This is a genomic window from Kineococcus terrestris (genome assembly GCF_041020755.1).
In the GTDB taxonomy this organism is placed as follows: domain Bacteria; phylum Actinomycetota; class Actinomycetes; order Actinomycetales; family Kineococcaceae; genus Kineococcus; species Kineococcus terrestris.
In genome coordinates this window covers 113526-170426 of sequence record NZ_JBEUEI010000005.1, presented here as the reverse complement: position 1 = coordinate 170426, position 56901 = coordinate 113526, and the positions used below count along the sequence as shown (strand labels likewise).

Annotated in this window: 56 protein-coding genes (2 of these 56 running past the window's edge); 26 read left to right on the top strand and 30 right to left on the bottom strand. The window is 76.4% G+C overall.

The window, feature by feature from the left end; all coding sequences use genetic code 11:
* From AB8M62_RS05400 to AB8M62_RS05385, 4 genes are all read left to right on the top strand, one after another.
* Window positions 1-58, top strand: partial view of an acyl-CoA thioesterase gene (locus tag AB8M62_RS05400; protein WP_369068882.1) — the 3' end only. 437 nt of this gene lie to the left of the window's left edge; 58 of the gene's 495 nt are visible here — the last part of the coding sequence; its start codon lies beyond the left edge, outside the window; it ends in the stop codon at window positions 56-58.
* Window positions 45-608 carry an SRPBCC domain-containing protein gene (locus AB8M62_RS05395; protein ID WP_369055968.1) on the top strand — a complete coding sequence of 188 codons (564 nt, stop codon included), beginning with the start codon at window positions 45-47 and terminating at the stop codon, window positions 606-608. The genes AB8M62_RS05400 and AB8M62_RS05395 overlap by 14 nt, the downstream gene beginning before the upstream one ends.
* A 157-nt stretch (window positions 609-765) precedes the next feature.
* The gene (locus AB8M62_RS05390) at window positions 766-2787 is read left to right on the top strand and encodes an alkaline phosphatase (RefSeq protein ID WP_369068881.1); all 2022 of its coding nucleotides are present in this window, start codon (window positions 766-768) and stop codon (window positions 2785-2787) included.
* A 107-nt stretch (window positions 2788-2894) separates the two neighbouring features.
* Entirely contained in the window at window positions 2895-3896 is a 1002-nt protein-coding gene (locus tag AB8M62_RS05385) for a zinc-binding alcohol dehydrogenase family protein (protein WP_369068880.1), read from the top strand.
* Window positions 3897-3908: 12 nt separating this feature from the next.
* Here the strand turns inward: AB8M62_RS05385 and AB8M62_RS05380 are convergent, their stop codons facing one another.
* Entirely contained in the window at window positions 3909-4490 is a 582-nt protein-coding gene (locus AB8M62_RS05380) for a P-loop nucleotide/nucleoside kinase family protein (protein WP_369068879.1), read from the bottom strand.
* Window positions 4491-4652: 162 nt separating this feature from the next.
* Here AB8M62_RS05380 and AB8M62_RS05375 point away from each other — a divergent pair, with 162 nt between their 5' ends.
* Entirely contained in the window at window positions 4653-5501 is an 849-nt protein-coding gene (locus tag AB8M62_RS05375; protein ID WP_369068878.1) for a DUF4394 domain-containing protein, read from the top strand.
* Between the two features lie 49 nt (window positions 5502-5550).
* On the opposite strand, the gene AB8M62_RS05370 is transcribed toward AB8M62_RS05375, so the two are convergent.
* Entirely contained in the window at window positions 5551-8166 is a 2616-nt protein-coding gene (locus AB8M62_RS05370) for a DEAD/DEAH box helicase (RefSeq protein WP_369068877.1), read from the bottom strand.
* 91 nt (window positions 8167-8257) lie between these two features.
* Between AB8M62_RS05370 and AB8M62_RS05365 the strand changes: the two genes are divergently transcribed.
* Window positions 8258-8992: a PAS domain-containing protein gene (locus tag AB8M62_RS05365; protein WP_369068876.1), complete on the top strand. Its 735-nt coding sequence runs from the start codon at window positions 8258-8260 to the stop codon at window positions 8990-8992.
* Window positions 8993-9023: 31 nt separating this feature from the next.
* Here AB8M62_RS05365 and AB8M62_RS05360 read toward each other — a convergent pair whose 3' ends face one another.
* The gene (locus AB8M62_RS05360) at window positions 9024-9419 is read right to left on the bottom strand and encodes a response regulator transcription factor (RefSeq protein ID WP_369055977.1); all 396 of its coding nucleotides are present in this window, start codon (window positions 9417-9419) and stop codon (window positions 9024-9026) included.
* A 272-nt stretch (window positions 9420-9691) separates the two neighbouring features.
* Between AB8M62_RS05360 and speB the strand changes: the two genes are divergently transcribed.
* The 3 genes from speB to AB8M62_RS05345 all read left to right on the top strand — a co-directional run bounded on the left by speB (window position 9692) and on the right by AB8M62_RS05345 (window position 13733).
* Window positions 9692-10612 (top strand): agmatinase, encoded by a 921-nt coding sequence (speB, locus tag AB8M62_RS05355; RefSeq protein ID WP_369068889.1) that lies wholly within the window; start codon window positions 9692-9694, stop codon window positions 10610-10612.
* Between the two features lie 65 nt (window positions 10613-10677).
* Window positions 10678-12318: a flavin monoamine oxidase family protein gene (locus AB8M62_RS05350; protein ID WP_369056008.1), complete on the top strand. Its 1641-nt coding sequence runs from the start codon at window positions 10678-10680 to the stop codon at window positions 12316-12318.
* A gap of 62 nt (window positions 12319-12380) precedes the next feature.
* On the top strand, window positions 12381-13733 hold the full coding sequence (locus AB8M62_RS05345; RefSeq protein WP_369068874.1) for an APC family permease: 1353 nt from the start codon (window positions 12381-12383) through the stop codon (window positions 13731-13733).
* Here AB8M62_RS05345 and mptB read toward each other — a convergent pair.
* The 4 genes from mptB to AB8M62_RS05325 form a co-directional block, all read right to left on the bottom strand.
* Complete coding sequence (mptB, locus tag AB8M62_RS05340; RefSeq protein WP_369068873.1) at window positions 13628-15109, bottom strand: polyprenol phosphomannose-dependent alpha 1,6 mannosyltransferase MptB; 1482 nt, start codon at window positions 15107-15109, stop codon at window positions 13628-13630. The genes AB8M62_RS05345 and mptB overlap by 106 nt on opposite strands.
* Window positions 15110-15131: 22 nt before the next feature.
* A complete protein-coding gene (locus tag AB8M62_RS05335; protein WP_369068872.1) occupies window positions 15132-15869 on the bottom strand; it encodes a glycosyltransferase in 738 nt (245 codons plus the stop codon).
* 37 nt (window positions 15870-15906) lie between these two features.
* Complete coding sequence (locus AB8M62_RS05330) at window positions 15907-17940, bottom strand: SpoIIE family protein phosphatase (RefSeq protein ID WP_369068871.1); 2034 nt, start codon at window positions 17938-17940, stop codon at window positions 15907-15909.
* A gap of 124 nt (window positions 17941-18064) precedes the next feature.
* Window positions 18065-18547 carry an ATP-binding protein gene (locus tag AB8M62_RS05325; protein WP_369055982.1) on the bottom strand — a complete coding sequence of 161 codons (483 nt, stop codon included), beginning with the start codon at window positions 18545-18547 and terminating at the stop codon, window positions 18065-18067.
* Between the two features lie 251 nt (window positions 18548-18798).
* On the opposite strand from AB8M62_RS05325, the gene AB8M62_RS05320 reads away from it, so the two are divergent.
* Window positions 18799-19746 carry a glucosyl-3-phosphoglycerate synthase gene (locus AB8M62_RS05320; RefSeq protein ID WP_369068870.1) on the top strand — a complete coding sequence of 316 codons (948 nt, stop codon included), beginning with the start codon at window positions 18799-18801 and terminating at the stop codon, window positions 19744-19746.
* Between the two features lie 22 nt (window positions 19747-19768).
* Here AB8M62_RS05320 and AB8M62_RS05315 read toward each other — a convergent pair whose 3' ends face one another.
* Complete coding sequence (locus AB8M62_RS05315) at window positions 19769-20092, bottom strand: rhodanese-like domain-containing protein (RefSeq protein WP_369055984.1); 324 nt, start codon at window positions 20090-20092, stop codon at window positions 19769-19771.
* A 170-nt stretch (window positions 20093-20262) separates the two neighbouring features.
* Between AB8M62_RS05315 and AB8M62_RS05310 the strand changes: the two genes are divergently transcribed.
* A complete protein-coding gene (locus tag AB8M62_RS05310) occupies window positions 20263-20829 on the top strand; it encodes an SSI family serine proteinase inhibitor (RefSeq protein WP_369068869.1) in 567 nt (188 codons plus the stop codon).
* 13 nt (window positions 20830-20842) lie between these two features.
* Here the strand turns inward: AB8M62_RS05310 and AB8M62_RS05305 are convergent, their stop codons facing one another.
* From AB8M62_RS05305 to AB8M62_RS05295, 3 genes are all read right to left on the bottom strand, one after another.
* Window positions 20843-21049, bottom strand: a complete 207-nt coding sequence (locus tag AB8M62_RS05305) for a hypothetical protein (protein ID WP_369055986.1) — start codon at window positions 21047-21049, stop codon at window positions 20843-20845.
* Window positions 21050-21141: 92 nt separating this feature from the next.
* Complete coding sequence (locus AB8M62_RS05300; protein ID WP_373694854.1) at window positions 21142-22299, bottom strand: glycerophosphodiester phosphodiesterase; 1158 nt, start codon at window positions 22297-22299, stop codon at window positions 21142-21144.
* Between the two features lie 78 nt (window positions 22300-22377).
* Window positions 22378-23265, bottom strand: coding sequence for an Fpg/Nei family DNA glycosylase (locus tag AB8M62_RS05295; protein ID WP_369068868.1), 888 nt, complete (start codon window positions 23263-23265; stop codon window positions 22378-22380).
* 45 nt (window positions 23266-23310) lie between these two features.
* Between AB8M62_RS05295 and AB8M62_RS05290 the strand changes: the two genes are divergently transcribed.
* The 3 genes from AB8M62_RS05290 (at window position 23311) to AB8M62_RS05280 (ending at window position 25267) form a co-directional block, all read left to right on the top strand.
* Window positions 23311-23982 carry a Pr6Pr family membrane protein gene (locus AB8M62_RS05290; RefSeq protein WP_369068867.1) on the top strand — a complete coding sequence of 224 codons (672 nt, stop codon included), beginning with the start codon at window positions 23311-23313 and terminating at the stop codon, window positions 23980-23982.
* 114 nt (window positions 23983-24096) lie between these two features.
* The gene (locus AB8M62_RS05285) at window positions 24097-24714 is read left to right on the top strand and encodes a TMEM165/GDT1 family protein (RefSeq protein ID WP_369055989.1); all 618 of its coding nucleotides are present in this window, start codon (window positions 24097-24099) and stop codon (window positions 24712-24714) included.
* Window positions 24715-24880: 166 nt separating this feature from the next.
* Window positions 24881-25267 carry an ATP-binding protein gene (locus tag AB8M62_RS05280; protein WP_369055990.1) on the top strand — a complete coding sequence of 129 codons (387 nt, stop codon included), beginning with the start codon at window positions 24881-24883 and terminating at the stop codon, window positions 25265-25267.
* 9 nt (window positions 25268-25276) lie between these two features.
* Here the strand turns inward: AB8M62_RS05280 and AB8M62_RS05275 are convergent, their stop codons facing one another.
* The 13 genes from AB8M62_RS05275 to AB8M62_RS05215 form a co-directional block, all read right to left on the bottom strand.
* Window positions 25277-26446: an MFS transporter gene (locus tag AB8M62_RS05275; RefSeq protein WP_369068865.1), complete on the bottom strand. Its 1170-nt coding sequence runs from the start codon at window positions 26444-26446 to the stop codon at window positions 25277-25279.
* Window positions 26443-26871, bottom strand: coding sequence for a hypothetical protein (locus AB8M62_RS05270; RefSeq protein WP_369068864.1), 429 nt, complete (start codon window positions 26869-26871; stop codon window positions 26443-26445). Before AB8M62_RS05270 ends, AB8M62_RS05275 begins: the two co-directional genes overlap by 4 nt.
* Complete coding sequence (locus AB8M62_RS05265; protein ID WP_369055993.1) at window positions 26868-27230, bottom strand: hypothetical protein; 363 nt, start codon at window positions 27228-27230, stop codon at window positions 26868-26870. The genes AB8M62_RS05270 and AB8M62_RS05265 overlap by 4 nt, the downstream gene beginning before the upstream one ends.
* 57 nt (window positions 27231-27287) lie before the next feature.
* Complete coding sequence (locus AB8M62_RS05260; RefSeq protein ID WP_369068863.1) at window positions 27288-28145, bottom strand: hypothetical protein; 858 nt, start codon at window positions 28143-28145, stop codon at window positions 27288-27290.
* Entirely contained in the window at window positions 28138-28821 is a 684-nt protein-coding gene (locus AB8M62_RS05255; RefSeq protein ID WP_369068862.1) for an RNA polymerase sigma factor, read from the bottom strand. The genes AB8M62_RS05260 and AB8M62_RS05255 overlap by 8 nt, the downstream gene beginning before the upstream one ends.
* Before the next feature lie 68 nt (window positions 28822-28889).
* The gene (locus AB8M62_RS05250) at window positions 28890-30377 is read right to left on the bottom strand and encodes an NCS2 family permease (RefSeq protein WP_369068860.1); all 1488 of its coding nucleotides are present in this window, start codon (window positions 30375-30377) and stop codon (window positions 28890-28892) included.
* Between the two features lie 162 nt (window positions 30378-30539).
* A complete protein-coding gene (locus tag AB8M62_RS05245) occupies window positions 30540-31370 on the bottom strand; it encodes a putative protein N(5)-glutamine methyltransferase (protein WP_369068859.1) in 831 nt (276 codons plus the stop codon).
* On the bottom strand, window positions 31364-32005 hold the full coding sequence (locus AB8M62_RS05240; RefSeq protein WP_369068857.1) for a GntR family transcriptional regulator: 642 nt from the start codon (window positions 32003-32005) through the stop codon (window positions 31364-31366). Before AB8M62_RS05240 ends, AB8M62_RS05245 begins: the two co-directional genes overlap by 7 nt.
* Before the next feature lie 10 nt (window positions 32006-32015).
* Window positions 32016-33662, bottom strand: coding sequence for a dipeptide ABC transporter ATP-binding protein (locus tag AB8M62_RS05235; protein WP_369068856.1), 1647 nt, complete (start codon window positions 33660-33662; stop codon window positions 32016-32018).
* Window positions 33659-35398: a gamma-glutamyltransferase family protein gene (locus AB8M62_RS05230; protein ID WP_369068887.1), complete on the bottom strand. Its 1740-nt coding sequence runs from the start codon at window positions 35396-35398 to the stop codon at window positions 33659-33661. The genes AB8M62_RS05235 and AB8M62_RS05230 overlap by 4 nt, the downstream gene beginning before the upstream one ends.
* Window positions 35399-35457: 59 nt before the next feature.
* Complete coding sequence (locus tag AB8M62_RS05225; protein WP_373694853.1) at window positions 35458-36360, bottom strand: ABC transporter permease; 903 nt, start codon at window positions 36358-36360, stop codon at window positions 35458-35460.
* Complete coding sequence (locus tag AB8M62_RS05220) at window positions 36357-37313, bottom strand: ABC transporter permease (RefSeq protein WP_369056000.1); 957 nt, start codon at window positions 37311-37313, stop codon at window positions 36357-36359. Before AB8M62_RS05220 ends, AB8M62_RS05225 begins: the two co-directional genes overlap by 4 nt.
* Window positions 37314-37316: 3 nt before the next feature.
* Complete coding sequence (locus AB8M62_RS05215) at window positions 37317-38987, bottom strand: ABC transporter substrate-binding protein (RefSeq protein ID WP_369068855.1); 1671 nt, start codon at window positions 38985-38987, stop codon at window positions 37317-37319.
* Window positions 38988-39095: 108 nt separating this feature from the next.
* On the opposite strand from AB8M62_RS05215, the gene AB8M62_RS05210 reads away from it, so the two are divergent.
* The 5 genes from AB8M62_RS05210 to AB8M62_RS05190 all read left to right on the top strand — a co-directional run bounded on the left by AB8M62_RS05210 (window position 39096) and on the right by AB8M62_RS05190 (window position 43111).
* On the top strand, window positions 39096-39848 hold the full coding sequence (locus AB8M62_RS05210; RefSeq protein WP_373694852.1) for a YoaK family protein: 753 nt from the start codon (window positions 39096-39098) through the stop codon (window positions 39846-39848).
* Window positions 39849-39993: 145 nt separating this feature from the next.
* Entirely contained in the window at window positions 39994-41625 is a 1632-nt protein-coding gene (pgm, locus tag AB8M62_RS05205; protein WP_369068854.1) for a phosphoglucomutase (alpha-D-glucose-1,6-bisphosphate-dependent), read from the top strand.
* 13 nt (window positions 41626-41638) lie between these two features.
* Window positions 41639-42001: an RNA-binding S4 domain-containing protein gene (locus AB8M62_RS05200; RefSeq protein WP_369068853.1), complete on the top strand. Its 363-nt coding sequence runs from the start codon at window positions 41639-41641 to the stop codon at window positions 41999-42001.
* Between the two features lie 121 nt (window positions 42002-42122).
* Window positions 42123-42707 (top strand): nucleotidyltransferase domain-containing protein, encoded by a 585-nt coding sequence (locus tag AB8M62_RS05195; RefSeq protein WP_369068851.1) that lies wholly within the window; start codon window positions 42123-42125, stop codon window positions 42705-42707.
* On the top strand, window positions 42704-43111 hold the full coding sequence (locus AB8M62_RS05190; protein WP_369068850.1) for a hypothetical protein: 408 nt from the start codon (window positions 42704-42706) through the stop codon (window positions 43109-43111). The genes AB8M62_RS05195 and AB8M62_RS05190 overlap by 4 nt, the downstream gene beginning before the upstream one ends.
* Before the next feature lie 97 nt (window positions 43112-43208).
* Here the strand turns inward: AB8M62_RS05190 and AB8M62_RS05185 are convergent, their stop codons facing one another.
* Window positions 43209-45008: a bifunctional metallophosphatase/5'-nucleotidase gene (locus AB8M62_RS05185; RefSeq protein ID WP_369068849.1), complete on the bottom strand. Its 1800-nt coding sequence runs from the start codon at window positions 45006-45008 to the stop codon at window positions 43209-43211.
* 207 nt (window positions 45009-45215) lie between these two features.
* Between AB8M62_RS05185 and AB8M62_RS05180 the strand changes: the two genes are divergently transcribed.
* Together AB8M62_RS05180 and AB8M62_RS05175 are read left to right on the top strand one after the other, a co-directional pair.
* Window positions 45216-47819 carry an ExeM/NucH family extracellular endonuclease gene (locus tag AB8M62_RS05180; protein ID WP_369068847.1) on the top strand — a complete coding sequence of 868 codons (2604 nt, stop codon included), beginning with the start codon at window positions 45216-45218 and terminating at the stop codon, window positions 47817-47819.
* 460 nt (window positions 47820-48279) lie between these two features.
* The gene (locus tag AB8M62_RS05175; RefSeq protein ID WP_369054333.1) at window positions 48280-49242 is read left to right on the top strand and encodes a cold-shock protein; all 963 of its coding nucleotides are present in this window, start codon (window positions 48280-48282) and stop codon (window positions 49240-49242) included.
* A gap of 187 nt (window positions 49243-49429) precedes the next feature.
* Here the strand turns inward: AB8M62_RS05175 and AB8M62_RS05170 are convergent, their stop codons facing one another.
* Window positions 49430-50278: a helix-turn-helix transcriptional regulator gene (locus tag AB8M62_RS05170; RefSeq protein ID WP_369068846.1), complete on the bottom strand. Its 849-nt coding sequence runs from the start codon at window positions 50276-50278 to the stop codon at window positions 49430-49432.
* 102 nt (window positions 50279-50380) lie between these two features.
* Between AB8M62_RS05170 and AB8M62_RS05165 the strand changes: the two genes are divergently transcribed.
* Window positions 50381-51157 carry an SDR family NAD(P)-dependent oxidoreductase gene (locus AB8M62_RS05165; RefSeq protein ID WP_369068845.1) on the top strand — a complete coding sequence of 259 codons (777 nt, stop codon included), beginning with the start codon at window positions 50381-50383 and terminating at the stop codon, window positions 51155-51157.
* Window positions 51158-51226: 69 nt separating this feature from the next.
* Here the strand turns inward: AB8M62_RS05165 and AB8M62_RS05160 are convergent, their stop codons facing one another.
* On the bottom strand, window positions 51227-51895 hold the full coding sequence (locus tag AB8M62_RS05160; protein WP_369068844.1) for a class I SAM-dependent DNA methyltransferase: 669 nt from the start codon (window positions 51893-51895) through the stop codon (window positions 51227-51229).
* A gap of 63 nt (window positions 51896-51958) precedes the next feature.
* Between AB8M62_RS05160 and AB8M62_RS05155 the strand changes: the two genes are divergently transcribed.
* Window positions 51959-52504, top strand: coding sequence for an alpha/beta hydrolase (locus AB8M62_RS05155; protein WP_369068843.1), 546 nt, complete (start codon window positions 51959-51961; stop codon window positions 52502-52504).
* A 35-nt stretch (window positions 52505-52539) separates the two neighbouring features.
* Here AB8M62_RS05155 and AB8M62_RS05150 read toward each other — a convergent pair whose 3' ends face one another.
* Window positions 52540-52971, bottom strand: a complete 432-nt coding sequence (locus AB8M62_RS05150; protein ID WP_369068842.1) for a winged helix-turn-helix transcriptional regulator — start codon at window positions 52969-52971, stop codon at window positions 52540-52542.
* Window positions 52972-53105: 134 nt separating this feature from the next.
* Between AB8M62_RS05150 and AB8M62_RS05145 the strand changes: the two genes are divergently transcribed.
* From AB8M62_RS05145 to AB8M62_RS05135, 3 genes are all read left to right on the top strand, one after another.
* Entirely contained in the window at window positions 53106-53975 is an 870-nt protein-coding gene (locus AB8M62_RS05145) for an oxidoreductase (RefSeq protein WP_369068841.1), read from the top strand.
* Between the two features lie 94 nt (window positions 53976-54069).
* Window positions 54070-54522 (top strand): nitroreductase/quinone reductase family protein, encoded by a 453-nt coding sequence (locus tag AB8M62_RS05140; protein WP_369068840.1) that lies wholly within the window; start codon window positions 54070-54072, stop codon window positions 54520-54522.
* Window positions 54519-55181, top strand: a complete 663-nt coding sequence (locus AB8M62_RS05135; RefSeq protein ID WP_369068838.1) for a class I SAM-dependent methyltransferase — start codon at window positions 54519-54521, stop codon at window positions 55179-55181. The genes AB8M62_RS05140 and AB8M62_RS05135 overlap by 4 nt, the downstream gene beginning before the upstream one ends.
* Window positions 55182-55233: 52 nt before the next feature.
* Here the strand turns inward: AB8M62_RS05135 and AB8M62_RS05130 are convergent, their stop codons facing one another.
* Both AB8M62_RS05130 and AB8M62_RS05125 read right to left on the bottom strand, forming a co-directional pair.
* Entirely contained in the window at window positions 55234-56184 is a 951-nt protein-coding gene (locus AB8M62_RS05130) for an SDR family oxidoreductase (RefSeq protein WP_369068837.1), read from the bottom strand.
* Window positions 56185-56207: 23 nt separating this feature from the next.
* Window positions 56208-56901, bottom strand: partial view of a DUF3159 domain-containing protein gene (locus tag AB8M62_RS05125; protein WP_369068836.1) — the 3' portion only. The gene runs 20 nt beyond the window's last position; 694 of the gene's 714 nt are visible here — the last part of the coding sequence; its start codon lies beyond the right edge, outside the window; the stop codon is at window positions 56208-56210.

Below are 56901 nucleotides of genomic sequence, written 5' to 3'. Positions count from 1 at the left end.
GGGCGCGCCGGGCGCACCCGGGGCCGTGGCGGGAGGTGGTGGCGGTGAGCGGTCCTGAGGGCGCGCCGGCGCTGCTGGGCGGTGCGCGGCTGCACGGCGGGGACCGGGCGACGCTGCGCCTGGAGCGCGAGTACCCGCACCCGGTCGCGGCGGTGTGGACGGCCCTGACGCTGCGGGAGGTGGCGCGCCGCTGGCTGGCGGACCTGCGCGCCGACGTCCGTCCCGGCGGGGAGTTCTCGCTGATGTGGCTGACGGGCCCGGCCGAGGAGCTGCAGTGGTGGCCCGGCGAGGTGACGGCGCTGGACCCGCCGCGGCTGCTGGAGCACACCAACGCCGAGCACGGCCTGCTGCGCTGGGAGCTGGAGCCGGTCGACGCCGGGGCGCTGCGCTCGGCCACCCGGCTGCGGCTGACGAACGAGCTGGAGGGCGAGGACGCCTGGGTGCCGATGTCCCTGGCCTCCTGGCACCTGCACCTGGAGCAGCTGGAGCGCGCGCTGGCCGGCGAGGGGGCGGACTGGGCGACGTGGCCGGCGGCGACGAGCGGCCGGCTGCACGCGCTGCGGGCCGCCTACGCGGCCGCCGTCGAGCCCGATCCCCGGAGCGACTGAGAACCGTTCTCGCACAGAGGGTCCGGCGGGCCCGACACCGGGTGTTGTCCGGGAGTTGCCGGGACGTTCGCCCGTCCGGGTGACGCGGCTGTGACGGTGTACCCGCCCGCACACACCCCCGCGACCGCCCCGGCCGCGGACGAGGCGAGGAGCCCCCGTGCCCGAGAACACCCCCCTGCCCGACGCGGACGGCGCGGACCGTCCCCGCGGTGTCTTCAACCGCCGCGGCCTGCTCGGCACCGGCGCCGCCGGCCTGGCCACCGCCGTCGTCTGGGGCCACGGCCTGCGCGCCCCCGCCGGCGCCGCCGCCGCCGCCGCGTACGTGCCCGCCCAGCTGAACGCGCGCGACCCGCACGCCGGCACCGTCTCCTTCCGCGCCGCCTCGCTGGCCTCGCCCGGCGGCACGACCGTCGTGCGGATCCTGCCCATCGACCGCGCCGTGTTCCAGGCCGGCGCGACGTTCGACCTGCGCGTGGAGGCCGAGGGCGTCGACCCGGAGACCACCCGCATCGTCCTGCGCGTGGCCGGCGCGGACGGCCCCGTCCCGCTGCTGTCCCCGCAGCCGCGCCGCACCAGCACCTTCGAGGACTCCGTCGAGGTCACCTACGAGGGCCTGGCCTACCCCGAGGCGGGCAGCTTCACGATCAGCGCCGAGGTCACCTCGAGCACCGGGTCGGCCACCAAGGAGGTGCGCCACGAGGTGCGCAGCTCCGCCCGCTCGGGCGCCGGGGCGAAGAACGTCGTCTTCTTCCTGGGCGACGGGATGGGCGCCGCCGCGATCACCGGCGCGCGGATCCTGTCCAAGGGCATCGTCGAGGGCAAGTACAACGGCCTGCTGGAGATGGACGAGCTCGACGTCCACGGCGTCGTCACCACGTCCGGCAGCGACTCGATCGCCACCGACTCGGCGAACTCCATGTCCGCGTACATGACGGGCCACAAGTCGGCCGTCAACGCCATGGGCGTGTACGCGGCGAACACCGAGGACCCCGACGGCAGCCCGAAGGTCGAGACGATGGCCGAGCTGCTCAAGCGCTCGCGCGGCATGTCCATCGGCATCGTCACCACCGCCGAGATCCAGGACGCCACCCCGGCGGCGGTCTTCGCGCACACGCGCCGCCGCTCGGAGTACGTCGACATCATGGACCAGTCGCTGAACCCCGCGCAGATGCCCGACGTGTTCATGGGCGGCGGGCGCGCCAGCCTGCTGCCGCAGTCGGCCGAGGGGTCCCGGCGCACCGACGACCGCGACCTGGTGCAGGAGTTCCAGGACCGCGGGTTCTCCTACGCCGGCACGCGCGCCGAGCTGGAGCAGGTCCTGGCCGGCGGCGCCCCGGACCGCCTGCTGGGCACCTTCACCCTGGGCAACATGAACGTCTACGTCGACCGCGAGGTCACCCGGAACCCGGAGGTCCTCGGTGACTTCCCCGACCAGCCGACGCTGGTGGAGATGACGCGGGCGGCGCTGGCGGTGCTGGAGAAGAACGACGACGGGTTCTTCCTGATGGTCGAGGGCGCCTCCATCGACAAGATGGAGCACCCGCTGGACGGCCCCCGCGCCGTCTACGACACCATCGAGCTGGACCAGGCCGTCGGGATCGCCAAGGAGTGGGCCGCCGGCCGCGACGACACGCTGATCGTCGTCACTGCCGACCACAACCACGCCATGAGCATCGCCGGCACCCACACCCTGTCCGCCGAGGGCGAGCCGGCCCGGCAGCGGAACGGCGTGTACCAGGACGCCGGGTTCCCGACCTACGTGGACAGCGACGGCGACGGGTTCCCCGACGACCCGAACCCCGACGTGCAGCTGTTCTTCGGCTGGTCCAACCACCCCGACCACCAGGACGACTTCGCCCACAACCCGGTGCTGGCGCAGCCCGCGCTGGAGGACCCGGCCACCGAGCTGGCGTTCCCCAACCCCGACCGGGACCCGGGCGCCGTCGTCCAGATCGGCAACCTGCCGCTGGACCAGACGAACTGCGTCCACACCGTCGAGGACGTGTCGATCATGGCGTCCGGCCCGGGCGCCGCGGCGTTCGGCAAGGTCATCGACAACACCGAGGTGTTCCACGGCATCTGCGGCGCGCTGGGCCTGGAGGTCCCGGCGTACCGGCTCAGCAGCGCCGGTGTCGCCGAGGCCGAGGTCGCCGCGCCGCAGGCCGCGCCCGTCGCCTGACGCGCCCCGTCCCGGCGCGCCGCGGGCCGCACCCCTCGCGGGGTGCGGCCCGCGGTCGTCCGGGCCAGGCTGGGTCCTCCCGCCCGACCCGCTGGAGGAGCACCGCCGTGACCACCGTGAACGCCGTCGCCGCCCTGGACGGCCTGCCGATCTCCGACCCGGCTTCGCTGCAGGACGTGCGGGTCAAGGTGCCGCGGCTGCGCCCCCACGACGTCCTCGTGCGGGTCGAGGCGGTGTCGGTGAACCCCGTCGACGTGAAGGTCCGCACGGGCCTCGGCCCGCAGGAGGTCCCCCGGGTCCTCGGCTGGGACGCCGCCGGCACCGTCGAGGCGGTCGGCGACGCCGTGACGAGCCTGTCGGTGGGCGAGGAGGTCTGGTACGCCGGTGACGTCACCCGCCCCGGCTCGAACACCGAGCTGCAGGCCGTCGACGCGCGGATCGTCTCCCGCAAGCCGGCGAGCCTGAGCTTCGCGGAGGCCGCCGCGCTGCCGCTGACGAGCATCACCGCGTGGGAGTCGCTGTTCGACCGCCTGCGCCTGGGGGCGGGCTCGTCCGGGACGCTGGCCGTCCTGGCCGGCGCCGGCGGCGTGGGCTCGGTGCTGGTCCAGCTCGCGAAGCAGCTGACCGGTCTGCGCGTGCTGGCCGGCGCGAGCAGGCCGGAGTCGCGCCGCTGGGTGGAGGACCTGGGCGCCGACGCGGTGTTCGACCACCACGACCTGGTGGGCTCCCTGGGCGAGGTCGCCCCCGACGGCGTGGAGTTCCTGTTCTCCCCGAACTCGGCGGGCAACGTCGAGGCGTTCGCCGAGGTCGTCAAGCCCTTCGGCCACGTCGTCGCGATCGACGACCCGGTCGGGCTGGACCTGTTCCCGCTGAAGAGCCGCAGCATCGCCTGGCACTGGGAGCTGATGTTCACCCGGCCGGTGCACCAGACCCCCGACCTCGCCGAGCAGTCGCGGCTGCTGGGCGAGGTCGCCGCCCTCGTCGACACCGGCCGGGTCCGCACGACGATGACCACGGCGATCGACGACTTCAGCGCCGCCGGGCTGCGCGAGGCCCACCGCCTCGTGGAGACCGGCCGCACCGTCGGCAAGGTCGTCGTGCACCGCTGAGCGGCGGCCCGCTCAGGGACCGTCGACCTCCAGCGTCGGCCAGCGGCCGACCGCCCACGCCGCCCACGTCGGCCACCCGGGCGGCGGGCCGGGCAGCGCCCGGCCCGCCAGCTCGTCCTCGTCGGGCTCCTCGAACCGCCGCCGCCAGCCGACGACGTCGGCGCGGGTCATGGGGAACGTCTCCCCCACCGCCTCGGCGCGCCGCCGCTCGATCCGCTCGAGCTGCACGTCGAGCTCGACCGGCAGGTGCACCACCCGGCAGCGCGCGCCCGCGCCGGCCGCCAGCGCCCGCAGCGCCGAGCGCTCGTCGCGGCTCCACAGCCCGAAGTCGAGGACGACACCGGTGCCCAGCCGCAGCGCCCGCAGCGCCGTCGTGATCATCAGACCCTCCAGCAGGTCGCGCTTGCCCTCCGCGCGCAGCGAGGTGCCGAACAGCGGCAGGTGCCAGTCGTCGGGGGTCAGCCGCAGGAGGCCGTCCGCGGCGGCCAGCCGGCGCGCCAGGGTCGTCTTGCCGGCGCCGGGGAGCCCGACGAGCAGGACCAGCGCGGGAGCGGGCCGCGCGTCCTCCCGCGGCGGCTCGGCGGGTTCGTCCACGGGGCGGCTCCTGTGCGGGGTCCGTGCGGTCGGCGGCCCCCGCACGGTACCGGCGGGCGCCGTCGCAGGAACCTGCGCGCGGACGTGAACGCGGAGGGGGTCCGCGACGTACTCCCCGTCGAACCGGCACGGCAGCCGGTACCGACGACTTGGAGGAACCTCGTGCGCACCCGGACCACCGTCACCGCCCTCGCCGCCGCCGCGGCCGTCGCCCTCGCCCCCGCCACCGCCGCCTCGGCCGACCCCGGCAAGGGCGGCGGCAAGCCCGCGAACCCGAACCACACCGTCGGCCTCGCGGGCGGCGGCACGGAGATCGTCACGTTCCACGCCGACAAGCCGAGGAACCTGCGCGTCGTCGGCGACGTGACGGGGCTGCAGGAGGACACCCGTCTCGTCGGCATCGACTTCCGCGTCCAGGACGGGCAGCTGTACGGCGTCGGCGACCGCGGCGGCGTCTACACGATCGACACCCGTTCCGGCGCAGCGACCCTCGTGCTGCGGCTGACCGTCGCGCTGGAGGGCGAGCGGTTCGGCGTGGACTTCAACCCGGCCGCGAACGCGCTGCGGATCGTCAGCGACACCGGCCAGAACCTGCGCCAGCCGTTCGCCACCCCGGGCGCGGCGACCATCGAGGACGGCGACCTGTCGACCCCGCCGGCCGCGGGCACCACGACGGGTGTCACCGCGGCGGCGTACACGAACAACGACCTCGACGACTCCACCGCCACGAGCCTGTTCGTCATCAGCGGCAGCTCGGTCGCCCTGCAGTCGCCCGCCAACGCCGGGACGCTGGCCGCCACCGGTTCCCTCGGCGTCGAGGTGACCGGCGACGCCGGCTTCGACATCCGGTCGACCCGGAAGGGCGGCAAGACCGTCGAGAACGAGGCCTACGCGACGATCACCGTGGGCGGGCAGGCCCGCCTGTTCCAGGTGTCGCTGCTGACCGGTGCGGCGCAGGAGGTCGGGACGCTCGCCGCCGACGTCACCGACCTGGCGCTGCCGCTGGGCTGACCCGCAGGACCCGGGAACCCGGGGCCCGGCCGCGCGCCGGGCTCCGGGTTCACAGCCGCAGCAGCCCCGCCACCCGCAGCACGGCCCCGCCCGCCTCGTCGGAGGCGTCGAGGTCCACCTCGGCGACGACGGCCCAGTCCCGGTTCCCGGCCGGGTCGTCGAGGACCTGGCGCACGTACCAGTTCCGCGCCGACCCGCGCGGTTCCGGCCCGGACCCGTCGTCGACCTGCAGCAGGTGCGGGCCGCGGGCATCGGGGCCGGTGCCGACGCTCTCGTGCTCGGCGTAGTAGGCGTCCAGCTGCTCCTCCCAGGTCGCCGCGTCGGGGGAACCGGGCAGCGCGGCCAGCGCCTCGGGACGGTCCAGCGCCACCTGCTCCACGAACCGGAACACGGCGTTGCGCACCAGGACGCGGAACGCGCGGGGGTTCGCGGTGACGGGCGGCGCCTCGTCCTCCTGCGGCGCGAACGCGTCCTCGACGTCCTCCTGCCCGTCGGCGCCCGAGCGCAGCCGCTCCCACTCGGCCAGCAGGCTGGAGTCGGTCTGGCGCACCACCTCGCCCAGCCACTCCACGAGGTCGGTCAGCTGCTCGGTGCGGGCGTCCTCGGGGACGCTCTGGCGCAGCGCCTTGTAGGCGTCGGCCAGGTAGCGCAGCACCAGGCCCTCGGAGCGGGCCAGCTGGTAGAACGCGACGTACTCGCCGAACGTCATGGCCCGCTCGTACATGTCGCGCACCACCGACTTCGGGCGCACCTCGTAGTCGCCCACCCACGGGTTGCCGCGCCGGTACGTCTCGTACGCCTCGCGCAGCGTCTCGGCCAGCGGCTGCGGGTGCTCGACGTCCTCCAGCTGCTCCATCCGCTCGGTGTAGTCCAGGCCGTCGGCCTTCATCCGGGCGACGGCCTCGCCCTTGGCCTTGGACTTCTGCGCCTGCAGCACCTTGCCGGGGTCGTCGAGGGTGGACTCGATCACCGACACCACGTCCAGCGGGTACGTGGGCGCCTCGCGGTCCAGCAGGTCGTCGACCACGGCCAGCGCGAACGGCGACAGCGGCTGGTTCAGCGCGAAGTCCAGCTGCAGGTCCACCACCAGGCGCACCTGCCGGCCGTCCGGCAGCGGTTCGGGCAGCTTCTCCACCACGCCGGCGTCGAACAGGGCGCGGGCCAGCTCGACGGCGCGGCGCACGTGCCGCAGCTGCTGCCTGCGCGGCTCGTGGTTGTCCAGCAGCAGGTGCCGGGCGGCCTCGACGGGGTTGCCGGGCCGCTGCAGCAGGTTCAGCAGCATCGACGTCGTCACCCGGAAGTGCGAGGTGAGCTGCTCCGGCTCGGCCGCCACCAGCTTGGTCATCGTCTGCTCGGACCAGGAGACGAACCCCTCGGGCGCCTTGACCCGCTGCACCTTCTTCAGCTTCTTCGGGTCGTCACCGGCCTTGGCGACGCGGCGGGCGTTCTCCACCTCGTGCTCGGGCGCCTGCACGACGACGGTGCCGGCGGTGTCGAAACCCGCCCGCCCGGCCCGGCCGGCGATCTGGTGGAACTCCCGCGCCCGGTAGTGGCGCACCCGGCGGCCGTCGAACTTCGTCAGGCCGGCGAACAGGACCGTGCGGATCGGCACGTTGATGCCGACGCCCAGGGTGTCCGTCCCGCAGATCACCTTGAGCAGCCCCGCCTGGGCGAGGGTCTCCACCAGTCGGCGGTACTTGGGCAGCATCCCCGCGTGGTGGACGCCCACCCCCATCCGCAGCAGCCGCGAGAGGACCTTGCCGAAACCCGGCGCGAAGCGGAACGCGCCGATCGCCTCCGCGACCGCGTCGCGCTGCTCGCGGGTGGCGACCTTCGCGCTCGTCAGCGCCTGCGCCTGCTCGACCGCCGCGGCCTGGGTGGCGTGCACGACGTAGACGGGGGCGCGGTCGGTGGCCAGCAGCTCCTCGACCGTCTCCTGCAGCGGGGTCGTCGCCCACGAGTAGTGCAGCGGCACCGGCCGCTCGGCCGAGGCGACCAGGGCGGTCTCGCGGCCGGTGCGGCGCGTCAGGTCCTCGCGCAGCCACGTGACGTCGCCCAGCGTCGCCGACATCAGCAGGAACTGCGCCTGCGGCAGCTCGACCACCGGCACCTGCCACGCCCACCCGCGGTCGGGGTCGGCGTAGAAGTGGAACTCGTCCATGACGACCTGGCCGACGTCGGCGAACGCCCCCGAGCGCAGCGCGATGTTCGCCAGCACCTCCGCGGTGCAGCACACGATCGGCGCGCCGGGGTTCACCGAGGCGTCGCCGGTCATCATCCCCACGCGCTCGGCGCCGAAGACCTCCACGAGGGCGAAGAACTTCTCGCTCACCAGCGCCTTCAGCGGCGCCGTGTAGAACGAGCGCACCCCGGCCGCGAGCGCCGCGGCGTGCGCGCCGGCGGCCACCAGCGACTTGCCCGAGCCGGTGGGGGTGGCCAGCACGACGTTCGCGCCGGAGACGACCTCCAGCAGCGCCTCCTCCTGCGCCGGGTACAGCTGCAGGCCGCCCTCGGCGACCCAGCCGGCGAAGGCCTCGTACACGTCGTCGGGCTCGGCGCCCACGGGCAGGACGGGCACGCGGCCCCGCGCGGGCGGGACGCGCGCGGCGGTCTCGAGGAGGTCGTCGGTGCCGGGGGCGGGGGTGGTGCCGGGAGCAGTCGTCATGGCGGCCCCATCGTCGCACCCGCGCGCCCGGACTGCTCCGGACCGGTGATCACGGTTGGTGACCGGGGGACCACCGCGACATCATCGCCGCGTGCCGACCGAGGACCCGCCCCGCGAGGACCCGCCCCGCGAGGACCCGCTCAGCTGGGAGCACCACGTGCGCCTGCGCGCGGAGCTGCTGCGCGAGGAGCTGGAGCGCGTGTGGGGCGACGAGCTGCCGCCCGGCCCGCACGCCCTGACGACGCTGCTGGTGGACGCCGTCGCCATGGACGACGCGGCCGGCAAGCGGCAGGGCCTGCTCGTGCAGTCCGACGCGGTGCCGGCCGAGCTGGTGCTGGCGCTGCTGCGGGACAGCCCCCGCCGGCGGGCGGTGCTGGAGCGGCTGCCGCCGGGCCTGCGCGCCCGCGTGGAGCTGGCCGCCGCGACCGTGCCCGCCGGTGGAGCGGGCGACGGGCTCGGCGACGAGCTCGACGGCCTGGCCGGGCACCCCGTCCCGCCGACCGCGTCGGGAGCCTTCTCGGTGGAGGTCGGCGAGGGGCGCGCGCTCGTCGACGAGCGGGTGGCGACCCTGCTGGGCCTGCCCGCGAGACCCGGGAGCCTGACCTGCGGGGAGCTGGCCGGGCGGCTGCACCCGGACGACCGCGAGCAGGTGGGCGGGGCCCTGCGGCGGGCGGCGGACCGCGGCGGCTCGGTGTCGGTGCGCGGGCGGGTGCTGGAGCACGACGGACGGGTGCGGTGGCTCTCCCTGGTCGGTCACGCCCTGCGCGACGGTGGCCGGGTGGCGCGCGTCGTCGGCTTCGTGGCGCCGAGCAGCGGCCCGAACTGACGGCGCCGCGTCAGCGGCGGGCAGGGGATCGTCAGCGGATGAGGCCGTCGGCGCGCGCCGCGTCCGCGGCGGCCGCGCTGGAGCGCACCCCGTACTTGCGGCGCACCCCGGCCAGGTGCTGCGCGACGGTGTTCGGGGCCAGTCCCAGCCGCTCGGCGACCACCGAGCCGGGGCAGCCCTCCGCGACCATCTGCAGGACCTCGCGCTCGCGGGCCGTCAGCGCCACCGGCGCCCGGCCGTCCGCGACGACGCGCTCGGCCCGCTCCAGCGCGGCGTAGCGCTGCTCGGGCACCAGGACGTACCGGTGCCCGGCGGTGTCCTCGACGACCACGTCGTCCCACCCGTCGGCGGGCAGCACGACCCGCTGCCCGTCCGCGACGCGCACGTGGTCGGTCTGACCGTCCACGACGGCCTTCTGCTGGACCATCAACCGCTCCCTCTTCAGCCCGGAGAGCGGGTGCCCGCTGGCTGGAGCACGTGCGCCCGTCGGGGACGACCACGATCACGATAAGCGGCGGCACGGCGCCGCGCACGCTTGAACGTGGAACCAGTTCGCCGCGCCGCCCGCCACCACCCCCCTTGCCGCGGTGCCCGTGGCGCGGCGAGGGTGGGGCGGTGACGCACCACCCGCGCGAGGACGCGCAGGCCGCCCCCGGGGACTCCCCCACCGCCCCCGTCGGCCCCCTCGACGCCACCCGCGTGCCCCGGTTCGCCGGCCCCGCGACCTTCGCCCGCCTGCCCCGCCTCGACGAGGTGGCCCGCGCCGACGTCGCCGTGCTCGGCATGCCCTTCGACAGCGGTGTCAGCTACCGGCCCGGCGCCCGCTTCGGGCCCGCGCACGTGCGCGCGTCCTCGCGGCTGCTGCGCCCCTACAACCCCGCCACCGGCGCGTGGCCGTTCGCCGACCAGCAGGTCGCCGACGCCGGCGACGTCGCCCTGAACCCCTTCGACGTGCGCGAGGCCCTCGACGCCGCGCAGACCGCCGTGACCGCCCTCGGCGCCGACGGCACCCGCGTGCTGTCCCTGGGCGGCGACCACACCCTGGCCCTGCCCGTGCTGCGCGCCCTGGCCCGCGAGCACGGGCCGGTGGCCGTCGTCCACCTCGACGCCCACCTGGACACCTGGGACACCTACTTCGGCGCCCCCTACACGCACGGGACCCCGTTCCGCCGCGCGAGCGAGGAGGGGCTGCTGGACCTGGAGCGGTGCGTGCACGTCGGCACCCGCGGGCCCCTGTACGCCGCGAGCGACCTGGAGGACGACGCCCGGCTGGGGTTCACCGTCGTGCGCGCCGACGACTACGAGACCGACGGCGTCGCCCGCGCCGTCGAGCGCGTCCTGCGCCGCGTCGAGGACGCCCCCGTCTACGTCAGCGTCGACATCGACGTCCTCGACCCCGCCGCCGCGCCCGGCACCGGCACCCCCGAGGCCGGCGGGCTGACCAGCCGGGAGCTGCTGCGCACGCTGCGCGGGCTGGCCGGCCGGCGCGTCGTCGGCGCCGACGTGGTGGAGGTCGCCCCCGCCTACGACCACGCCGAGATCACCGGGATCGCCGCCGCCCACGTCGCCTACGAGCTGCTCGGCCTGCTCGCCGGCCCGCGCGCGGGGAGCGCCCGGTGAGCCTGCCCACCCCGCCCGAGGAGGACACCGGCCCCGGCGCCGGCCCGGGCGCCGGCGACCTGACGATGCTCGTGCCCGACTTCCCCTTCCCCTACGACGAGCACCTGGCCTCCCCCGCCGGCCTGGGCGGCGTCCCGCCCGAGCGGCGCGGCACCGAGGTCGCCGTCGTCGGCGCCGGGATGTCCGGCCTGGTCACCGCCTACGAGCTGATGAAGCTGGGCCTGCGGCCCGTCGTCCACGAGGCCGGTGAGATCGGCGGGCGGCTGCGCACCGCGACGTTCCCCGGCGTCGACGGGCCCGTCGCCGACCTCGGCGGCATGCGCTTCCCCCGCTCCGGGCGGGCGTTCTGGCACTACGCCGACCTCGTCGGCGCGCGCTCGGCGCCCTTCCCCAACCCGCTGGCCCCGCAGACCCCCAGCACCGTCGTCGAGCTGGGCGCCCGCGCCCACCACGCCGTCACCGCCGACGACCTGCCGCCGTTCTTCGGGGAGGTCTCCGCCGCGTGGGCCGACGCGCTGGAGGAGGGCGCGCGGCACTCGGAGGTCGTCGACGCGGTCCGCCGCCGCGACCTGCGCGGGATCAAGCAGCTGTGGGACGAGACCGTCCCGCGCCTGGACGAGCAGACGTTCTACGAGTTCGTCGCCCGCTCGCGCGCGTTCTCCCGGCTCAGCTACGCCCACCGCGAGACGTTCGGTCAGGTGGGCTTCGGCACCGGCGGCTGGGACACCGACTTCCCGAACTCGGTGCTGGAGGTCCTGCGCGTCGTGCACACCGGCGCCGACGACGCGCACCGGCGGATCCTCGGCGGTGCGCAGTCGGTGCCGCTGGGCCTGTGGCGGCACCGCCCCGACCGGCTCGCCCACCACCCGCGCGGCACGTCGCTGGAGTCCCTGCACGGCGGCTCCCCGCGCCCGGGGGTGGTGCGGATCCGCCGCGGGGACGACGGGCGGCTGCACGTGCTGGACCGCTGGGGCACCGAGCGCGGCTACGACGCCGTCGTCGTCACCTGCCAGTCGTGGCTGCTGTCCGCCGGCATCGACACCGACGAGTCGCTGCTCAGCCACGACCTGTGGATGGCGCTGGAGCGCTCGCACTACATGCAGGCGTCCAAGACGTTCGTGCTCGTCGACCGCCCGTTCTGGCACGACCGCGACCCGGTCACCGGCCGGCACGTGATGTCCACGACGCTGACCGACCGGATGACCCGCGCCACCTACCCGCTGGACGGTCCCGCGGGCCCGGACGGCCCGGCGACGCTGTGCCTGTCGTACACGTGGAACGACGACTCGCTGAAGTGGCTGGCGCTGGACGTCGGCGAGCGCGTCCGGCTCATGCTGCACAGCCTGGGCAAGATCTACCCCGGCCTCGACATCGCCTCCCACGTCCTCGGCGAGCCGATCACCGTGAACTGGGAGCGCGAACCGCACTTCATGGGCGCCTTCCGCGGCAACCTGCCCGGGCACTACCGCTACCAGCGGCGCCTGTTCACCCACTTCGTGCAGGACGACCTGCCGCCGCAGCACCGCGGGATCTTCCTGGCGGGCGACGACATCTCCTTCACCCCCGGCTGGGCGGAGGGCGCCGTCACCACCGCGCTGAACGCCGTGTGGGGGGTGGTGCGCCAGCTCGGCGGCTCCAGCGCCCCCGGCAACCCCGGCCCCGGCGACCGCTTCGCGGAGCTGGCCCCGCTGCGCCTGCCCGACTGAGCCGTCCTCGCGCGCCCGCGCCGTTCACCGCCCGGTCACCCGCGGCCCCTACCGTCCGCCGCGTGAGCGCGAACCCCCCGGCGAACCCACCAGCGGGCCCTCCCGCGTCCCTGGCGCGGCGTCTCGGCACCGGCGACGCCGTCGCGATCGGGCTCGGCTCGATGCTCGGCGCGGGCGTGTTCGCCGCGTTCGCGCCCGCGGCGGCCGCCGCGGGCGCCGGGCTGCTGGCCGGGCTGGCCGTCGCGGCCGTCGTCGCCTGGTGCAACGCCACCTCCTCCGCGCAGCTGGCCGTGCAGCACCCCGCCGCCGGCGGGACGTACGTGTACGGGCGCGAGCAGCTGGGCGAGTGGTGGGGGTTCCTCGCCGGCTGGGGGTTCGTCGTCGGCAAGACCGCCAGCTGCGCGGCGATGGCGCTGGTGGTCGCCGCGTACGCCGCCCCGCCCGGCTGGGAGCGTCCCGTCGCGGTGGCCGCCGTCACGGCGCTGGCCGCCGTGAACTACCGCGGCATCACCCGCACCGCCCGGCTGACGAAGGTGCTGCTGGTCGTCGTGCTGCTCGCCCTGGCGGTGGTCGTGGCCGCCGGGCTCGGCGGCACCGGCGAGCGGGCGGGGACGGCGAGCTGGGACCTGACCGCCGGCGGCTGGTACGGGACGCTGCAGGCGGCCGGGCTGCTGTTCTTCGCCTTCGCCGGGTACGCGCGCATCGCCACGCTGGCCGAGGAGGTGCGCGACCCCTCGCGCACGCTGCCGCGGGCGGTGCTGGGCGCGCTGGCGGGCGCGGCCGTCGTGTACGCCGCCGTGGGCACCACCGCGCTGCTGGTGCTGGGTCCGGACCGGCTGGCCGCCTCGAGCGCGCCGCTGGTGGACGTCGTGGACGCGGCCGGCTGGGGCTGGGCCGAGGTGCTCGTGCGGGCCGGCGCGACGGCCGGCGCGCTGGGCGCCCTGCTCGCGCTGGTGGCCGGGGTGGGGCGCACGACGATGGCGATGGCCCGCGGCGGCGACCTGCCGGGCGCGCTGGCCGCGGTGCACCCGCGCCACCGGGTGCCGCACCGGGCCGAGGTGGCGGTGGCCGTCGTCGTGGTCGTCGTCGTGCTGTCGGTGGACGTGCGCGGGGCCATCGGGTTCAGCTCGTTCGGGGTGCTCCTGTACTACCTCGTCGCCAACCTCGCGGCGTGGACGCAGACCGGGCAGCACCGGCGCTGGCCGCGGCCGGTGCAGGCGCTCGGCGCGGCCGGCTGCGTCGTCCTCGTCGTCACGCTGCCGCCGGCCTCGGTGCTGGCGGGCGTGGCCGTGTTCGCCGTCGGGATCGCCTACCGGCTGGTGCTGATGCGGCGCCGCCGGGCCAGCAGCAGCGGCAGCGCCAGCGCGGCCAGCAGCCACACCCAGGCCAGCCAGGGGCCGACCTCGCGCCGGTAGCCGAGGGTCAGGGCCTCCACGGCCGGGGACATGCCGTCGACCAGCCCCGGCACGTACGCCAGGGCCAGCAGCGACAGCCGCACCAGCAGCAGCCGGTCCAGGGCGGCCGGGGCGGTGGCGGCCAGGGCCAGCGGCCCCCACAGCAGCAGGTCGTACCAGGGCAGCGCGTACGGCGCGGCGAGCAGGTAGCCCAGCGCCAGCAGGCAGGTGGCGCCCGCGGCGGTGCGGCGCAGCTCGTCGTCCGGTTCCAGCGTCGTCGCCGTGCCGGCCAGCCGGCGCGCCCAGACCGCGACCAGCAGCGCCGCCAGCACGAGGGTGCCGGGCAGCAGCGCCCCGCGCGGCAGCCCGGCGTCCACCAGCGGGCGCCACACCGTCGCCAGGGACACGTAGCGGCTGGCGGTGCGGGTCTGGTCGTAGGCGTGCGCGCCGGCCCACAGGTGGGCCGGCACGAGGACGAGCAGCGCGCCCGCGGCGCCGCGCAGCAGCCAGCCCGGCCCCCGCCCGGCCGGGCGCAGCAGGAGGTGCGCGACGAGCAGCCCCGCCCCGGCCGCCGCGTACGGCAGCTTCGTGCCCGCGGCCACGCCCAGGACGAGGCCCGCGGCCAGGGGCGCGCGGGGCGCCAGCAGCAGCGCGCCGAGCGCGGCGGCCCCGGCCAGGACGTCGGCGTGGGCGCCGCCCAGACCGACGGTCAGCAGCAGCGGGTTCAGCGTCCACAGCACGGCGGCGCGCGCGCGGGCCGCCTCGTCGTGGCGCAGCGCGCGCTCCAGCCCGACCGCGGCGGCCGCCCACGCGGCCAGCAGCACCAGCTGCCCCGCCCACACGGTGGCGCGCACGGAGTCCCCGCCGGCCAGCGAGGCCAGCGCGTGCAGCAGCGTGGCGACCGGCCCGTACACCGACGGCGTCTCGCGCCACGGGTCGCGCACCGCGGAGGCGACGGGGTCCCGACCGCCGGCGAACGCGGCCGGGGAGGCCGTGTACGGGTCGCCGCCCAGGGCCGCGATCCGCCCGTAGGCGGCGTAGCTGAGGTGGTCGGCCGAGCCCACGGGGGGCAGCAAGCAGACGACGACCGCGGCGCCCAGCCCCACCCGCAGCACCAGGCGCGGCGGCGGGCGCCAGCCGCGCCCGACGGCGGCCAGGCCGGTCAGCGCCGCCGCCCCGCCCGCCAGGCAGGTGAGGGCCAGCAGGGCGCTGACCAGCGCGGAGGAGGGCCGCAGGCCCAGGTCGAACGGCACCCGGCCCGGGCCCAGGCCGGGGACGGCGGCCGAGGGGCCGGCGACGGCGACGGCCGCCCACGTCAGCAGGGCCAGCGCGCCCAGGCACCCGGCCAGCAGCGGCAGGCGCCCCGCCGGCCCGCCGCGCGCGGCGGCACCGCTCACCGCCGGGACGCCACCGCGGACGTCACCACGGGCGGACCCGCACCCGCCGCTGCGCCAGGGCCAGCGCCACGTCGCGGTACTGGGCGGCGCGGTGGGCCTGCGCGCGCCAGTCGGTGCCGGTGACGCGGTGGTGCAGGTCGCACGGCACCTCGGCGACGCGGAAGCCGGCGCGCACCAGGTCGATCGTCAGGGCGGTCTCCACGCCCCAGCCGCGGGCCAGCGGCAGCGCGGCCTCGAACGCCCCGCGGGTCAGGCAGCGCATCCCCGACAGCGGCTGCTGCGGGGACCAGCCGACGGCGGTGCGGGTGCCGCGGCGGGCCAGGCCCACGACGAGGCCGCGACCGCCGCCGGGGACGGCCTGGCGGGGCAGGACGGCGATCGTCATGTCCGCCTCGCCGGCCAGGACGGGACCGGTCAGCGGCTCGGTGCGCGCGGCGCTGGCGGCGAGGTCGGCGTCGACGAACAGCAGCGGCCGCGGCCCCGTGCCGGGGCGGCGCTCGGCGTGCTCGCGGGCGGCGACGGCGCGGGCGCCGGTGCGCATCGCGGCGGCCTTGCCGCGGTTGCGGCGGTGGGCGACGACGAGGGCGCCGGCGTCGCGGGCGCGGGCGGCGGTGGCGTCGGTGGAGCCGTCGTCGACGACGACGACCAGGTCGGCGACCTCCAGGCCGCGCAGCGCGCGGACCGTCTCGCCGACGCGCTCCTCCTCGTCCTTGGCGGGGACGACCACCGCGACGGTGCGGGAGGGGCGGGGCGGCGGCACGCCCGGAACGGTAGCGGGTGCCCCGGCGGCCGGCCGCTCAGCCGCGCGTCGCGGCCGGCAGCAGGCGCAGCGCCAGGACGGTGACGTCGTCGTGGCCCTGCTGCCCGCGGGTCAGGACGTCCACGAGCTCGTCGACGATCGCGGCGGGGGTGTCGCGGGCGGTGGAGCGGAAGACGTCCAGCGCGGCGGCCATCCCGTCGGTCAGGGAGCGGGCGCGGGTCTCCACGAGGCCGTCGGAGAAGACGACGAGGCCGCTGCCGGGGTCGAGGTGGACGTCGAGGACGTCGTGGCGCGGGTCGCCGGGCACGCCGACGGGCACGCCGGGCGGCACGTCGAGGTAGGCGGGGCCGGTGCCGGTGCACGACAGCGGCGGCAGGTGCCCGGCGCTGGCGGCCAGCAGCCGCCCGTCGCGGCGCAGCAGCCCGTAGAAGAGGGTGACGAGGTCCTCGTCGCGGTCGGCGACGGCCGCGCACGTGTCCAGCCCGCGCAGCACGGCGCCGGGGTGGGGGTCGACGAGGGCGAGGGTGCGCACCTGGGTGCGGACCTCGCCCATGACGGAGGCCGCGCGCACGCCGCGGCCGACGACGTCGCCGAGGACGACGGCGACGAGGTCGTCGTCCAGGACGATCAGCTCGGCCCAGTCGCCGCCGACGTCGCTGCCGGCGGCGGTGGCGGTGCGCCGGTGCGCGGCCAGCCACGGCACGCGCGGCAGCGGGCCGGGCTGCAGGGCCTCCTGCAGGACCGACGCGGTGCTGCGCTGGGCCTCCAGCAGCTGCGCGCGCTCCAGCGCGGTGGCGGACTGCCGGGCCAGCGCGAGCAGGAAGTCGCGCTCGCCCTCGTCCTCGGCGACGGACTCGGGGAAGTGCAGGACGAGGGTGCCCAGCTCGCCGCGCGCGGTGGCCAGGGGCAGGTCGAGCGCGACGACGGCCTGGCCCGGCGACGGCTCGCCGGCGGTCGGCGCCGTCCCGGGGACGGGCAGGCCCTCGACGGGGTGCAGGTCGAGGACGGCGCGCACGGCCCCGGTGCCGCGCACGGCGACGCCGACGACGGCCTCGGCGACCTGCGCGTGGCTGCCGGCGTGGGCGAGGGCGGCGGTCAGCTGCTGCAGGGCGCCGGAGCGGCGCGCGGCCACGACCCGCTCGGTGACGTCGGTGCTGGAGCCGACCCACTCCACGGTGCGCCCGTCCTCGCGCACGGGCACGACGACGACGGAGATCCAGCGCCAGCGGCCGGGCCGCCCGACGCGGTAGCGGGCGCTGAAGCGGGTGTCGGTGTCCAGGCAGCGCTGCCAGCCGGACAGGACGCCGGGCAGGTCGTCGGGGTGGACGTCCTGCTCCCACGCCCGGGCGGTGACCTCCCCCTCGCGGCCGGTGATGGCCCGCCAGCCGGGCAGGTCGGTCTGCAGGTCGCCGTCGCGGCCCACGGTGAACACGTCGAGGCTGCCGGCCTCGGCGAGGGTGCGGTAGCGCTGCTCGCTGCGGGCGGCCGCGGCCAGCGCCTCGCGGGCGGTGTCGAGCAGCTGGGCGCGCTCCAGGGCGACGGCGCACTGGCCGGCGAGCGCCTCGGCGAAGGTCTGCCCGGCGGCGTCCAGCGAGCCGGGGCGGTCGAAGCCGAAGCGCAGGACGCCGACGAGGCGGCCGCGCGCGGTGAGGGGGTGCATGGCCCAGGAGCGCTCGCCGAGGGCGAGCAGCGGCCCGTTGAGGGCGCCGTCGAAGCGGGAGAGCAGCTCCTCGGGGGTGCGCAGCAGCAGGGAGCGGCGGGTGCGGGCGACGTGCGCGCTGGGGGTGGAGGAGGTCAGCGGGACCTCGGGGGCCGCGCCGAGGGGGGAGACGCCCGCGTCGCGGCCGGTGCGCGGGCGCAGCACGCCGGCGTCCTCGTCGAGCAGGAAGACGCTGCAGGAGCTGCAGCCGAGGACGTCGCGGCCGGTGCGCAGGACGACGGTGACGACCTCGTCGACCTCCAGGGCGCCGGCCAGGTGGACGGCGCTGCGCTGCAGGGAGCGCAGGGCGGTGAGGTCCAGGGGGGCGTGGCCGGGGGCACCGGGGGCACCAGGGACGGGGCTGGGGTGCACCGGGTGCGACACCCCCCTCCGGCCGTGGCGTCCCGGCTCGTCCAGGACCTCGGCAAGATATCGCGCTGAGGTGCCTAGAAGTAGCTGAGCGTCACGACCGGACGGGTGACCCCGGGCTCGGCCGTCAGTGGGGGTGGTGGCGGGTGGGCCCGCCGAAGGACGCCCACACGGTGCGGCTGAGGTCGTCGAGGTTCTCCACGACGCCCCACTCGTCGGCCAGGCCGTCCACGATGAACAGGCCGCGCCCGGAGGTGGCGGTCCAGTCCGGCCGCTCCGCGTCCACCGGTGCCGCCGGGCGGCTGGCCGACCCGCCGTCGGTGACGGCGATCTCCACGTGCGGGCGGGCGTCGGGGACCACCTCGCACTGGACGTGGATGTCCCCGCTGCGCAGGGGGCGGGCGTGCCGGACGGCGTTGCCGACGATCTCGGAGACGACGATCTCGATCTCGGCGGAGGCCATCTCGTCGAAGCCGGCGCTGTCCAGCACCCGGCGCACGACGTGCCGGGCGCGGGGCACGGAGGCCGCGTCGTGGGCGAACGACGCCCAGTGGCACTCCGGCACCGGACGAGCACCGGTGGGCATCGGGTCCTCCGCGGTCGTCGACATGGCGAACTCGGGGTACCCGGTGGCGCCGGGGGCGAAACCTGCCCGTCCGACGGGTCCCCCGGACGGGCCCCCGGGACCGCGGACGGGCACCGCGCGGGCACCCGGCTGCGAGCCGGTGGACACGCGCCGGAAACGTCGGACCGCTCCACCGGCGCGGCGTGTGACGCCTGCGTGAACTCCGCCCGCGGGCACTGTCGCCGCCGGTCCCCGCGTGCCACGGTGATCGCGCCCCGACGCCCGAGGAGGGCCCCGTGAAGCTGCCCGTGCAGACGTGGTTCGACCGGTCGACGTCCCGCGCCCGGGACTGGCCGATCGACCGGCTGCGCGCCCACAAGCAGGGCACCCGCGTCAGCGTGGTCCTGCCGGCGCTGGACGAGGAGGCCACGGTGGGCCGGGTGGTGGCCATGGTCCGGCGCCTGGCCGACCAGACCGGCCTGGTCGACGAGGTCGTGGTGATGGACTCCGGCTCCGGCGACGACACCGCCGCGGTGGCCGAGGCGGCCGGCGCGGTCGTGCACCACCGCGACGACGTCCTGCCGGAGGTGGGCTCGCGCCCCGGCAAGGGCGAGGTGCTGTGGAAGTCGCTGGCGGTGACCACGGGCGACGTCGTCGTCTTCGTCGACGCCGACCTGGTGGACCCGCAGCCGCAGCTGGTGACGGGCCTGCTGGGGCCGCTGCTGACCGACCCGGCGGTGGAGCTGGTCAAGGGCTGCTACGACCGGCCGCTGGCGGGCGCGGGCAGCACGGCGGGCGGGCGGGTGACCGAGCTGGTCGCGCGTCCGCTGCTGAGCCTGCACTTCCCCGAGCTGACGGGGGTCGTGCAGCCGCTGGCCGGCGAGTACGCGGGCCGCCGGCGGCTGCTGGAGGCGGTGCCGTTCTGCGGCGGGTACGGCGTGGAGATCGCCATGCTCATCGACACCTGGCGCCTGCGCGGGCTGCCGGCCATCGCCCAGGTCGACCTGGGCCGGCGCCAGCACAGCCACCAGGGCACCGCGGCGCTGGGCCGGATGGCCGCGCAGATCACCAACGTCGTGCACGAGCGGGCCACGGGCGCGCGGCTGGAGGCGCCCGTCCTCACGCAGTTCCAGCGCGACGGCTACGGCCGCTACGCGCCGGTGACGCACTCGCTGGCCCTGGAGGAGCGCCCGCCGATGGCGAGCGTGGAGGGCTACCGCCGCCGGGAGCTGAAGGTCTCCTGACGCGGGGGCTCCTGAGCCGCGCTCAGCGGACGAACGGCTCCTGGCCGCTCTCGGAGACCATCGGGCGGCCCGCGTCCGCCCAGGCGCCCATCCCGCCCTCGACGTTCACGACGTCGTAGCCGTTCTGCTGCAGCCACTCCGCGACCCGCTGGGAACGCCCGCCGGCGCGGCAGACGACGTGCAGCTCACCCTCGGGCAGCTCGCCGAGGCGCTGGGGGACCTGGCTCATGGGGATGTGCAGGGCGCCGTCGGCGTGCCCGGCGTCCCACTCGTCGTCCTCGCGGACGTCGAGCACGACGGCGTCGGCGGGCACGTCGGCGGCGGGGACCTGGGGCACGTCGCTCATGCCCGCGAGCCTACGCACCCCTCCCCCGCCCCCGCCCCTCCCTCACCCCTCCCTCCCCCAGCCGCCCCTCTCCCGCGGTGATCATGGATGGGTGAAGGCGGCGCACATCCATGATCACCGCGGAGGACGGGGGGCGGAACCGTGACGGGCGGTGGACCGTCGAACACCGGGTGACGACCAGCAGGCTCCTGACGGGCACGGCGGCGGTCCTCCTCGGCGCGCTGGCGCTGGGCGGGCTGGCGGCCTGCGGCGAGCAGGGGGCGGGCGGCCCGGTGACGACGCCGGGCACGAGCGCGCCCGCGGAGCCGGACGCGACGGACGGTCAGGACGGCACGGGCGGTCAGGACGGCGAGGGCGACGAGGGCGGCGAGGGGGGCGCGGACGGCGTGCGGGCGGGTGAGCTGACGGTCACGGTCGACGACGGCGCCGGGCAGGTGTCGACGTGGACGCTGGTGTGCGGCGAGGACGGCGGCGCCGGCGGGGACCACCCCGACGCAGCGGGCGCGTGCGCGGCGCTGCAGGGCCAGCGGGACCCGTTCCGGCCGGTGCCGGCGGACATGATGTGCACGCAGGTGTGGGGCGGCCCGCAGACCGCGACGGTCGAGGGCACGTGGGCCGGGCAGCCGGTGCGGGCGTCCTTCGACCGCACGGACGGCTGCCAGATCGCCCGCTGGGACCGCCTGGCGCCGCTGCTGCAGCCGGGCGTGCCCGCCGGGAGCGGCGCGGGCGGCGTCTGAGCCCGTCGCGCGCTCAGGCCGCCAGGTGGTGGCCGGGTCCGGCCAGGCGGGTCGCGCCGCCGTAGCGGGTGCCGCGCGGCGCGACGAGCGGGACGTCCCCGGGCGCGCCGGCGGGGCCGTCCCCGGGGCGGCCGGCGCGCGCCCAGCGCGCCCCCAGGACGGCCAGCGCGAGGGTGAGCGGGGTCAGGGCCGCGGTGGCGGCCAGGAGCACGGTGTCCACGCTCCGAGGGTGCGCCGCCGACCCCCGCCGGGTCATCGCCCCGCCGGGGGATCCCGGCGGGGCGCTCCTGCTCCCGGGGGTGGACCGGAGTCTCAGCCCTCCCCGTCGCGCTCGGCCAGCCAGCGGTCGCGGGCGGCGACGGCCACGTCGGGGCTGTCGGTGAAGATGCCGTCGATGCCGGTGGCGAAGTACTCCTGCGCCAGGTCGACGACGCGGCCGAAGTCCGCCGGGTCGTCGCCGGTGCGGTAGTCCACGGGCAGGAACTCGTTCTCCGGGCGCAGCGTGTAGGGCACGACCTCCAGCCCGGCGCGGTGGGCGTCGCGCACGAGGGTCGTCGGCTCGCCGAGGGTGCCGTCCTCCCGCAGGGGGACGACCTGCGTCAGGGCGGGGCCGACGGCGTTGACGTGGCGCGCGAGGTCGCGCAGCGCGGAGGGGATGAGCAGGTCGGCGTAGGTGCGCGGGTCGCCGGCGGCGACGAGGTCGTACGGGGCGCCCTCGGCGGAGGTGAGGAAGACGCTGTCGGCGCGCAGGCCGTACCGGGTGCGCAGGTCGACGAGGTTGGTCAGCTCGAAGGACTGCACGGTGGCGCCGGAGTCCGGGGCGTTGAGGCCGTACTCGGCCAGCAGCGCGACGACGGACTGCTCCATCGGCAGCCCGATCTCCTGGAAGTACGTGGAGTGCTTGATCTCGGGGATGACGCCGATGTCGCGGCCGAGCTCCTCGGACAGGGCGGCGCGCTCGGCGAGGACCTCCTCGAAGGTGGGCACCTCGTAGAACCCGTCGTAGACCGTGCTCTCCTGCCGCAGCTCGGGCAGGCGCTCCACGGCGCGCAGGGTCTTCAGCTCGGCGAGGGTGAAGTCCTCGGTGAACCAGCCGGTCTGCTCCACGCCGTCGACGGTCTTGGTGGTGCGCCGGTCGGCGAACTCGGGGTGCTCGGCGACGTCGGTGGTGCCGGAGATCTCGTTCTCGTGGCGCACGACGAGGACGCCGTCCTTGGTGGGGACGAGGTCGGGCTCGATGACGTCGGCGCCGGTGCGGGCGGCGAGGCGGTACCCGGCGAGGGTGTGCTCGGGGACGTAGGCCGAGGCGCCGCGGTGGCCGACGACCAGGGGGACGTCGCCGTCGTGCGCGGGGTCGTGCGCCGGGTCGGCGGCCGCGGACAGCGCGGTCAGCGGGAGGGCGACGGCGGCGGCGAGGGTCGCGGCGGCCAGGCGGGCGCGGCGCGCGGGGCGCGCGGGTGCTGTGGTCACGGGGAGCACCCAACCCCCGCCGGGGGCGGGGGCGGAAGACCCGGCGGTGAACCGGTCGTGAACTCCTGCGGACCCCCCCTACTTCAGCAGGCGGGACAGGCGGCGGTCGGCCAGGAGCTTCCCGCCGGTCTGGCAGGTGGGGCAGTACTGCAGGGACCGCTCGGCGAAGGACACCTCGCGCACGACGTCCCCGCACACCGGGCACGGCTGCCCGGTGCGCCCGTGCACGCGCATCGCGGCCCGGCCCGCGCCGGCCACCTGCGCGGCGGGCCGGCCCGCGGCCGCGGCGACCGCCGCGCCGAGCACGTCGCGCAGGCACGTGTGCAACCGCTCGACCTCCTCGGGCGCCAGGTTCCCGGCCACCGCGTACGGGGACAGGCGGGCGGCGTGCAGGACCTCGTCGGACCAGGCGTTCCCGACACCGGCCAGGACGGTCTGGTCGCGCAGCAGGCCCTTGACGCGCTGGCGCGAACCGGCGAGCAGCGCGGCGAGGGAGGCGGGGCCGAAGTCCTCGGCGAGCGGGTCCGGGCCGAGGGCGGCGACGGCGGCCACGTCGGTGGGCTCGCGCACGACGTGCACGGCCAGGCGCTTCTGCGTCCCCGCCTCGGTGAGGTCGAAGCCGGGCGGGCGGGCCGGGTCGTCCCCGTCCTCGGGGGCCAGCCGCACGCGCAGGGCGACGGGGCTCTTGCCGGAGGGGCGCAGCGGCGCGGCGGACAGGGCGGCGGACCAGCGCAGCCAGCCGGCGCGCGCGAGGTGCACCAGCAGGTGCGGGCCGTCGACGTGGACGTCGAGCCACGTGCCGTGCCGGGCGACGCCGGTGACGGTCAGGCCGTGCAGCGCGGTCGGCGGCGGGTCGACGGTCTTGAGGACGGACAGCGCGCCGACCTCGACGCCGGCGACGACGCGGCCGCTCAGGCGCTCGCGCAGGAACCCGGCGAGCGCCTCCACCTCGGGCAGCTCGGGCACGCGCCCAGTCTGGCGCGCCGGGCGCGGTGCGGCACGATCTGCCGGGTGCGCCACCTGCTGACCGCCCTCCGCGCCCTCGTGGTCGTCCTCGTCGTGCTGGGCGTGCTGTGGGTGCCGGCCGCGGGCTGGGACGACCCGCGGCTGACGCCGGCGGGGATCGGCACGAAGCTCGTGTACTTCACCATCCAGTCGAACCTGCTGCTGGCGGCGGTGCTGGCCGTCGACGTGGTGGCCCGGCTGCGCTCGCGGGCGGGCCCGTCGCCGTGGCTGGTGGGCGGGGCGACGTTCTTCGTCACCATCACCGGCGTCGTCTACAACACGCTGCTGGTGCCGGGCGGCGGGCCGGAGGCGGTGCTGCTGCTGGCGGGCCGCCCGAGTTCGGACCTCCTGCACGCGGTGGTCCCGGCGCTGGCGCTGCTGGACTGGGTCCTGTTCCGCCCGCACGGCGTCCTGTCGGTGCGCCGAAGTCTCGTGTGGCTGGTCTACCCGTTCGCGTACTCGGTGTTCGCGATCGTCCGCGGCGGTCTCGTGGACAGTTCCGTGCGGTACCCCTACTGGTTCCTCGACCCGACCGAGATCGGTTGGGGCGGAGTCGGTCTGGCGTTCGCGGCACTGCTGCCGGCGTTCGCCGTGCTGGCCTGCCTGTTCGTGGGGTGCGACAGGGTTTTGGGCCGCGCGCGGCGGCGTGCTTCACTGGCGGCGACTGAGGGGGAGTAGCCCGCGCACCACCGGTCGACATCCTGGCTCCGGCCCGGTCGGTGGGCCCGCCGCACGGCGGGTGGGCGAGACCTTCGGCACCGACGACGACTCCCGGCGCCGAGAGGAAACCCCGTGGACCCCAGCGTGCTCGCTGCCAGCTTCCTGCCGATCCTGCTGCTGGAACTGCCCGACAAGACGTTCGTGGCGACCCTCGTGCTCGCCACCCGGTTCCGGCCGCTGACGGCGTGGGTCGGCGTCGGCCTGGCGTTCGCGGTGCAGTGCGCGGTGGCGGTCACGGCCGGCGGCCTGCTGGCGCGGCTGCCGGACCGGCCGGTGGCGGCGGTGGCGGCGGCGCTGTTCGCGATCGGTGCGGTGACCCTGTTCCGCGGGGCGGCGAAGGCGGCCGCGGCGGAGGAGGAGGCGCTGGCGGAGTACCAGCGCAAGGTGCGCGGCGGGGCCAGCGGCCTGCGCGCGGTGGGGGCCTCGTTCGGGGTGGTGTTCCTGGCCGAGTGGGGCGACCTGTCGCAGCTGTTCACGGCGGGCCTGGCGGCGCGCTTCGACGACCCGCTGTCGGTGTTCGCGGGGGCGTGGGCGGCCCTGCTGGTGGTCTCGGGGCTGGCGGCCGCGGCGGGCGCGGCGATCGTGCGCAAGGTCAGCGTGGCCACCGTCAGCCGGGTCGGCGGGGTGGTGTGCGCGCTGCTGGCCGTGGTGACGCTGCTGGAGGCGCTGGGCGTCGACCTGCCCGTGTGACCCCCGCGCGGGGGTCGGCGACTCCGACGGACCCGTCCGACTGCGAGGACAAGCCGTGGTCCGGGTGATTGACTGTGCGTCACAGGACGGTGACCGAGGCAGCGGCCGCGGCAGGGGCACCGCGCGGTGGGGGCGGACGAGGGCGAGTCAGGGGGTGGGGGGACCGGTGTTCCAGGTCGTCCTCCCGCCCTCCCCCCGCTCGGTCGGCGTCGCCCGCTGGCTCATCACCGAGTGGTGCGCGCCGTGGGTCAAGGCCTCCGAGGTCGAGGACGACACCGTCGAGGCCGCGCTGCTGCTGGCCAGCGAGGTCATCACCAACGCCGTCGTGCACGGCGAGGGCATGGTCCACGTGGCGCTGCGCCGGGTCGACTCGACCGCGCTGCGCGTGGAGGTCTCCGACGAGGGCGGCGGCCTGCCGCTGATCGGCGCCCAGCGCGACGACGCCGAGAGCGGCCGCGGCATCGCGATGGTGGAGATGCTCTCCAGCCGCTGGGGCACCGACCTGGACGTCGGCCCCCTGGGCAAGACCGTCTGGTTCGAGCTGCCGACCTGAGGCGCGCCCTCAGCGGGCCGGCAGCACCACCGCGTCCCGTCCCGCGGCGCGCGCAGCGAACGCCTGCAGCAGCCCCACGGCTGTCATCAGGACCAGCGGCAGCGTCCACGAGCCCGTCCCGGCGTGCAGCGCCCCCACCGCGACGGGGCCGAGCGCGGCCAGCAGGTAGCCGACGGACTGCGCCATCCCCGACAGGGCCGCCGCGCCGGACGCGTCCACGGCGCGCGAGGAGATCGCCGCCAGCGCCGAGACCACGGTGATCCCCCCGCCGGCGCCCACGACGACGCTCGCGGCGACCGTCCACCCGGGCGCCAGCAGCAGCAGCGCGTACCCGGTGCCGGTCAGCAGCGAGCCGGCCACGCCGGTGCGGCGGGCCCGGCGCGCGCTGGTGGCGACCGCCGGCACGAGCAGGCTGGCCAGCACGCCCGCGCCCTGCACGAGCGACAGGTGCCAGCCGGCGGCGGCCTCGTCGAGGCCGGAGCGCTCCACCAGCACCGTCGGCAGCCAGGCGATGAGCACGTAGAACGTCACCGACTGCGCGCCCATGAAGGCGGTGACGGCCCACGCCAGCGGCGAGCGCCACGGCGCCCGGGCGCGGGCCGAGCGCGGCACCCGCGCCTCGGGGCGGCGCAGCTGCAGCGACCAGACGGCCGCGGCCAGCAGGGCGGGCAGCGCCCACACGGCCAGCGCGGTGCGCCAGCCGCCGGGGGCGCCGTCGGCCACGGGCACGGCCAGCCCGGAGGCGGCGCTGCCGGCCAGCCCCATGACGACGACGTAGCCGCTGGTGAGCAGGGCGACGCGGGCGGGGAACGCCTGGCGCAGCAGCGCCGGCAGCAGGACGTTGACGACGGCGATCGCCACGCCCAGCAGGGCCGTGCCGGTGAAGAGCGCGGCGGCCGAGGGGTGCCAGCGCAGCCCCGACCCGGCGGCCAGCAGCAGCAGCGCGGCGAACAGGGTGCGCCGCAGCCCGAGGTGGTCGGCCACCCGCGGCACGGCCGCGGAGGAGGCGGCGAAGGCCAGCAGCGGCACGGTGGTCAGGACCCCGGCGGCGGTGGAGCTCAGCCGCAGGTCGGCGCTGACGGCCGGCACGAGCGGCCCGACGACGGTGATCGGCGAGCGCATCACGCACGCGACGAGCAGGACGCCCACCAGCAGGGCGCCGGCGGCGCGGGGCCTCACGCGGCGGGCCGGGCGCGCCGCTCGGAGCGCAGGTACAGCAGCCCCAAGACGGGCAGCACGAGGGGCACGAAGACGTACCCGCGCCCGTAGACGGACCAGACGGTGGCGTCGGGGAAGGCCTGCGGGTCGGCCAGGCTGAGGGTGCCGACGGTGAGGACGCCGACCAGCTCGACGGTGACGGCCACCCACGCCACCGACCGCCAGCGCGGCCCGGTGCGGGCCAGGCCGAGGGTGGCGACGACGTAGACGAGGGCCGCGAACGCCGACAGCGCGTACGCCAGGGGCGCCTCGTGGAAGCGGGTGGCGATCTGCACGGCGGCCCGGGAGGTCGCCGCGACGGCGAAGACGCCGTACACGGCGACGAGGACGCGGCCCAGCCCGGTGGCGGTGCCCCCCGGCCCCCCGCCCGCGCGCGCGGCGCTCACCGCTGCACCTGCCACAGCACCCACACCCGGTAGCTGAGGACGATGACGGCCAGGCAGGCGACGGCCAGCACGAGGGTGCTGGGCCGGGACCTGTCGGCCATCGCCCAGAACGCGCCGGCGGGCAGCATGAACGGCGCGACGACGAGGTAGGCGATCGAGGTGGCCAGCTCGGCCGGCCGCACGCCGCGGGCCACGTCGACGAACCCGGCCACGACCATGACGAGCACCGACAGCTCGGTGACGGCCAGGGCGACGAGCGAGGCGCGCCCGACGCGGCGGTCGAGGGCGGTGAGGGCGACGGCCCACACGCCCATCGCCAGGGACAGCAGGCAGACGGCGGCGACGAGCGTTCCGGACACGCGAGGACTCTACGAGCCGCCCGCGACCGGGCCGCGCGTCGGCGGGGTCGCGCCGGGTCAGCGCGCGGCGGGCAGGCCGGCGGCGCGCAGGTCGGCGACGGCGGCGGCCAGCAGGGCGGCCAGCCGCGCCTCGCCGTCCTCCCCGGGCGAGCGGACCGTCACGCCGACGAGGAGGTCGCCGGTGCGGGCGGCGCCGGAGACGACGTCGGCGCCCGGCGCGGACGAGCGGGCGGCCCACGCCTCGTCCCAGGCGTCCGGGCCGGGGGCGGTCAGCTCGAACGGCTCCCGCGGGTCCAGCCACCGGCACGCCCCGGTGTCCTCCACCACGTCGGCGAAGGCGGCCGGGCCGCTGCCGGCGACCCAGCCGGTGACGACGACGTCGACGCCGCGGGCACCCGACGTGTCGCCCTCCGGCAGCCAGGTGGTCCAGCGGCCGGCGACCTGCTCGGCGTTGCCGGTCAGGCCCCGGTTGCACTCCTGCCCGGCGACGACGGCCGTGGCGGCGTACTGGCCGAGGTCGCTGAGCAGGGCGTACTCGTCGCCGAGGACGGCGGCCGTGCCCGGCAGGTCGGGCACGTCGTAGGCGACGTCGGCGGGGTCCTCGGGCGCGGCCGTCGGCCCGGGCGGCTCGCCGGTGGGGGCCGGGAGCACCGTCGGCGCCGGAGCGGGTTCCTCCGGCGGGGCCGTGGCCACGCGCGTCGTGGTGGTCGAGGGGTCCGGCAGCAGGGACCCCAGCGCGGGCACGGCGGCCACGACGGCGGCGGCCAGCAGCACCTGCCCGGCGCGGCGTCGCCGGCGCAGGGCGCGGGTGCGGCGGCGGGTGCCGGTGACCAGCGAGGCGGTGTCGACGCGGGCGCCGTCCCCGGCGCGCAGGGCCTCGCGCAGGACGGCGGCGGGGTCGCGGTCCTCAGCCACGGCCGTCCTCCCCGGCGGACTCCTGGGCGAGGAAGCGGCGCAGGGAGGCCAGGCCGCGGTGGGCGTTGCTGCGCACCGTGCCGGTCGTGCAACCGAGCAGCGCGGCGATCTCCTCGTCGGGCAGGTCCTCGTACAGGCGCAGGACGAGGACGACGCGCTGGCGGTCGGGCAGCCGGCGCAGCAGGGCCAGGCAGCGCTCGCGCTCGGCGTGCCGCTCGGCGGTGTCGGGGGTGCGCGCGGCGCCGGGGTCCTCGGGCAGCGCGACCGGGTCGGCGGCCTGCTCGTGGCGGCGGAACGCGCGCCGGCGCCAGGAGGTGACGGCGTTGACGAGCATCCGGTGCAGGTAGGCGGTGGGGTCGTCGACCTCGGCGAGCCGGTCGCGCTTGACGACGGCGCGCGCGAGGACGTCCTGCACGACGTCCTCGGCCTGGTGCGGGTCGCGCAGCAGGGCGCGGGCCAGCCGGACCAGGCGCGGTCCCTCGCGGGCGACGAGCTCGGCGAGGCCGTCGCCGGCGAGGTCCGGCCCGGCGGGACCGGGCCCGGCGGCGGGGGAGTCCCCTCCTGCTCCCCCGGCGCCCGGCCGCGCGCGCACCCCGGTCCCGGCCGGCCACGCGGACGCCGGTGGGGCGTCGGGACCGGCTGCCGCGAGGTCCGCGGCCGGGGAGGAGGTGCGCACACCGGGACGACGCCGTGGACCCACCGCTGCGTTGCACCCCTCCCCGGACTGCTCCGCCCGGTCCGTCCTCAGGCGCCGAGGAGCCCGCGCAGCGGGTCGATGGCGAAGTAGACGACGAACAGGACGGCGACCACCCACAGCAGCGGGTGGACCTGGCGGGCCTTGCCGCGGGCCAGCTTCAGGACCGCGTAGGCGACGAACCCGGCGCCGATGCCGGCGCTGATGGAGTACGCGAACGGCATGAGGACGATGGTGAGGAACGCGGGCAGCGCGATCTCCAGGTCGTCCCAGTCGATGCCCTTGACCTGGGTCATCATGAGGAACCCGACGACGACGAGGGCGGGGGCGGCGGCCTCGTAGGGCACGATCGCGACGGCCGGGGCCAGGAACGTGGTGAGCAGGAACGCCACCCCGGTGACGACGCTGGCCAGCCCGGTGCGGGCGCCCTCGCCGACGCCGGTGGCGGACTCGATGTAGCTGGTGTTGCTGGAGACGCCGGCCGCGCCGCCGGCGGCCGCGGCCAGGGAGTCGACGACGAGGATGCGCCGGGTGCCGGGCGGGTTGCCGTCGGCGTCGAGGAGGTCGCCCTCCTTGCCGATGGCGACCATCGTGCCCATGGTGTCGAAGAAGTCGGCCAGCAGGAGCGTGAAGACGAGCAGGGCGACGCTGACGACGCCGATGCGGTCGAACGAGCCGAGCAGGTTGAACTGCCCGAGGGTGCCGAAGTCGGGCGCGCTGATCCACGTGTCGGGCAGCGCGGGGACGTTCAGGCCCCAGGCGCGCTCGTCGCGCACGGAACCGTCCTCGCCGGTGCGGGCGCCGAGCCGGGCGACGGCCTCGACGACGACCGCGAGCACGGTGGCGACGACGATGCCGCCGAGGATCGCGCCGCGGACCTTGCGGGCCATGAGGACGACGATGAGCAGCAGGCCGACGACGAAGACGAGGGTGGGCCAGCCGGACAGGAACCCGCCGATGCCCAGCTCCAGCGGCGTGCCGCTGCCGGAGCGCACGACGCCGCCGTCGACGAGGCCGACGATCGTGATGAACAGGCCGATGCCGACGCTGATGGCCGTCTTCAGCTGCGCGGGCACGGCCCGGAACACGGCCTCGCGGAACCCGGTGAGGACGAGCACGAGGATGATGAGGCCCTCGAGGACGACCAGGCCCATCGCGTCGGCCCACGTCATGCCGGGCAGGGACGCCACGCCGAAGGCGAGGAACGCGTTGAGCCCCAGGCCCGTCGCGAGCGCCAGCGGGTAGTTGGCGACGACGCCCATGAGGATCGTCATGAACCCGGCGACGAGGGCCGTGGCGGCGGCGACGGCGCTGAGGTCGGGCGCGCTGCCCCCGCCGAGGAACCCGCCGGTGCTGTCGGGCTGGGTGCCGATGATGAGCGGGTTGAGCACCACGATGTAGGCCATCGTGAAGAACGTGGCGAGGCCGCCGCGGACCTCGCGCGCGACGGTGGAGCCGCGTTCGCTGATCTTGAAGTAGCGGTCGACCGCCGAGCGCGGGCGCGACTGCCGGGTGGACGTGGGGGTGCGCGGGGCCATCGAGCGTCCTCGGGGGCGTGGGGGCGGGGGCGTCGGACGGCCGCGACGTCGAGGCCGACGCGCATCGTGCCACGCTCCGGCGGGGGTCGTGGCCGCCCGAGCCCCCGCGGCCCCCCTCCCCGCTCCCCCTCCCCCCGTGATCTCGCTGGGATCCCCGCGAGATCACGGAGGGGAGGGGGCGGTGGCGACGAGGACGGGCTCGCCGGGGTCGTCGCCGGGGTCGTCGCCGGGGGCCCAGGGGTCGGGCGCGGCGGGGGCGGTCACGACGCGGACGGCCAGCCCGGCGCCGCGCAGGACGGCGGTGGCCGCGGGCACCTGCGGGGCGCCGACCTCGGTGACCAGGTGAGCGCCGGGAGCCAGCCACGACGGGGCCTGAGCGGCCAGGCGGCGCAGGACGTCCAGGCCGTCGGGGCCGCCGTCGAGGGCGCGGCGCGGTTCGTGGTCGCGGAACTCCGGCGGCAGCAGCGCGACGGCCCCGCGCGGGACGTAGGGCACGACGGCCAGCAGCAGGTCCACGCGGCCGCGCAGCCGCGCCGGCAGGGCGTCCAGCAGGTCCCCGGCGTGCACGTCGCCGAGCCCGCTGAGGTTCTCGCGCGCGCAGGCGACGGCCACGGGGTCGACGTCGCCGGCGTGCAGCTCCAGCGGCGGGCCGGGCGAGGCGGCCAGCGCACGGGCCAGCGCCCCGCCGAGGGCCCCGCTGCCGCAGCACACGTCGACGACGACGGCCGGGCGCGGCAGCCCGAGCGCCACCGCGACCAGCCGCTCGGAGCGCCGGCGCGGCACGAACACGCCGGGCCGCACGCGCCAGCGGTGCCCGGCGAACCCCGCCCAGCCGAGGACCTGCTCCAGCGGCGTCCCGGCGGCCCTCGCGGCGACGGCGTCCGCCAGCCACCGCGGGTCGCGCCCCTCGGCGAGCAGCAGGTCCGCCTCCCGCTCGGCCAGCACGCACCCGGCCGCGCGCAGGCGGGCGACGACCTCGCCGCGGGTCAGCACCGGTGCGCGGGCCGGAACGCGCGGCGGGAGTTCTCCACGTGCCGGCGCATGAGGTCCGCGGCGCCCGCCTCGTCGCCGCCGGCGATGGCGGCCACGATCCGGCGGTGCTCGGTCCACGCGCGCTGCCCCTGCTGCGGCACGGTCGTGGTGTACGCCCACTGGATGCGCTCGGCGACCCGGCGCAGCACCATCGCCATGCTCGGCGAGCGCGAGAGGCGGGCGACGGCGTCGTGGAAGCGGGTGTTCAGCTCCGCGCCGTCGGCGGCGCGGCCGTCGGCCAGCGCCGCGAACCCGGCGTCGACGATCGCGGTGAGCTCCTCGACCACGCCGTCCGCGTCGCCGCCGGCGACCCGCCGGGCGCAGCGGCCCGCCGTGATCTCCTCGACGACGACGCGGACGGCGTACAGGTCGGCCAGGTCGTCCACGGGCACGTCGGCCACCCGCGCGCCGGCGTTGGGCCGCAGCTCGACGAACCCCTCCCCCGCCAGCGCGCGCAGCGCCTCGCGCACCGGCACCCGGGAGGTGCCGTAGCGCTCGACGAGGCTGGCCTCGGTCAGCCGGGCGCCGGGGGGCAGGTCCCCGGCGAGGACGTCGCGGCGCAGCGCGGCGGTGACGCGCTCGGCGGACGCACCCACGCCCGCCGCCCTACGCCGCGGCCCGTCCGGGGATGGCGGAGAGCAGGTCGGCGGTGTACTCGTGCTGGGGGTCGTCGAACACGGCGTCGATCCTGCCCTGCTCGACGACCTGCCCGCGACGCATGACGAGCACGTCGTGGGCGATCTCGCGGGCGACGGCCAGGTCGTGGGTGATGAACAGGTACGCCAGGCCCAGCTCGCGCTGCAGGCGGTCCAGCAGCTGCAGCACCTGCCGCTGCACGAGGACGTCGAGGGCGGAGACGGCCTCGTCGCACACGACGAGCTGCGGGTCCAGGGCCAGGGCGCGGGCGACGGCCACGCGCTGGCGCTGCCCGCCGGACAGCTCGGCGGGCCGGCGCTGGGCCAGCGCGCGGGACAGGGCGACGTGGTCGAGCAGCTCGGCGACGCGGGCGCGGCGCGAGGCGGTGTCGCCGACCCCGAACACGCGCAGGGGCTCGTCGACGAGGCGCTCGACGGTCTTGGTGGGGTCCAGGGAGCCGTAGGGGTCCTGGAACACCGGTTGCAGGCCGCGGCGCACCTCGCGCCGCCGCTGCCGCCCCGCGCCGGTCAGGGACTCCCCGCCGACGAGGACCGTGCCGGACGTCGGGTCCTCCAGGCCGAGGACGAGCCGCGCGGTGGTCGTCTTGCCGGAACCGGACTCCCCGACGACGGCCGTGGTCGTGCCGGCGGCCACGGAGAAGGAGACGCCGTCGACGGCGCGCACGACCTCGCGCTGCCCGCGCACCCGGTACTCCTTGACGAGGCCGTCCACGCGCAGCACCTCGCGCGGCTCGCCCGCCGGCAGCGGGCGGGCCGGGGCGGCGACGGCCCCCGCCGGGGAGGCGGCGACCAGCGCGCGGGAGTAGTCGTGCTGCGGGGCGCGCAGCACCCCGCGCGCCGGGCCGGTCTCCACGACGCGGCCCTCGGACATGACGACCACGTCGTCGCAGCGGTCGGCCGCCAGACCCAGGTCGTGGGTGATGAGCAGCAGCGACGTGCCGCGGGCGGCGGTGAGCGACTCGAGGTGGTCGAGGATCTGCCGCTGCACCGTCACGTCGAGCGCGGAGGTCGGCTCGTCCGCGACGAGCAGGTCCGGTTCGGCCGCGAGCGCGATCGCGATGAGGACGCGCTGGCGCATGCCGCCGGAGAACTCGTGCGGGTACTGCTTGGCCCGCCGGGCCGCGTCCGGGATGCCGGCCTCCTCCAGCAGCCGCACGGCGCGCTCGCGGGCGGCGGCGCCGCGGGCCAGGCCGTGGAACTCCAGGGTCTCGGCGACCTGCCGGCCCACCCGCGCGGAGGGGTTGAGGTTGGACATCGGGTCCTGCGGGACGAGCCCGACGCGCCGCCCGCGCAGCCGGCGCAGCCGCCGGTCGTCGCCGCGGGCGAGGGCCTCGGTGACGTCCTCCCCGGCCAGGACGACGCTGCCGCCGGTGACGCGCCCGTTGCCGGGCAGCAGGCCGAGCACGGCGGTGGCGGTGGTGGACTTGCCGGAGCCGGAGGCGCCGACGACGGCGACGCGGTGCCCGCGGCGCACGGTGAGGTCGACGCCGTGCAGCACCTCGGTGGTGCCGGCGCCCGTGCGGTAGCCGACGCGCAGGTCGCGCACGCGCAGCAGCTCCTCGGTGGAGCCGTCGCGAGGGTTCTCCACGGCGCTCACCGCCCCACCGCGTAGCCCTGGGCGCCGCGCGGGTTCGCGGCGGCGTGCAGCACCCCGGTGGCGGGGTCGCGCCCGGCGCACGACAGGCGCCCGAGCGTCCAGTCCCCGGCGCGCGTGACGCGGTGGCCGCGGCGCTCCAGGTCGGCGATGACGTCCTCGCCGAGGCGGTCCTCGACGACGGCGCCGCCCGGTGTCCAGGTGCGCGGCCAGAACGAGCCGGGCATGGAGGTGGTGTGCAGGGCGGGCGCGTCGATGGCCTGCTGGGGCTCGTACCCGCCGACGAGGCGGCGCAGCAGGTACAGCAGCTGCCACTGGTCCTGCTGGTCGCCGCCGGGGGAACCCAGCGCCTCGACGGGTTCGCCGTCGCGCAGCAGCAGGGTGGGCGTGAGGGTGGTGCGGGGGCGCTCGCCGGGCCGCAGCGCGGACGGGGAGGTCTCGTCCAGCCACGTCATCTGCAACCGGGAGCCGAGGCAGAACCCCAGCGAGGGCACGACCGGGGAGCTCTGCAGCCACCCGCCGGAGGGGGTGGCGGACACGACGTTGCCCCAGCGGTCGACGACGTCGACGTGGCAGGTGTCGCCGCGGGTGGTGCCGCTGGCCTCGACGGTCGGCTCGCCGACGGTGGGTTCCCCGACGCCGACGGCCGCGGGGGCCTCGGTGCGCAGCGGCGGCACGAAGGGTTCGGCGCCGCCGACGCGGCCGGGGCGGAACTCGTGCGAGGCGTCCTCGCCGATGAGCGCCCGGCGCTGCGCGGCGTACTCCTCGGACAGCAGGACGCGCAGCACGTCCTCGTCGGCGCGCGAGCCGTAGTGCGCGTCGCGGTCGGCCAGCGCGAGCTTGAGCGCCTCCAGGACGACGTGCGCGCCGCGGGCGGTGGAGGGGTCGAGGTCGGCGTCGTCGAACCCGTCGAGGATCCGCAGCGCCTGCAGCAGCACGGGCCCCTGCCCGAACGGGCCGGTCTTGGCGACGGTGGTGCCGCGGAACTCGACGCTCCACGCGGGCTGGAACGAGGCGGAGAACCCGGCCCAGTCGTCGGCGTCGAGGACGGCGGCGTGGTCGGTGCCGGAGGAGTGCCGGTGCGGGGCGCGCAGGAACTCCACGGCCTCGCGGGCCACGCCGGTGCGCCACTCGCGGCGGAACGCCTCGATGCGCGCGACGCGGTCACCGGCGTCGTCGCCGGCGGCGACGAGGCGCTCCAGGGTGCGCGCCCAGGCGGGGTTGCGCACCAGTTCCCCGGCGCGCGGGGGGCGTCCGTGCGGCATCCACAGCGCGGCCGAGGTGGGCCAGTGCTCGGTGAACAGGTCGGCGACGGAGGCGACGGTGGTGCCGACGCGGCCGACGACGGGGTGCCCGTCGCGGGCGTAGCCGATCGCGGGCGCGACGACGTCGGCGACCTCCCAGGTGCCGTGCTCGCGCAGCAGCAGCAGCCACGCGTCCACGGCGCCGGGCACGGCGGCGGCCAGCCCGCCGGCGCCGGGCACGCTGTCCAGGCCCTCGCCGCGGTAGTGCTCGATCGTCGCCCGGCGCGGCGCCGGCCCCTGCCCGTCGAGGACGACGGGCCGCGGGTCGGCGGCGGTGGCGAACACGGCCGTCACGTCGCCGCCGGGGCCGTTGAGGTGGGGTTCGACGACGTGCAGGACGAACGCGGCGGCCACGGCGGCGTCGAAGGCGTTGCCGCCGCGCTCCAGCACGGACTGCCCGGTGGCGCTGGCCAGCCAGTGCGTGGAGGCGGTCATCCCGAACGTGCCGCGCAGGGTGGGGCGCGTGGTGTGCTCGGGCGGGGACGTGAAGGGGCTCACCGGGTGCCTCCGGGGTCGCAGGCGTCGCGCAGGGCGTCGCCGAAGAGGTTGAAGGCCAGGCAGACGAACAGGATCGCCAGGCCGGGGAACAGGGCCGCGGTGGGTGCGCGGTACAGGTACTGCTGGGCGTCGCTGAGCATGATGCCCAGGCTGGGGGTGGGCGGCTGGATGCCCAGGCCGAGGAACGACAGCAGCGCCTCGCCGATGACGACCGCGGGCATGATCAGCGTGGCCTGCACGACGATCGAGGGCACGGCGTTCGGCAGGACGTGGGTGGCCAGGATCCGCGGTCCGGAGGCGTCCAGGCAGCGGGCGGCCAGCACGTACTCGGCGCCGCGCAGGCGCAGCGTCTCCGCCCGCACGACCCGCACGACCTGCGGCACGTGCGCGATCCCGAGGGCGATGGCCGCGTTCGACAGGCTCGCCCCGCGGACCGCCGCCAGGCCGACGGCGATGATGAGGAACGGGAACGCGAGCGTCAGGTCGGTCAGCCGGGACACCACGGCGTCCAGCGGCCGCCACCAGCCGGCCAGCAGCCCCAGCGGGGTGCCGACGACGACGGCGAGGGCGACGGCGAGCAGCCCCACCAGCAGCGAGACGCGGGTGCCGTGCAGGATCCGCGACAGCACGTCGCGGCCGAGGTCGTCGGTGCCCAGCCAGAAACCCGTGGTGCGCCACTGCTGGAACGGGGTGTCGAAGTGCACCTCGTCCGGCGGGTACGGGGAGATCCACGGCGCGAGGGCGGCGGCGGCCACGACGAGCAGCAGCAGGGCGCCGCCGACGACGCCGGTGCGGCTGCGCAGCAGGCGGCGCAGGACGAGACCGCGGCTGGAGCCGAGGTCGGCGGGCGGCGCCGCGCCGGGCGCGGGGGTGCCGGGGGCGGTCTGGACGTCGGTCACCGGGTGCCTCCCGCGACGCGGATCCGGGGGTCGAGGACCGTGTAGAGGACGTCGACCACGAGGTTGATGAGGATGTAGGCGACCGTCACGACGAGCACGACGGCCTGGATGACGGGGTAGTCGCGGCTGAACACCGCGTCCAGCGTCAGCTTGCCGAAACCGGGCAGCCCGAAGATCCGCTCGGTGACGACGGCGCCGGAGACGAGCCCGCCGAGCTGCAGCCCGACGAGGGTGACGACGACGACGAGGGAGTTGCGCAGCGCGAACCGCAGCAGGACCGCCGAGCGCGGCGCGCCCTTGGCGCGGGCGGTGCGCACGTGGTCGGCGCCCAGCTGCTGCAGCGTGGACGCCCGCGTCTGGCGGGTCACGACGGCCGCGGTGGTGGCGCCCAGGATCAGCGCCGGCAGCGTCAGGTGGTGCAGGGCCCGCAGCGGGTCCTCGGCCGGGGAGACGTACCCGGAGGCGGGGAACCAGCCCAGCCCCACGGCCAGGTAGAGGATCGCCAGCAGGCCGACCCAGAACGAGGGCACGGACAGCCCCAGCAGCGAGACGCCGCCGACGGCCTGGTCCACCCACGTGCCGCGGCGCACCGCGGCGAGCACGCCCAGCGCCAGCCCCACCACGACGGCCACCGCGACCGCGTACGTCGCCAGCCACAGCGTGACGGGCAGCGTCGTCGCGATGAGCTCGGTGACGGGCGTGCCGGTGCGCACCGAGGTGCCCAGGTCGCCGGAGAGCAGCCCGCGCGCGAACCGGGCGTACTGCACCCACAGCGGCTGGTCGAGGCCGAGGTCGGCGCGCACGGCGGCCAGGGTCTCGGCGTCCGCCTCCTCCCCGGCGACGGCCAGGGCGGGGTCGCCGGGCAGGGCGCGCGCGGCGGCGAACACGACGACCGAGGCGAGCACGAGCGTCAGCGCGCTGTGCCACACCCGGGTCAGCAGGTAGCGGCCCACGGCTCACTCACCCCCGTCCGCGAGGAACGCGGCGCGGCCCAGGCGCACGACCCCGTCCGCGTACGTCTCGATCCCGGCGACGTCCTCGGTGTACCCGGTGAGGCTGCGCACCCGGTACAGGTAGACGAGCGGGTCCTCGGCCTGCACGACCTCCACGAGCCGGCCGTACAGCTGCGCGCGCACCGCGGGGTCGGTCTCCTGCGCGGCCCGGGTCACGAGGTCGTCGGCCTCGGGGTTCGACCAGCCGGCGTAGTTGTTGCTGCCGCCGGTGGACAGGAAGCTCGCGGAGTTCCCGTGCGGGTCGACGCGGCCGGACCAGCCGAGCTGGACGGCCTCGAAGTCGCCGCGGGTCTGCACGTCGAGCAGCGTGGAGTACTCCACCGGCCGCACGACGACGTCGAAACCGCCGTCGCGGACGCTGGCCTGCAGCGCCTGCAGCAGCCGCAGCGAGTCGGCCGTGTTCGAGACCTGCACCTCGATCCGGTAGGGCACCTCGACCCCCGCCTCGGCGAGCAGCTCGCGGGCGCGGGCGGGGTCGTGCGGCGGGCACGCGGAACTGGCCTCCGTGGCGTACGCGCTGTCGGGCGACAGGAACGAGCACGCGGGTTCGTACCAGTCGTTGAACACCGAGTCCACGAGCGCCTCGCGGTCCACCGCGAGGGAGAACGCCTCCCGCACGCGCGGGTCGGTGGCCAGCGGGGTGTCGACGCGCCCGGGCGGCTGCCCGGCGCCGTCGGTGTTCCCCACGTTGAACGTCACGGCCTGGTAGCCGAAGGAACCGGTCTGCAGCAGGCCGATGCCGTCCTCCTGCACGAGGGCGTCGACGTCCTGCGGGGACAGGCTGTCGGCGACCTGCACGTCGCCGGAGCGCAGGTTCGCGGCGCGGATGTTCGCGTCCGTCATGATCCGGTAGGTGATGCTGTCGAGGTGGACCTCGTCGGCCGCGTAGTACAGCGGGTCGCGCTCGACGGTGATGGAGGTCTGCGGGACCCGTTCGGTGAACTTCATCGGCCCCACGCAGACGGGGGCGTCGCCGAAGTCCTCGCCGAGCTCGTCGAGGGCGGTGGGGGACATGACCATCCCGGCGCGGTCGGCGAGGGCGGCGGTGAGCGGGGAGAACGGCGTCTCGTAGGTGATGACGACGGTGGAGTCGTCGGGCGCGCTGACGTCGGTGACGGGACCCAGTTCGGTGCGCCGGGAAGAACCCTCCAGCGCGAGGTGCCGCTCGAGGGTGGTGACGACGGCGCCGGCGTCGAACGGCGTGCCGTCGGCGAACACCGGGTCGGTGCGCACGGGGATCGTGACGGTGAGGCCGTCGTCGGAGACCCGCGGCAGTTCCGCGGCGAGCATCGGCACGAGGTCGCCCTCGGCGTCGATGTCGTAGAGCTTCTCGCAGACGGTCTGCATGACGTACCGGGTGTAGAGCGAGGAGGAGGTCGTCGGGTCCAGGCGGTCGGGTTCGGCCGACAGGGCCATGACGAGGTCCCCGCCCTCGGCGACGGCGCGGTCGCCGATCGCGACGCCGGTGACGTCGGTGCGGTCGGGGCTGGGCCGCGCGGTCTGGACGGGGACGCAACCGGCGAGCAGGAGGGCGGCGGCCGCGCCCGCGAGGGGGGCCAGGAGGGTGCGGGGCGCGGCGGTCGGGCGGTGCGGCGGTGCGGCGCGAGCGGTCATCACGAGCCTCCAGGGAGGGCGGTCGGACGAGCGGAACGTATACAATCACGGGAACCGTACGCTGGGAATGTTTCCCTCGTGTTTCTTTCCCCGACCGGGAGGACCCGCGTGCCCGACGCCCCCGACGAACCGGCCGCCGCGGCGGGCGCGACCCCCGTGCGCCCGCGCCGGCGCGCCGCCCCCCGCCACCTGGCGCTGATGCTCGTGCTGACCTTCTCCACCGGGATCGTCGACGCCGTCGGCTACCTGGGCCTGGACCGCGTCTTCACCGCGAACATGACGGGCAACGTCGTGATCCTCGGGATGGCGCTGGTGGGAGCGGACGACCTGCCGGTGCTCGGCCCGGTGCTGGCGCTGGTGGGCTTCCTGCTGGGCGCGGCCCTGGCCGGGCGCGTGCTGCGCCGCGCGGCGGTGGGGTGGACGACGGCCTCCACGGTGCTGTTCCTGCTCATCGGCGCCGGCCTGGCCGGGCTGGCCGGCTGGACGGCGGCCCTGGGCGACGAGGTGCCGGTCGAGATCGGCACCACCCCGCCCGCCGGGCCGCTGGCCGTCACGGGCGTGCTGGGGCTGCTCATGGGCGCGCAGGCCGCGGTGGCCCGCCGGCTGGCCGTCAAGGACGTCACGACGGTCGTGGTGACCTCGACGCTGACGGGGCTGGCGGCCGATTCGCGGCTGGCCGGCGGCGACGGCGGCGGGTGGAAGCGCCGGCTGGGGGCCGTCGTCCTCATCGGGGCGGGGGCCGCGGCGGGCGCGGCGCTGCTGCTGTGGCACATCGCCGCGGGGCTGGGCGCGGCGGCGCTGCTGCTCGTGGTCGCCGCGGGGCTGGGGCACCGGATCGCCCACGTGCGCCGCGCGGCCTGAGGGCCCGCGGACGCTCGCGCAGGTCCCGCCGCGGCGCGCGCCGGACGGCCCCTGGCAGGCTGGCGCCCGCGGGTGGAGCATGGCCCGCACGCACGACGCAGAGCCGCGAGAGCAGCACCGAGAAGCACGGCCCGGGAGAGGACCCATGACGCACCCCCGCGCAGGACAGCACGCCGAGCCCGGCGACCTCATCGACGTCGCGCACGTCGTGACCGCCTACTACGCGACGGCGCCGGACCCCTCCGACGTCGGCCAGCGGGTCGCCTTCGGCACCTCCGGCCACCGCGGGTCCAGCCTGGACGGGGCGTTCAACGAGCACCACATCCTCGCCACGACGCAGGCGATCGTGGACCACCGCCGCGAGCAGGGCTACGACGGCCCGCTGTTCCTGGGCCGCGACACGCACGCCCTGTCCGAGCCGGCGTGGGTGTCGGCGCTGGAGGTCCTGGCCGCCAACGACGTGACGGTCCTCGTCGACGACCGCGACGGGTACACCCCCACCCCCGCGGTCTCGCACGCGATCCTCACCGCCAACCGCGGCGGCGGCACGGCCGACGGCATCGTCGTCACCCCCTCGCACAACCCGCCGCGCGACGGCGGGTTCAAGTACAACCCGCCGAACGGCGGCCCGGCCGACTCGGACGCCACGGGCTGGATCGCCGCCCGCGCCAACGAGTACCTGGAGAAGGGCCTGGAGGGCGTGCGGCGGGTGCCGTTCGCCAGGGCCCGCGCCGCCGCCGGCGGGTACGACTTCCTCGGCACCTACGTCGACGACCTGCCGTCGGTGCTCGACCTGGACGCGGTGAAGCGGGCGGGCGTGCGGATCGGCGCGGACCCGCTGGGCGGGGCGAGCGTCGCCTACTGGGGCGAGGTCGCCGAGCGGCACGGCCTGGACCTCACGGTCGTCAACCCGCTGGTGGACCCGACGTGGCGGTTCATGACGCTGGACCACGACGGCAAGATCCGGATGGACTGCTCCTCCCCCGCGGCGATGCACTCGCTCATCGACCGCCGCTCGGAGTTCCAGATCGCCACCGGCAACGACGCCGACGCCGACCGGCACGGCATCGTCACCCCGGACCACGGCCTGATGAACCCGAACCACTACCTCGCGGTGGCGATCCAGTACCTGTTCTCCCACCGCGACGGGTGGCCGCAGGACGCGGCGATCGGCAAGACCCTGGTGTCCAGCTCGATGATCGACCGGGTCGCGCAGTCCCTGGGCCGCCGGCTGCTGGAGGTCCCCGTCGGGTTCAAGCACTTCGTGCCGGGCCTGCTCGACGCCTCCGTCGGGTTCGGCGGCGAGGAGAGCGCGGGCGCCTCGTTCCTGCGCCGCGACGGGTCGGTGTGGAGCACCGACAAGGACGGCGTCGTCCTCGCGCTGCTGGCCTCGGAGGTCCTCGCGGTGACCGGCCGCACGCCCAGCGAGCACTACGGCGACCTGGTGGAGCGGTTCGGCCGTCCGCAGTACGTGCGCAGCGACGCCCCCGCCACGCGCGAGCAGAAGGCGGTGCTGTCGAAGCTGTCGCCGGAGCAGGTGAGCGCCGAGACCCTCGCGGGCGAGCCCATCACCGCCAAGCTCACCGAGGCGCCCGGCAACGGCGCGGCGATCGGCGGCCTGAAGGTCGTCACGGAGAACGCCTGGTTCGCCGCCCGCCCCTCCGGCACGGAGGACGTCTACAAGATCTACGCCGAGTCGTTCGCGGGGGCCGACCACCTGCGCCGCGTGCAGCACGAGGCGCAGGAGCTCGTGGACGGCGTCCTGTCGGGGTCGTGAGGACGGCGCCGCGGTGACGAGGATCGACCAGTGGACGTGGGCGGTGCGCCTGTACAAGACGCGCTCGCTCGCGGCCGCGGCCGTCAAGGCGGGGCACGTGCGCGTCAACGGCGAGCGCGCCAAACCGGCCACGAAGGTGTCCGTCGGTGACGAGGTGCGGGTGCGGGCGGAGGGGTACGAGAAGGTCTTCGAGGTCGTGCAGCCGCTGTCCAAGCGGGTGGGCGCCCCGATCGCGCAGCAGGCCTACGTGGACAACTCGCCCCCTCCCCCGCCGAAGGACGAGTTCTTCGGCGCGTTCGGCTCCCGCGACCGCGGCGCCGGGCGGCCCACCAAGCGCGACCGGCGCGAGATGGAGCGCCTGCGCGGGCAGGGGTGAGGACGGGCGTCACGGCAGCCGCCGTGTACGGTGAGCGCTATCGCTATAGCGATAGAGGTATCGGTATGACGATAGGAGCACTGTGGACGGCGCCAACCCGCTCCGCACGATCGCTCCCACCGTGGACGCTGACGTCCTGGCGGTGGTGACCCGCTCCCACCGCCCCCTCAGCGGGGCGACGGTCGCCCGCCTCAGCGGCCGCTCCTACGCCCGCACCCGCTCGTGCCTGCACCGCCTGGTCGACCACGGGCTGCTGCTGGCCGAGGACACCGGCTCCGCGGTGCTCTACCGCCTCAACCGCGAGCACGTCCTCGCCGGCCCGGTGCAGGACGCGGTCACCGCGACCGACAGCGTCGAAGGACGTCTCACCGACCTCCTCGGCCAGTGGTCCCCCGCCCCCCGGGCGGTCGTCCTCTTCGGCTCCTGGGCCCGCGGTCACGCCGGTCCGGACAGCGACGTGGACCTGCTGGTCGTGCGCGACGACGACGTCGACCCGGACGGCCCCTGGGGGCATCAGGTGCACCGCACCGGTCGTGCGGTCGAGGCGCTGACGGGGAACCCGGTGCAGTTCGTGCAGCTCACCCGCGAGCAACTGGTGCAGGCGGTCCGCGACGAGGAACCGCTCGTCGCGAGCCTGCGCGCCGACGGCCGCGTCCTCGTCGGGCCACCCCTGCGGGACCTGCTGTGCGCAGGAGGCGACGCGTGAGCGGGCGGACCGTCCGCACCGGCGCGTGCACTGCGGCGGACGCGCGCACGCGGCGCCAGCAGGCGCAGCTGTACCTCGAGGCCGCCCTCCTCGTGCAGTCCGAGGACCTGGCGGAGGCCGCGACCGTGGCGACGGGGAACGCGGTGCTGGCCGCCATCGCCGCCGCGGACGCCATCTGCTGCGCCGCAGCGGGCGTCCGCTCGCGCGGGCAGGACCACCGCCAGGCCATCGGACTGCTGCAGGAGGTGACGGGGGACGCGGCTCTCGCCCGTGCGCTGCGCGACGTCCTCGACCTGAAGGACGCCGGGCACTACGGGCTCAGCAACGTCTCCCGCACGAACTGCACCACTGCACTGCGGCGCGCGCAGACGCTCGTGGAGGCTGCCGCCGCTCGGGTCCGCTGACCGGTCCGGGTGAGGAAGGAGCCGCGCACCAGGAGTGGAGCAGAACCGTCGCTGAGGGGCTGCGCGCCGACGGTCCTGCTCCACTCCCGCGCAGCGGTCAGGAGACGGGCGTGATGCGGCCTTCCCCGCCCACCGGGTAGTCGGCGGCGGTGACCCGGCCGCCGAGCTCACCGGTGAGGTAGGTCGCCAGCGCCTGCTGGTAGGTCACCGGCAGCACGCTGAAGGCGACGCCGTCGAAGGGGTAGCCGTCGCCGCCGCGCAGCAGGAAGTCGATCGTCGCCACGGACAGGGTCTCCGGGGCCGTGGTGGCGATCTGCCCACCGCTCACCAGGACGGTGCCGTCGTCGAGGACGAGGTCCACGACGCGCGAGCCGGCCGGGCGGGCCGGGTCGTAGCTGACGCGGTAGCCGGCGGCCTGCGCGAACGACCCGGCCGGCTGCAGCACGCCGCCGCTCACCTGGCCGGACAGGCCGTGCTCGACGCCCGCGACGAACGTGCTGACCGGCATGGCCGGGGCGACGCCGACGAAGTTGGCGAACGGCAGCACCGTGTAGGTGTCGAGGGCCGTCAGGTTCCCGGCGGGCAGGACGGAGGCGTTGCGGATGCCGCCGCCGTTCTGCAGGGCGACCACGGGCGCGGTCACCCCGGCCGCGGCGGCCTCGCGGCGCGCGGCCGCCAGCACCGCGTCGGTGGCGAGGTTCCCGAGGTTCGTCTCACGGCTGCGCACGGAGTCGCGGACGCCGTCCAGCGGCACCTCCGAGGTCGCCACGACGCGCCGGCCGAGGTCCGCGACGTACTGCTGCACCGGCTGCACGACCTGCCGGTTCACCTGCGCGTCGGGCGCGACGGCGTCGGGGCCCTGGGCGACGACGGGGATCGGCCGCGAGGCCGCCTCGTCGACGGACAGGACGTCGCCGCGGGCGTCGAAGTTCACGACGAGCCGGCCGACGTAGGTGTACAGGGCGTTCGTCGTCACGACCGGCACGGTCCGCCCGTCGGCGTCCTTCGGGGTCAGCGGGTACGGCCCGTACGGGGTGACGCCGTTGGCGACGCGCGGGTCGGCGGGATCGGCGAGCAGCTCGTGCCCGCCGCCGCCGACGATGACGTCGACGCCGCGCAGCTGCCCGGCGAGGGCCACCTCGTTGTCGATGTCCTGCAGGTGCGAGACGAGCACGACCTTGTCCACGCCGGCGGCCGCGTAGGAGGCGGCCTGCGCGTTGGCGATCCGCGCCAGGTCCGGGTCGACGGTGACGCCGCGCGAGCTGCTGAGGCGGGGCAGGTCGGGGGTGGTCAGGCCGATGACGCCGACCCGCTCGCCCTTGATCTGCTCGACGTGCGTCTGCACGATCGTGCCGTCGCGGACCTCGGCGAGCAGCCGGGGCTCGGCGTCGAAGCCGAGGTTGCCGGCGACGAACGTCGTGCCGGAGGACACGTCGCCCAGCCAGCGGGCGAGGAAGTCGGGGTTCTGGTCGAAGTCGTGGTTGCCGAGGATCGAGACGTCGAACCCGGCGGCGCTGAACGCCGTCGCGTCGTAGACCGGCCGCGAGGGGTCGTCGCTGGCGGCGAGCTGCGGGCCGGGCAGGAAGTTGTCACCGGCGGAGATCGTCAGGACGCCGCGCTTGCCGGCCTGGCCGGGGCCGGGGGCACCGGTGACGGCCGCGCGCTGCTCGCGCTCGAGGAGCGCCACGAAGCGGTCCACGCCGCCGTAGGTGCTGCCGTCGGTACCCGTCACGGGCAACAGGGACGACTCGAGGTCGTTGGCGTGCAGGATCGTCAGGGTGAAGTCGGCCTTCGGCGCCTTCGGGCCGGGAGCGGCGACGGCGGTCGCCGGGGCGGCGGCGAGGGTGGCGGCCAGGACGAGGGCGAGCGCGCCGCGGCGCGCGGGTGCGGGGTGCATGTCTCTCCGGGGGACGGCGGTGCTGTCGGGCGGATCCTCGCACCCGCCGGGGAGTTCCGGGGACGGTTCGCGGATCGAGTGACCGCGCTCTCACCCCGGCACCGGGACGTCACCAGGAATTAACCTCGGGGCGCTCCCGGGGGCGCGGAGCACTCCCCGCGCCGGGTTACCGTCTGTGAACCCCCGTGTCCTCCCGGAAGGATCCCCGTGCCCAGTCGTCCCCGTGCGACGCGCCTGACCGGCGGCTGCGTCGCCCTCGGCGTCGCCGGTACCGCGTTCACCGCGCTCGGCCTGCCCGTCGCCTCCGCGGCCGCGCCGACCGCCCCCTTCGTCTCCGAGGTCCACTACGACAACGCCGGTGCCGACGTCGACGAGTTCGTCGAGGTCGAGCTCCCCGCCGGCAGCAGCTCGGCCGGGTTGTCGGTCGTCCTCTACAACGGCAGCGGCGGCGCGCCCTACGCGACCCTGCCCCTGCCGGAGGCCACCGCGGGCGCTGCCGCGCAGGTCGTCACCGTCGACGGTCCCGCCGCGGGCATCCAGAACGGCTCCCCCGACGGCATCGCCCTGGTGCGCGGCGCGGAGGTGCTGGAGTTCCTGTCCTACGAGGGCGTGTTCACCGCCACGAACGGCCCGGCCGCCGGGACCACGAGCACCGACATCGGCGTCTCCGAGGCGGGCACCGAGCCCGCCGGGCAGTCGCTGCAGCGCACCCACGACGCCGCCGCCGACGCGCTGGTGTGGTCCGGTCCCGCTCCCGCCAGCCGCGGGTCCGTGAACTCCGCCGCCCCCGTCGAGCCCGACCCGCAGCCGCCGGCGCCGACGGACCCCGTCGAGATCGGCGCGGTGCAGGGCACCGGGGCGACCAGCCCGCTGGCCGGGCAGCGGGTCACCGTGACCGGCGTCGTCGTCGGCGACACGCCGGGCCTGTCCGGGTTCTACCTGCAGGACCCCGACGGCGACGGCGACCCCGCCACCTCCGACGGCGTCTTCGTCTTCAGCCCCGCGGCCGTCGACCTCGGCGACACCGTCACCGTCACCGGCCAGGCGCAGGAGTTCGGCGGCCAGACGCAGATCGCCGCGCCCACCGGTGTCACGGTCGTCGCCGACGGCACCGCGGCGGACCTGCCCGCGCCCGCGGTGCTGGACCTGCCGGCCGACGACGCCGCCCGCGAGCGCCTGGAGGGGATGCTCGTCCGCCCCGGGGACCGCCTGAGCGTCAGCGAGGTCTTCGACCTGACGAGCTTCGGGGAACTGACGCTGTCCGCCGGCGGCGTGCTCGTGCAGCCCACCGAGCTGGCCCGTCCCGGCGCCGGTGCGCAGGCGATCGCCGCGGAGAACGCGCTGCGCAGCGTCGTGCTGGACGACGCCGTCAGCTCCCGCACCTCCGTCACGAACCGCCCGTACCTGAGCCAGGCCACCCCGGTGCGGGTCGGCGACGAGCTGACGTTCACCGAGCCGCTGGTGCTCGGCTACGGGTTCGACGCATGGCGCCTGCAGCCGGCCGACGGCACCGCCGCCGGCGTGTTCGCGGCGCAGAACACCCGACCGCGGGCTCCCGAGGCCGTGGGCGGTGACGTGCGGGTCGGCGCCTTCAACGTGCTGAACTACTTCCTCACCTTCGGCGGCACCGGGCGCGGTGCGCCGAACCAGGCCGAGCTCGACGAGCAGGCCGGCAAGATCGTCCCGGCGATCCGCGCGCTGGGCGCGGACGTCGTGACCCTCATGGAGATCGAGGACACCGACTCCAGCGGCCTGACGCCGGGGAACGCCGACACCGCGCTGGCGGACCTGGTGCGCCGGCTGAACGCCGCCGCCGGGTCCGAGCAGTGGGCGTACTCGCCCTTGCCGCGGGAGCTGTACGGCGTCCCGCGCGACGTCATCCGCAACGCCGTCATCTACCGGCGCGACGTCGTGCAGCCGGTCGGCGCACCCGTCGGCCTCGTCGACGAGAGCGTCTGGTCGAACGCCCGCGAGCCGATCGCGCAGACGTTCGTCAAGGACGGCGACACGTTCACCGTCGTGGCGAACCACTTCAAGTCCAAGGGCGGCACCGGTACGGGCGACAACGCCGACGAGGGCCAGGGTCCCTTCAACGGCGACCGCGTCCGGCAGGCCGAGTCGCTGGCCGGTTTCCTCACCGGCCTGCGCGAGAGCACCGGTGACCCGGACGTGGTGGCGCTGGGCGACTTCAACGCCTACACGCAGGAGGACCCGATCGAGGTCCTGCGCACCCGCGCCGGGCTGACCGACCTGGGCGCCCGGTTCGACGAGGGCCGCTACAGCTACGTCTTCGACGCGCTGTCCGGTTCGCTGGACCACGCCCTGGCCAGCGCCGAGCTGACCGCGAAGGTGACCGACGCCACCCACTGGAACATCAACTCGGTGGAGTCCTTCGCCTACCAGTACGCCGGTGACCCGGCCCTGTACGCGGCGGACCCGTACCGCTCCAGCGACCACGACCCCGTCGTGTTCGGCATCGACCTCGACGAGCGCTGCCAGGGCCTGGTGCCCACGATCCGCGGCACCGCCGGCGACGACGTGCTCCGGGGCACCAACGGCCGTGACGTGATCATGGGCCTGGGCGGGAACGACACCATCACCGGCGGCAACGGCGACGATGTCGTCTGCGGCGGCGCCGGGAACGACACGGTCTCCGGCGGCAACGGGAACGACGTCCTGCTGGGCGGGTTCGGCGACGACCGCCTGGCCGGCGAGAACGGCGACGACGCGCTGGTCGGCGGCCCGGGCACCGACGTCCTGGACCAGGGCCGCGGCAGCGGCCGCGAGGAGCAGGACGGCGCGGAGTCCTGACCGAGGACTCCTGAGCCAGCAGCACCGACCGGCGAGCGCCCGGGACCCCGCGGGGTCCCGGGCGCTCGTGCGTGGTCACCGGTGACCCCCGGCGCCGCGGTGGTCCCCAGGACGTCGGGGACCTGGCGCACGTGCGGGCCCTGCGGGACGGGCGCCCGACGGACGGCTCCAGCGCGCTGCGGCGGGAGCCGTGACGGGGCACGGGGCGGTCGATCGGCCGACGTGAGCCCGTGCGGTCGGGCGGGGCGGCCGACGGGCTCGAGCACGAGCACGTCCTCGTCACCGGGAGATCACGGGACTGTCGGTGCCGGTCGGGGAGTCGCAGGTCTTCCGGAGCGTCGCTCGACGGCCAGCACGTCCCGGCTCACGACGATCACTGTGCCCGTGACGGGTGGTCCCGGGCCCCGAGGCCGTCAGCGAGACTGAGAGCACTGTCCGCTCTTCCGACCTGGAGCTCCCCATGCCGCACGCGACCGTCCGCTGGTTCGACGCTGAACGGGGGTTCGGCTTCCTCGCGCCCGAGGACGGCTCACCGGACGTGTTCGTGCACGCCTCCTCGATCGTCGAGGACGGAGGGTCGAAGGTGCTCCGCGAGGGTCAGACCGTCGAGTTCGAGGCCGGCGAGAACGACCGCGGTCCCCAGGCGCTGCGCGTCCGCGTCACCTCCGAGACGACCGCCGGCGGCGCCGTGGGCCTGCTCGGCACGGTCAACTGGTACGAGCCGACCAAGGGGTACGGGTTCGCCTCGCCGGACGGCGGAGGCCCCGACATCTTCGTGCACAGCTCCGCCATCGTCACGGGCGGCGTGGTCACCGAGGGGCAGCGGGTGGCGTTCGTCGTCGTCGAGGGCGAGCGCGGCCCGCAGGCGGCGCACGTGGTCCCGCTGGGGCCGGGGGTCGGTCTGCCCGTCGGGGCCGGCGGTGCCGACGGGGCGGACGGCACCGTCTCCTGGTACGACGAGGACAAGGGCTTCGGCTTCATCGCCCCCGACTCCGGCGCCGGGGACGTCTTCGTCCACGCCCGGTCCCTGGCCGAGGGGCTCACCTGGTTGACCGAGGGCGACCGCGTGGCGTACGCGGTGGTCAGCGGCGACAAGGGCCCGCAGGCCCGCGACGTGCAGCTCGTCCGAGGGACCGAGCCCGCACCGCCACCGCGACAGCCGGCACCGGCCGGGCCGGCACGCACCGGGAGGAGGGAGCCGGGGTCACGGGGCGTGCCTGCACGCGCCGGTGAGGGCGTCGTCGCACGTTACGACGACGACCGCGGATTCGGGTTCATCACCCCGGACGCCGGAGGGGACGACCTGTTCGTCCACGTGTCCGTGGTCGCGGGGTCGGAACCGCTGCAGCAGGGCGACCGGGTCCGGTACGCAGTGCGTCAGAGCGACCGGGGCCCGCAAGCCGATCGCGTGGAGCGCCTCTAGGAAGAGTCCGGTGGACCTCTGCTGCAGCCGGAGCAGAGGTGAGGCCGGCGGCAGTCCGGCGCGGTGGTGACGGGCGTGCTCGCCGCGGTGGCCGCGCTGCCGACCACGGCGCTGCTGCCGACGGCCGCGATGTCACCGGCCGCGGCGCGGGGTGACGAGGGCCCGCGGCCCCACCGCGGGCGGGGCCTCAGCCCGCGCGCTCGGGCGCGGCGGCCCAGCCGGCCAGCAGCGGCAGCACCCGCGCCGTGGGCGAGTCGGGTTCGACGGTGTAGACGACCAGGTGCTGCTCGGGGTCGAGCGGGCTGATCACGGTCTCAATGCCGAAGACGAGCGGCCCGGCGACGGGGTGGGCGACGTGCTTGGTCAGCGAGGTCCGGAAGGCGACGCGCTGGTCGTCCCACCAGCGGGCGAGGTCGGGGTCGGCGCGGCGCAGCTCGGCCACGAGGGCGGCCAGGCGCCGGTCGTCGGGGTGGCGGCCCACCTCGTAGCGCAGCGCCCCGACCGCGGCGGGGGCGAACTGGGCCCAGTTCGCCAGCCGCACCCGCGCGGCGGGGTCCAGGAACAGCCAGCGCGCGAGGTTGGAGCCCGGCTCCGCGGGGAACCCCAGCACCTCGACCAGCAGCGCGTTGCGCGCCAGGACCTCCGAGCGCCGGCCCAGCAGCAGCGCCGGGACGTGGGCCAGGGTGTCCAGCAGCCGCAGCATCCCCGGGTCGGGGCGCTGAGGGGCCTCGGGACCGGCCCATCGCCGTCGCGACGAGGGGGCGGCCAGGTCGCGCAGGTGGGCCCGTTCGACGTCGTCCAGCTGCAGCGCGCGGCTGAGCGCCTCGACGACCTCGTCGGTGACGGTGTGCTGGCGGCCCTGCTCCAGGCGGCTGTAGTGGTCCGGGCTGAGCCCGGCCAGCACGGCCAGCTCCTCCTTGCGCAGGCCCGGCACCCGGCGCGGGCCGGGGAAGGGCGCGATACCGGCCTGCGCGGGAGTCAGGCGGTCGCGCCGCGAGCGCAGGAAGGCCCCCAGGGCGGTGCGGTCGGCGGGCACCGGGCCAGCGTAGGAGCGGGCCGCGGACCGGAGCCAGGTCACGCGGTGACCCGGCTGGGCAGGCCCTGGCCGGCGGGGGCGGCGGCGGTTCCACTGGTCGCCATGACCACCACCGAGAGCACCACCGGACGGCCCACCGTCCTCGTCACCGGTTCCACCAGCGGGATCGGCGCCGCCACCGCCCGCGTCCTCGCCGCCGGAGGCTGGCACGTCGTCGTCACCGGCCGCGACGAGCGGCGCGGGAAGGGCGTCGTCGAGGAGGTGGAGGCCGCCGGTGGGCGCGCCGCCTTCGTGCCCTCCGACCTCACCGCGCCGCCGGAGGAGCTGCGGGAGTTCGCCCGCACCGCCGTCGAGGCCGCCGGGGGGCGCCTGGACGCCATCGTGCACAACGCCGCCGTGTGCCCCGCCGTCGACACCCCGAACCTCAGCGACGCGGACCTGGAGACGGCGCTCGCGGTGAACGTGCGCGCCCCGCACGTCCTGACCGCCGCCCTCGTCCCGGCGATGGCCGAGCGGGGCCGCGGCGCGGTCGTCGTCGTCGGCTCCTGGATGGCGCACGTCGGGCACCCGTTCGTCGGGCTGTACGCGGCGACCAAGGCCGCGGAGATCCAGCTCGGCCGCAGCTGGGCCGCGGAGTTCGGCCCGTGCGGGGTGCGGGTGAACACCGTCTCCCCCGGCGCGACGCGGACACCGATCAACGACTCGGAGGCGGACGCCGCCGTCGTCGAGGCGATGACCGCCGCCACGGCCGGTGGGCGCCCGGGCCGGCCCGAGGAGGTCGCCGCCGCGGTGGCGTGGCTGCTGTCGGAGGAGTCCGCGTACGTGCACGGCGCGGAGATCGCCGTGGACGGGGGGATCGTCACCACCCGCACGGCCTGAACCCCGCCGACTGGAGCGGAACCGTCGTCGGAACGCGTGTCGACGACGGTTCCGCTCCACATCCGACGCTCACACCGCCTGGGCCAGCACTACCGCCTGGTCGTCCTGCTCGGCACCGCGCGGCCGGCGAACCAGCCGGCACTCCTCCCGCAGGCCGACGTCCCGCAACCCCGCGGCGACCTCGTCCGCCGTCACGAGGTACCGCTCCAGGCGGACGTCGTGCCCGAACCGGCGGTAGGCGGCGGAGACGTCGCGGACCCCCTCGCCGGACTGGAACGCGACGACCACGTGCCCGCCGGGGCGCAGCACGCGAGCGACCTCCGCGAAGACGCGCGGGTGGTCCTCGGGACGGGTGTGGATGACCGAGTACCAGAGCACGACACCCGCGAAGCTGTCGGCGGGGTGCGGCAGGTCCGTCAGCGTGCCCACGGTGAAGCGGTGACCGGGGTGGTGGCGGCGCGCCTCGGCGACCATGCCCGGCGACAGGTCCACCCCCTCGACGGCGCACCCGCGCTCGGCGAGGTAGCGCGTGATGCGGCCGGTGCCGCACCCGGCGTCGAGCACGGGCCCCGCACCGGCCGCGACCCCCGCCGTCACCGCCTCGGCGAAGGCGTCGAGCACCGCCAGCTCCAGCGACGACTCGGCGCGCACGTCCGGCAGGTGGGTCGCGTAATCGCTGGCGACGGTGTCGTAGGCGTGCCGCACAGCGGCCAGGTCGGGGAGTTCGTCGGGCGCCACTCCCGCACGTTCCCACGGCGGAGGCGCTCGCCGTAGGGTCCACATCGCTGGGGAGGAGCAGCGGTGGAACAGGTCGACGTCGACGTCCACGAGGGCGGCGAGCGCACCGCCACCGTGCTGCCCGGACGCGGGTACACGTGCGACGGACCACTGCTGCGCGACGTGCGCCGACTGCTGCGCGAGCGCGGCTGGACCGTGCGGACGGTGCGCTGGACCACGCCGCCGACCCCGCGGGAACTCCTCGCTCTGGCCCCGGACCTGCTCGACGGGATGCGCGCGCGGCCGCACCTCGTCGTCGCGAAGTCGCTGAGCACGCGGCTCCTGCCGGCGGCGGTCGAGCGCGACCTGCCGGGGATCTGGCTCACGCCCCTGCTGCGCGAAGCCGACGTGGTGAGCGCAGCCACCCGGTCCTCAGCGCCCGCGCTGCTGGTCGGTGGTTCGGCCGACCCGTACTGGGACGGCGGTGCCGCCCGGCGGTCCGGCCGGCGCGTGCTGGAGGTGGCGGGTGCCGACCACTCGGTCGAGGTGCCCGGGGACGCCGCGGCGACCGCGCGGGCCCTGCAGGCCGTCGTGGCCGCGGCGGCGGGGTTCCTGGACGATCTGCCGTGACGACCGGGCCGTGGTGACAGCGCGGACCGGCGCCCTCAGGCGGACGCCGCGTCGTGGGCCTCGCGGTGCGCGGCGACGGCGTCCATGTTCTCCTGCGCCCACACCCGCAGGTGGCGGACCACCGCGTGCAGGGACAGCCCGAGGTCGGTGAGCTCGTAGGTGACGGTGACGGGCACGGTCGCCTCGACCGTGCGGGTCACCAGGCCGTCGCGCTCGAGGTTCCGCAGCGTCTGGGTGAGCATCTTCTGGCTCACCCCGGCGAGCAGCCGCGCCAGCTGCGAGTACCGCAGCGGCCGGGGGCCGGTGCCCTCCAGCGCCGCCGCGTCGCCGGCGAGGGCGCACAGGACGAGGGTGACCCACTTGTCCGCGACCCGGTCCAGCAGCTGCCGGCTCGGGCACACCGCCAGGAACGCGTCGTAGTCCGTCTTCGCCCGCGCCCTGCGCTGGGCCGCCGTCGTCGTCGCCACGTCCCGCTCCCCTCGTCCCGGTGCCTTGCGCACTCCCAGGTGCCTGCTTCCCGTCGGAGAGCAGCGGTGCCAGTGTCTCCCACGGCGCCCCTGGGGCGCCACAGACGCGAGAACCCACCAGGGAGGTCCCCACCGTGAACACCACCACCACGCTGCCCGGCGGCACCTGGCTCCTGGGCGACCGGGAGGTCACCCGCTCCGGCTACGGCGCCATGCAGCTGGCCGGGCCCGGGGTGATGGGCCCGCCGGCCGACCGCGACGGCGCGCTGGCGGTCCTGCGCGCCGCCGTCGAGGCGGGCGTCACCCACCTCGACACCAGCGGCGCCTACGGCCCGCACGTCGTCAACGCGCTCCTGCGCGAGGCCCTGCACCCCTACCCGCGGGACCTCGTCATCGCCACGAAGGTCGGCGCCGACCGCGACGCGCAGGGCGGCTGGCCCACGGCCCGGCGCCCGGAGGACCTGCGCCGGCAGGTCCGCGAGAACCTCGACGTCCTCGGCGTGGACGTCCTGGACCTCGTGCACCTGCGCGCCGGTGACGCCACCGGTCCACGGCCGGGGTCGATCGCCGAGGCGTTCGGCGTCCTGGCGGAGCTCCAGCGCGACGGCCTCGTCCGGCACCTGGGCGTCAGCAACGTCACCGCCGAGCAGGTCGCCGAGGCCCGCTCGACCGCCCCGGTCGTCGCCGTGCAGAACATGTACAACCTCGCCGTGCGCCACGACGACGACCTCCTCGACGCCCTGGCCCGCGACGGGATCGCGTACACGCCGTTCTTCCCCCTCGGCGGGTTCACGCCGCTGCAGTCCGCGGCCCTGTCGCGCGTGGCCGGCCGGCACGGCGTGCGGCCCGCCGCGGTGGCCCTGGCCTGGCTGCTGCGGCGCTCGCCCAACGTCCTGCTCATCCCGGGCACGTCGTCGGTCGCGCACCTGCGCGAGAACATCGCCGGCGCGGGCACGGAGCTGTCCGGCGAGGACGTCGCGGAGCTGGACGCGATCGGCCGCTGACGGTGTCCTGAGGCACCGTCTGGACCGGGGCCCTCCCGCGGGGCAGGCTGGTCGGCACCGCCCGGACGGTCCGGACGTCGACCAGGAGGCAGTGGTGAGCGAGACCCCGCGGGACGCGGAGCAGGCGGAGGCCCGGACGGACGACTGGAACGCCAGGGTCGTCGAGGAGTTCCGCGCGAACGAGGGCCGGGTCGGCGGCCCGTTCCAGGGAGCGCCGATGATCCTCGTGCACCACCGCGGACGGAAGAGCGGCGTCGAGCGCGTCAGCCCGATGGTCTACCAGCCCGTCGACGGCGCCTACGCCGTCTTCGCCTCCAAGGCCGGCGCCCCGACGAACCCGGACTGGTACCACAACCTCATCGCGAACCCCGGGACGACCGTCGAGGTCGGCACGGAGACCGTCCCGGTGCGGGCGCGCGAGCTGGAGGGCGAGGAGCGCGCCGCGGTGTGGGAGCGGCAGAAGACGGCGATGCCGGGTTTCGCGGAGTACGAGGTGAAGGCGGCGCCCCGGCGGATCCCCGTGCTGCTGCTGGAACCCACCGCGTGACGCCGCGGGACGTGGAGGACGCCGGGGCGCTCGCGCGCTACTACGACGACTTCGCCCCGCACTACGTGCCGGGGTGGCGGACCCTGGAGCACTACGGCCCCCTCGTCGCCGACTTCCTGCTGCGCACCGTGACACCGGCGTGCCGGGTGCTGGACGTCGGGTGCGGGCCGGGGCAGCTGACGCGGGACCTCGCCCCCGACGTGGAGGTCACCGGCGTCGACGTGTCACCGGGGATGCTCGACGCGGCGCGCGCCGGGCGTCCCGCCGGCCGCTACGAGCAGCACGACTTCCACGACCCGCTGCCGCGGGACTGGGGACGTTTCGACGTCGTCGTGGCGGTGGGGTGCCTGGAGTTCTGCCGCGACCTGGGGGCGACGCTGGGCCACCTGGCCGCGGCGAGCGCGCCCGGCGCGCGGCTGCTGGTGGGGGTCGTCGAGGACCGCACCGCTCCCGGGAGCTCGCGCCGCCCGTTCTCCGACGACGGCCTGCCGGGGATCGACATGCACGCCTACGACGTCACCGCGCAGCTGGCCGCGGTCACGGGGGCGGGGTTGTCGCCGTCCTCGTACCGGTACGTGCCGGCCTGGCGGCACGAGGAGTACTCCTACGTCGTGCGCTACGGCCTGTGGGAGCTGACGCGGGATTCCCCGGCCTCCTGACGCGCGACGGGACCGCCGCGGGGTGCCCGCAGCGGTCCCGTCCGGGCGGTCCTCACACCGCCGCCGCCTCGGCGAAGGAGAACCCCGCCAGCTCCTGCGAGACGCGCCACACGCGCTCGGCCTCCTCCGCGTCGCGCAGCGGCCGGAACAGCCGGTGCTCGGTCGGGGCGCCGCCGAGGTTCCCGAGACCCTCCGGCCCGTACAGCGCGCCGCCGCGGGCCCCCGGGTGCGCGGCCGCGTACAGCGCGGGCAGTTGCGCGCTGTCCACCGTCCCGACGAGGACCCCGGCCCGGGAGAGCCGGCGGATCACGGCGATCTGCGGGGTGTCGCGGTCGCGGCCCATCTCCGGGCGGGCGGACAGCAGGTTCGTCGGCGCGACCCCGGGGTGGGACAGGTTGCTCGTGATGCCCCAGCCGGCGGCCTTGCTGCGCCGGTCCAGCTCCAGCCCGAAGAGGCCGTAGGCGATCTTCGACTGGCTGTAGGCACGCATCCCGTCGTAGGAGGACTCCCAGTTCAGGTCGCGCCAGTTCACCTGCCCGGCACGGGCGGCGACGCTGATCTGCGAGGTGACGCGGGCCCGCCCGGCGATGAGCAGCGGCAGCAGGTTCGCCACGAGCGCGACGTGCCCGAGGTGGTTGGTGCCGAACTGCAGCTCGAAGCCGTCCAGGGTGGTCTGGCGCTCCGGCGGGCGCATGACGCCCGCGTTGCCGATGAGCAGGTGCAGCGGCTCGCCCTCGGCGCGCAGCTCGGCACCCAGAGCGGCCACCGACCGCAGCGACGACAGGTCCAGGTCGTGCACCGAGACGCGGGCCCCGGGGTGCGCGGTGCGGATCCGCGCGGCGGCCGCCTCCCCCTTGGCGCGGTTGCGCACCGGCATCAGCACCTCGGCGCCGGCGGCGGCGAGCCGGCGGGCGATGCCGACGCCGACACCGTCGCTGGCGCCGGTGACGAGGGCGCGGCGTCCGAACAGGTCGGGCAGTTCCAGGTGGGGCGTGCGGGACATGACGATCCTCCGGTGGTGGGTCCTCAGCGGGTGGTGGGGACGGGCGACGGCGCCGCCCGGCGGGCGGCCACGAGCGTGACCGCGAAGTGGACGGCGAACAGGACGGGGACGCCGACCTGCAGCGCGCCCAGGGTGGTGGGCTGGTCGGCGACGTAGAACACGACGCGGACGACGAGGTTCGCCGTCGCCAGGGTCAGCCCGACCACGGAGCTGACGGTGTAGACGCGGCGCAGGGCGGGGTGCCCCTGCCAGTCCCGCGGCCCGCCGGACAGCGGGTTGACCATCAGCCCCATCAGCGGCCGGCGCAGCGCGAACGTGACCGCGTACGCGATGACGAACACGACCGGCAGCAGCATCGTCGGCAGGAAGAAGGCGCGCGCCTCCCCCGCCAGTGCCGCCGACCCCGCGCAGACCGCGGCGACGACGAGACCGGCGACCGCCGCGCCGGTCGGTTCCCGGCGAGCCACGCGGACCGCGCCGGCGGCCACGGCGGTGGCGCCGGCCGCGGCCAGCGCCGGGGCGAGCCCGGACGTGGCGTCCACCGCCACGAACGCGACCGTCGGGGCTGCGGCCACCGCCAGGCCCACGGGCCCGCCGACGCGGTCGAGGGCGGTGCGCCCGGCGGTGCGCGTGCTGGACGCCGCCTCGGGCTCCGGCATCCCGAGCAGCCGGCGGGCCGTCGCGCTGTGGCTGGTGCGCTGGGCCCGCCGGCTCGCG

Bases quoted from the DNA above. Each gene is read 5' to 3' on its own strand.
- AB8M62_RS05325 (WP_369055982.1), bottom strand. From the start codon at position 18,547: ATGTCGACGACCGCGGAGGACCCGATGCCCACCGGTGCTCGTCCGGTG.
- AB8M62_RS05185 (WP_369068849.1), bottom strand. From the start codon at position 45,008: ATGCACCCCGCACCCGCGCGCCGCGGCGCGCTCGCCCTCGTCCTGGCC.
- pgm (WP_369068854.1), top strand. From the start codon at position 39,994: ATGACGCACCCCCGCGCAGGACAGCACGCCGAGCCCGGCGACCTCATC.
- AB8M62_RS05350 (WP_369056008.1), top strand. From the start codon at position 10,678: ATGCTCGTGCCCGACTTCCCCTTCCCCTACGACGAGCACCTGGCCTCC.
- AB8M62_RS05250 (WP_369068860.1), bottom strand. From the start codon at position 30,377: ATGGCCCCGCGCACCCCCACGTCCACCCGGCAGTCGCGCCCGCGCTCG.
- AB8M62_RS05165 (WP_369068845.1), top strand. From the start codon at position 50,381: ATGACCACCACCGAGAGCACCACCGGACGGCCCACCGTCCTCGTCACC.
- AB8M62_RS05360 (WP_369055977.1), bottom strand. From the start codon at position 9,419: ATGGTCCAGCAGAAGGCCGTCGTGGACGGTCAGACCGACCACGTGCGC.
- AB8M62_RS05215 (WP_369068855.1), bottom strand. From the start codon at position 38,987: ATGACCGCTCGCGCCGCACCGCCGCACCGCCCGACCGCCGCGCCCCGC.
- AB8M62_RS05230 (WP_369068887.1), bottom strand. From the start codon at position 35,398: ATGACCGCCTCCACGCACTGGCTGGCCAGCGCCACCGGGCAGTCCGTG.
- AB8M62_RS05315 (WP_369055984.1), bottom strand. From the start codon at position 20,092: ATGAGCGACGTGCCCCAGGTCCCCGCCGCCGACGTGCCCGCCGACGCC.
- AB8M62_RS05175 (WP_369054333.1), top strand. From the start codon at position 48,280: ATGCCGCACGCGACCGTCCGCTGGTTCGACGCTGAACGGGGGTTCGGC.
- AB8M62_RS05130 (WP_369068837.1), bottom strand. From the start codon at position 56,184: ATGTCCCGCACGCCCCACCTGGAACTGCCCGACCTGTTCGGACGCCGC.
- AB8M62_RS05370 (WP_369068877.1), bottom strand. From the start codon at position 8,166: ATGACGACTGCTCCCGGCACCACCCCCGCCCCCGGCACCGACGACCTC.